The organism is Bacteroidota bacterium (genome assembly GCA_020402865.1).
Taxonomy (GTDB): Bacteria; Bacteroidota; Bacteroidia; order Palsa-965; family Palsa-965.
Genome location: JADBYT010000007.1, coordinates 1 through 57,671 on the forward strand (window position 1 = coordinate 1; position 57,671 = coordinate 57,671).

Consider the following 57,671-nt stretch of genomic DNA (forward strand, 5'->3'; position numbering starts at 1 on the left):
AGCAGATGTGCCTGCACTTCGTCCGGCACCTGCACGTTTATGTCGGGCACAAATGCGCGCACCCAGTCAATCGCATCGCGCTCCATAAACTCGAGACCCGAAGGCGTGATTCCGGCGCGAAACACGGCGCTAACGGCTTCACACGCATCGGCGGCATTGTTAAACGGCACCAGCATGACTAAGTTGTGCGGCGGATACGGAATAAGGCGGAACACAATTCTGGTAATGATGCCCAGCGTGCCCTCACTGCCAATCATAAGGTGCGTGAGGTTGTAGCCGGTTGAATATTTGAGCACGTTGGCGCCTGTCCACACAATTTCGCCGGTGGGCAGCACCACCTGCATGTTGAGCACATAATCGCGGGTGGTGCCGTATTTCACGGCTTTGGGGCCGCCGGAGCTGTGCGCGAGATTGCCGCCGAGGAAACAACTGCCTTTGCTGGCGGGATCTGGCGGATAAAACAGGCCTTTTTCGCGCACGGCGTTTTGGAATTCTTCGTTTATCACGCCCGGCTCCACGGTAGCCTGCAGGTTGGCTTCGTCGATGTGGAGAATTTTGTTGAAACGCTCCATCGAAAGCACAATGCCGCCGTGTACGGGCAGTGCACCGCCGCTAAGCCCTGTGCCCGCGCCGCGCGGCGTGAGCGGTATGAGGTAAATATTGCACAGCCGCACAATGGCCGAAATTTCTTCGGGCGTGTGCGGACGAACCACACAGGCGGGTTTGTAAAGCAGATCTTCGGTTTCGTCCTGCCCGTAACGCAAAAGGCGCTCTTCATCCGTATGCACATAGTCGGGGCCGAGCAGGCTTTGCAGTTCGGCAATAAGTTCGGGCGTAAGTATTCCGGCGTTCATCAGCTTGTGGTTCCGTAAATCAGTTTCGTGTGCCGCCGGGAAGTTCTTTAACCGTTTTCCGGCGAAATCGTGTATTTTGTGCGTCCAAATTTACAGGTAAATCATCATGCTGCGAATTTCACGTATGGCCCTTGTGGCCGGATTAATGCTTGTGTCGGCCACAGCCGGTGCTCAACTGCAAACCAAAAAAATTACGCTCGAAGACTGCTGGGCCAAACCTACCTTCCGCGCCGACGGCGTGTGGGGCCTGCGGCCCATGAAAGACGGACAGCACTACACGAGCTTCGAAACACTTGAAGACAAAACGGTGCAGGTGTCGAAATACAACTACGTAACCGGCAACCGTGTACAAGTGCTGTTTACCGAAAAACAACTCACTCCCGAAGGTAAAACCGACCATATCGACATTGGCGATTACACCTTCAGCGCCGACGAGAAAAAAGTGCTCATCAGCACCAATTCAGAAAACATTTACCGCTATTCCACCAAAGAAGAAAACTACGTGCTTGACCTTGCCACCGGCAAACTGCGCCAGCTTTCCGCAAAAGGCAAACAACGCCTGGCCACATTCTCGCCCGACGGAAGCAAAGTAGTTTTCATGCGCGATAACAACCTCTTTCTGGTGGACCTGAAAGACATGAGCGAATCGCAGATTACCAGCGACGGCGCCTGGAACAAAATCATTAATGGCGGCACCGACTGGGTGTATGAAGAAGAATTTGCGCTGGAAAGCGGCATCCGCTGGTCGCCCGACAGCCGCCGCATTGCCTTTCTGCGTTTTGATGAAAGTCAGGTAAAAGAGTTTGCCATGACCATGTACAACACCGGCCTTTATCCCGAGCCTTACAGCTTTAAATACCCCAAAGCCGGCGAAAAAAATTCGTATGTGAGCATTCTCATTTACGATGTAACCAATGGCGAAATTGTACCGGTTGATGTGGGACAGGAAACCGACCAGTACATTCCCCGCCTCGACTGGACGGCCAATGCCAATGTGCTTTCGTTTCAGCGCATGAACCGTTTGCAAAACAAACTTGAACTGCTTTTTGCCGATGCCGCCACCGGAAAATCAACCGTGGTGCTTGAAGAAACCAGTAAAACCTACATTGAAGTAAGCAACGACCTGCGCTTTTTGCCCGATAACAAACGCTTTATCTGGAGCAGCGATGCCGACGGCCGCAACCACCTGTACAGCTATACGTTTGAAGGCACAAAAATTACGGGCAAACTTCAGCTTACTTCCGGCGCATTTGATGTAATTGAGTTCTACGGTATCGACGAAAAAAACACCAGTTTGTTTTATCAGTCGAACGAAGAACATCCTGCACGCCGCGCGGTGTACAGCGTTACACTCGATGGTAAGAAGAAAATGAAGCTTTCGTCGCAACTTGGCACCAACCGCGCCGAGTTCAGCACGGGCATGAAGTATTACATCAATACATTTTCAACGGCCAATATACCGCCGGTAATTACGCTGCACGATGCGTCGGGAAAACAGATCAAGGAACTGGTAAACAACGAAAACCTGCGCCAGATTACGGCCATCTACGGTTTTGCAAAGAAGGAGTTCTTTGAAATCACCAACGCCGAAGGCATCAAACTTCAGGCATGGATGATTAAGCCGAACGATTTTGACCCGAAGAAAAAGTACCCTGTGCTGATGCACGTGTACGGCGGCCCCGGCCACAATACGGTAAACGACCAGTGGGAACGCGGCGATTTTTACTGGCACCAGTTCCTTGCGCAGCAGGGCTACATTGTGGTATCGGTTGATAACCGCGGCACCGAATATCAGGGGGCGGCTTTCAAAAAAGCCACCTACGGCAAAATGGGCGAACTCGAAAGTGCCGACCAGATAAGCGCCGCAAAATGGTTGCAGCAGCAGCCTTATGTGGATGCAAACCGCATCGGCATTCAGGGCTGGAGCTATGGCGGATACATGTCGAGCCTTTGCCTGGCGGTGGGCGCCGATATTTTTAAGCTGGCTATTTCGGTAGCGCCCGTAGCTAACTGGCGTTACTACGACTCAATTTACACCGAGCGTTACATGGGTCTGCCCAAAGACAACGGCAAAGGTTACGATGCGTTTTCGCCCACCAACAACTTGCAGAAGATAAAAGGCAAACTCCTGCTCGTTCATGGCACAGCCGATGATAACGTGCATTTTCAGAATTCGGTGGAGATGGTGAATGCGTTGGTGAAAAGCAATGTCCAGTTCGACTTCTTTATGTTCCCCGATAAAAATCATGGCATTTATGGAGGTAACACCCGTCTCTATCTGTTTACCAAAATGACCGATTACCTGAAAGCCAATCTGTAAGTAGTGAAAAGTATGCAGTGATGTGTGTATAGTGAAAAGCGAAGTGGTGCAATTTTCTGGGATAAACTGCTGATTTTCTGTCTTTGACGGAAAGAACAGCGGTTCCGGGGCAAAAAAACCAATCAAGCTATGCTTTACACTCACCACTATTTCTATCTTCGCAATTCATCATTGTTTAACATTACTGCTCAGATATGACTGACACAACCTCTAAAGGCCATCCCAAAGGGCTTTATCTGCTGTTTGCCACCGAAATGTGGGAGCGCTTCAATTTCTACGGAATGCGCGCCATTCTTTCGCTGTTTCTGATTAATGCGTTAGCGTATTCAGATGCCGAATCTTCTGTTATTTATGGTGGTTTTCTTGGTCTTTGCTACTTAACCCCGATGCTTGGCGGATTTATTTCCGACCGCTATCTGGGCAACCGTGCGTGCATTCAGCTGGGCGGTTTAACAATGGGTCTGGGACAGTTGCTGCTGTTTGTTTCGGCTTCGCTCTATGCTTCAAACCTCGAAACAGCCCGAATGGTTATGTGGGTTGCATTGGGTGTAATTATTATGGGTAACGGCTTTTTCAAACCCAACATTTCATCCATGGTGGGCAGCCTTTATCCCAAAGGCGATAACCGTCTTGACTCAGCCTTCACCATTTTCTACATGGGTATCAACCTCGGCGCACTTATTGGTAATGCAATTTGTTCGATTGTAGGTGATGTGAAAGTGGATGGCGTGCGCGATATTTCGGCCTTCAAATGGGGATTCCTTGCGGCAGGTTTGGCCATGTTCCTCGGGGTAATTATTTTCTATGTGTGGAAAAACAAATTCATCCGCACACCCGAAGGAAACCCGATTGGCGCCCGTCCTGATCACAAAAATACACCCGCTGCCGAACAGGCCAAGTTTGCTCCGACAAGCATTGCACTCTGGGCCGGTATTGCAATTGTTCTGATCAATGTATTTCACTTTTTGGTAGGTCAGAACTGGATTTACTCGTTCATTTACAGCAGCGGTCTTGCGCTTGCCGGATTGATCATTACCGATAAATCGCTCACCAAACAGGAACGCGACCGTATTTCGGTAATGTATATGGTAGGATTCTTTGTAATCTTCTTCTGGGCTTGTTTTGAGCAGGCCGGTTCTTCGCTCACCTTCATTGCCGATAAGCAAACAGACACTACGCTGCTTGGCTGGACCATGCCGCCCACACTGGTGCAGAACTTCAATGCTATTTTCGTAATTGCGCTGGCGCCAATTTTTAGTGTATTGTGGATTATGCTGAACAAGCGTAACCTCGAACCCATTTCTCCTGCCAAGCAGGCTATTGGTCTTGCCATTCTTTCGCTGGGCTATCTGGTTATAGCCTTCCAGGTGCGCGATCTTGGCGGTGCAAAACTTGGTGTGATCTGGCTTATTGTAATGTATCTGCTTCACACCATCGGCGAACTTTGCCTCTCGCCCATTGGTCTTTCGCTGGTAGCCAAATTGGCTCCGGCCCGTTTCTCATCGCTGCTCATGGGTGTATGGTTCCTTTCAAACGCATCAGGTTATGCGCTGGCTGGTACTTTGGGAGCACTCATCCCGCAAGGTCCCGGCGAAATTGCTGCGGCTTCAGAAAAAGGTATTGATCTGGTGGCTGTTCTCAACAAAACCATTACGCCTACTGCCGAACAGCTTGCCACGCTCAAGGAACTCAAAATTTCCAGTGTTTATCCGAGCTTTGCCGGCTTCGAACTTCATAACCTGTATGAGTTTTTCATGGTATTCGTTATTCTCTCGGGCGTTGCAGCCGTACTGCTGTTTGCGCTTGTGCCGCTTATGAAAAAACTCATGCACGGCGTTCGCTAATACATTACACACAAACACACGTAAACAGCCACGTCAGAAGTAATTCACGTGGCTGTTTTATTACCTGGTTAAACAATGAGCAATGTTTTCAAGCCTTATGTAAACGATGGCACGCTGATGGCCGAGTTTACGCCCCGTGCCATTATTCTTGGCTGCATCTTCGGCGTATTGTTTGGCGCGGCCAATGTGTATCTGGCACTGAAAGCCGGACTCACAGTGTCGGCATCCATTCCCATTGCCGTAATGGCTATTTCCATTGGCCGTAAAGCGTTGCGCACCACCATTCTGGAAAACAACATTATCCAGACCACCGGTTCGGCGGGCGAATCCATTGCTTCAGGCGTGGTGTTTACCTTGCCTGCATTCCTTTTCCTCAGTGCGGATGCCAGCGGGGAAGTGTTTTTCAATTACTGGACCATTTTTGCGCTGGCCGTAATTGGCGGTTTGCTTGGCACGCTGATGATGATTCCGCTGCGCCGCTCGCTCATTGTACAGGAGCACGAAACACTTCCCTACCCCGAAGGCACGGCCTGCGCGCAGGTGCTCATTGCCGGCGACAAAGGCGGGCAGTTTGCACGCACGGCTTACCTTGGTCTGGCCGCTGCCGGTGTGTATGCCCTGCTGCAAAAATTCTTTCACTTTATTGCCGATGTACCCGGCTATCTGGTGAGTCAGACCAACAAATTCATGCCCTCGGCCCGCATTGATGCAGAGATTACGCCCGAGTATCTTGGCGTGGGCTACATTATCGGGCCGCGTATTTCGGGGCAGCTGGTGGCGGGCGGTGTGCTGGCCTGGCTGGCGTTGATTCCGCTGCTGGCGTTCCTTGTGCCGGCCGATGTAATTGCCGCGCAGCTGGTAAAACTCGGCTACCTCGAAAGCCTTACCACAGCTGGCGGTGCTGGCGGCTGGGATCCGCTTACCCACCATTTTGCCGATACTGCCGAGGCGGTGTACAAAGCCTTTGTACGCCAGATTGGCGCGGGCGCGGTGGCAGCGGGTGGCTTCATTACGCTTTTCAAAACATTTCCTACCATTGTTCGCTCCTTCCGCCAAAGCCTCGCAGCCATCCGCGGCGGAAAGGCAAACACCGAAACCCGCCGCACCGAAAACGATCTTTCTATCAAGGTAACGCTCTACGGCTGCCTAGCACTGGTGGCACTCATTACCGTGCTGCCTGTAATTCCGGGCGATACACTGCTCGGTAAACTGCTTATTGGCATCCTCGTAATTGTATTCGGCTTTTTCTTCGTCACCGTATCAAGCCGCATTGTTGGCATTATCGGCAGCAGCAACAGTCCGGTGTCGGGCATGACCATAGCCACCATTATGGGTACGGCCCTGGTGTTTATTGCCTTTGGATTAACCGGCAAAGCCTATGAGCCCATGGTGCTGGTGGTGGGCGGACTGATTTGCATTGCGGCGGCCAACGCGGGCAATACGTCGCAGGATCTGAAAACAGGCTTTCTCATTGGCGCCACGCCGCGTGCCCAGCAGCTTGCATTGTTTATTGGCGCCATCGTATCCACATTTGTGGTCGGTTTTGTTGTGCATCTGCTCGATACGCCCACAGCTGCACAGCAGGCTGAAGGAATTAACCACGCCATAGGCAATACGTACGCTGCACCGCAGGCTACACTTATGGCTACGCTCATTAAAGGCTTGCTCGGCAACGGCCTCGACTGGCAGTATGTAATGGTGGGCGTGTTTCTGGCCGTTACGGTGGAGCTTTGCGGGGTAAACGCGCTTTCATTTGCCGTAGGTGCTTACCTGCCGCTTTCCACCACACTGCCCATATTTGCCGGTGGCTGCGTAAAAGGTGTGGTTGACTGGAACGCCAAACGTAAAAAGCAGGAACCCGAAGAAGGCGAACTTGGCCGCGGCAGCCTCTTTGCCACCGGACTTGTGGCCGGCGGAGCACTTATGGGCGTACTGGCCGCCGCACTGAGTGTATGGCCCGCCAGTGCTGATGTACTTGCGAAACTCGACCTGTCGGAAAGTATGAAAAATGCTTTGGGCAGCGGCGGTTATATGCTGCTGGGGGCTTTGTGCTTTGTGGCATTGGGTGTTATCCTGTTCCGCGTGGCCGTTAAAAAAGATGCGCACAAGGAGTAAAGCCGGCTACAGGCTTTTTTCGTACCTTGTAGTAATAAAACAGGCTCGGTTTTTGCAAACAAACTGTATGATGAAGATGAAACTGAACAAATTTCGCCTTGTATTGCTGGCCGGTGCGGCCTCTGCACTTACACTTACTGCTTTTACGCTCAATAATCATCCGCAGCAAACACCCGCCGCCAAACCACAAACTGCCACTGCCGCACACGTAGAATGGATTTCGATTGAAGAAGCCCAGAAACGCTGCGAAAAAGAACCTCGCCGCATTTTTATCGACTTCACCACAAGCTGGTGTGGCTGGTGTAAGGTGATGGATCAGAACACGTTCTCAAACCCGGTTATTGCGGCTTACATGAACAAAAACTTCTACTGCGTAAGTTTCAATGCCGAAACCAGCGATACCGTAACCTTCAACGGCCAGCAGTTTTTTAACCGCAATCCCGGCACACCACGCAGTCCGCACGATTTTGCCATAGCCGTACTGCGCGGACAGATGTCATACCCCAGCTACGGCATCTTCAACAAAGCACGCAACTCGGTGTCTATTCTGCAGGGCTACATGGCCCCCGAACAGTTTGAACCTTACCTGCACTACTACGCCGAGGAAAAAGAAAGCGTAATGGCCTATGCCGACTTTCTCAAAACCTTCAAAAGCGAATTACCACCGGCTCCGCAAAACAAAACCGCCGCACCCGGCCATTAATCACACGCCCCCACTCACATGACAGAGCAGGAAAACACCAGCGTACCTACCCTCCCTGATCTGAAAAAGCGCATTGAAGCCATCCTGAAAATGCGCGACTATACCTACACCGCCCTTGTCGATCACATTGGCACCACTGAACGCGAGCTCGATAACGCGCTTGCGCAAAGCACCATTGAAATACGCACCCTCGAAAAAATTTCAAAGGCACTGCGCATTCCGCTCTACAGTTTTTTCAGAAACAGCGAGCAATCAGGCGATGAAAATCCGCACAACTACTACAACGTAAACATCTGGGCGCCCGAAGAAATCCAGCTTCGTACCGAAAATGAAAACCTGCGCCAGGAAGTGGATCGCCTGCGTTTGGAGGTGGCTAAGAAGGAAATTCTGATTCAGGGATTGGAAGAACAGTTGAAAGCGAAGACGTGAGGTAATTCATTTACACTATATGAGTATTATGAGATATGTAGTGATAAAAACTATCTTTATAGCTTGGAAGCATTTCCAAAACTAACAGAATTATTTAATTGCTAAAAAATTCAAGGCTTGAAATTGACTTCCTTAGCGGTCAATCGTTATTGAGATAAATATAGTTATTGCAATGTTCAGAAAAAACAATAACCTAAATTTGGCCTACTTTGTGAAATAGGTCAAGTTTTGTATGTAGAAAATGAGCCGTTGCTAACTAAAATAAAACCAGATGAGAAATAGCGGTATTAAGAAACAGAAATACAAGATTACAACCGTTGAACAGGCAAAGACTGTTTCTCGTAATTTCTTGAAAACAATAGAACTCGATAAAGCTATTGACTTTGGACTTCCAGAAATAGATGACAGATATCACATTTGGAGAGTTCCGGTTAAATCGAAGAGTAACGAAAATATCGGCGAGATTGTTATTGATGCATTTACGACATTAATTATCGAGAAAAAGACAACCAATAAGAAAGTTCTCGAATCAAGACTCTTGGGAAGAAAAAATGGCACAGAAGTAAAAAACAAAGGAAATAATATCCCGAAAATTTCAAATCTAAGAAATACAATCGGTCTAGGAGACTGCGAAATTCTATTAAAAGAAACTCCAAGCGAATCGATTGATTTGGTTTTTACTTCACCTCCGTATTACAATGCCAGACCTGAATACGTTGAATATTTATCTTATGAAGAATATCTGCTAAAAATCAGAAAAATCATTCATCAAGCTCACAGGGTTTTGAATGAAGGGCGATTCTTCGTAATAAATATTTCACCCGTTCTAATAAGACGTGCTTCAAGAAATGAAGCATCAAAAAGGATTGCAGTTCCTTTTGACTTCCACAGAATATTCATAGAAGAAGGTTTTGAATTTGTCGATGATATTCATTGGGTTAAGCCGGAAGGTGCAGGATGGGCTACAGGACGTGGAAGAAGATTTGCCGCAGATAGGAACCCATTACAGTATAAACCAGTACCTGTAACTGAATACATTCTTGTTTATAGAAAACAAACAGATAAACTAATTGATTGGCACATTAGAAAGCATCCCGACCCAAACACTATTGAATCATCAAAAATTAAAGATGGTTATGAAACAACTAATCTTTGGAAAATACATCCATCATATAATAAGAAGCATCCTGCAGTTTTTCCCTTGGATCTTGCAGAAAAGGTAATCCAATATTACTCTTTTAAAAACGATGTAATTCTGGATCCATTCGCAGGAACAGGTACAACGGGAAAAGCAGCCGTAAAAAACGGTAGACGATTTGTACTTTTTGAACAAGAAGAAGAATATATGAATCTTATTAAAGAAGATGTGTTTAATTGGTTACAAAAGGATACAGAAAAAATAAATTGGATTAACACCGAAGCCCCAAAAAGCAGACAACGGTATTTAAATCTTTAAATATGAGTAATAAAAAATTGTTATCAAGTCAGATTCCTGAAATTGGACGTAACCTTACAAAATTCACTGGTAAGGAACTTATCGACAGAGTTGGAAATGATGTGATAAATGAAGTAGTAACATCAATATTATGTGGGGGGAATGTCAGAACTTTAACTGAAGGCTTAACTCAAAGACGAATATTAATTTCGAATGCTTCGCTTTTCCTTACATATCTTAAGGGCTCGAAGCTATTTGAAAATTTTGAGTCTAACTTCAATTCGATAATTATTAATGAACTCACTGAAAACAAACTAAAATCAGAAGAGAAAATTTTCCTTCAATGGTTCATTGGTTTGACTGGAAAAAGTATTCAAAATGTACTAAGGAGCAACCCTGATGAAATTGAAAAACATTTAAGAGAATTTGATGAACGATTGAAAGAATCGTCTGTTGAAATCATCAAAGAGATCGGTGATATTAGCACTACTATAACTATTGATAAAAGGAATTATCTTTTAAAGTGGCCATCTCTTCTAAAAATATTTTATGCTATTGGAACGCAAACTTTGGCAATTCGTGGAAGTGAAAAATCAATGTATGGAAAACTATTTGAGAAATTAATACTTGGATCTGTATTACAAATTCTTGGTTTTAAGCAAATTGACCCTAAAACTAGCAATCAATCAAAAATGGTATTTTGGCTTTCACAAAGAGAAAATAAGCGTGAAAGTGATGCAACTATTCTAATAAAACCAGGTATTGGAGCTAGATTTGACCTTGGTTTTATTGGACCAGGTAACAGTGAGATTTCTCTTGATAAAGTTTCTAGGTTTGAAAAAGAAATGAGCCATGGCAGGCAGCTCCACTATATGTCTACTATTATTTTAGTAGATAGAATTGGGGATGGGAGCAGAATTACAGAAATGGCTAAAGAAATAAATGGCACCATCATTCAAATGAGTATGACCTATTGGGTAAAAGAAGTGGCTCAAATTCTATCTGAAAAACTTGGCTTTAAACACCCTATTTTGAATATGAAAGCCGATCAAAGCATAGAGTTTATTGAGAGCGAAATGAAAGAGGTTGATCTTAAAAAATTCATGGATTAGAATATATCAGATATTAGATGTAAGTGTGCATCACCCCTTCAACACCTTCTCAAACACCCCAACCATTTTCCCCGCAATCACATCAAACGAATACTCCTTCACTACATCTTCATTCACCCGGTAAATTTCACCAAGCCGCTGCTTATTGTCGCAAAGTCCTTTAAGCGCAGCGGCAATGGCTGCTGCATCAAACGGATCTACGATAATACCCGTTCCTGCACTGCGTAAAATATCGGTACAGTCTGACGCGCCGGCCACGGCCAGCACGGGTTTACCGGTAGCCAGATATTCGTAAAGTTTGCCGGGAATGAATAGCGGACGCTGCCCGCTTTTTTCGGTTTCAAGCGGAAGAAAAAGCACATCGGCCTGTTGCAGTGTGTGCAGCGAATCGGCTTTGGCTTTGTAGCTTTCTATTTGCACACATGCCTCCACACCCATTTTTACAGCTTGTGCCGCTGTACGTTTATCAATCGCGCCCCAGAAATGCAGTGTTATTTTTTGCGCGTATTCAGGATGTTGCTGCAGCAAATGTTTCAGCCCCGCAAAAAGGTAATAGGCCGAACGGGTGCTGATATCAAGATTATCAACCTGATACGTGCCAAACATACGGCTGAGCAGGCTTTTTGAGGCATACTTCGCCGGATCGAAATACGCCAGACTGCCGGCATACGCAATAACCAGTTTATCAGTAGCCATTGGTAAGCACGGTTAAACGTTCGGGACTGATGAAACCTCGCTTGCGGTAAAGCGCAGCTGTTTCTGGTGTATTTACAATGAGCTGATCGGGCAACGAAAGCAGCTTCTCCTCTACCCTGCGCGAAATTTTCCAATGCAGTTTCGACGGCCATTGCCAGGCGTAGGCATCGGAATACGGATCGCGCAAATCAGCCACCCAGCGCAAGCCGTCTTTTTGCAAGGCACGCCCGGCAAAGAGCGCACTGTAAGGTCCGGAGCTGGTGTACACGAGTTTGATGCCATGTTCGCGCACCAGCTTTCGCGCCACAGGCAAAAGTCTGGCCGGCCAGCGGGCCGATGATTCATAAAGCCACGCATAACCGAAAAACCAGAAGAAACGATAAAGCCGCCACTTCATCATAAGGCGTTTAAATTTGCGTGGCTCACCGGTGGCTACACGAATTATCAATGCTTCGGGCGGAAGCTGTGCAAGCAGGCTTTCGTCAACTGCATACGGACCGCTGCGTACATCGTTTTCGGTAATCGTAATTACTATTGGACGGAAGCCGAGTGCGGGAAGTCTTTTTACCAGTTGCAGCGAACGGTGTGTGCCGGGCCCGCCCATGGGCGGAAAATGATGCGCAATGAACAACACCGGCTCCATGCTTCAGTTTTTTGAGTCGCCTGAAAACCGTTCGCGTATGCGGGCAAGGTAGCCGCTGGTGGAAAGTCCGTGGCTGCGGTCGGTATAATAAAAATCCATCGACAAATCAGCACCGGTAATGGGCTTTCCTTTGTAATCATCGCCCAGAAAGCGGATGCCGATATTTTTGGTCTTCAGTATTTCAAGCAGTTCGTCTTCGCTGCTGTAGGTCATTACTTCATCCACAAACTTCACGGCCTGCATAATTTTAACCCGTTCTTCGATTGTAAAAACGGGTTTGTTTTTGCCGGGATTGATTTGCGGATTGATGTTTTCGGCCGTGTTGAGCGCCACAATCAGGTAATCGCAATGTGCACGGCATTCTTCAAGCATGAGCACATGGCCTGCGTGAAAAAGGTCAAAAACGCCACATGTAAAACCAATTTTCATGCTTTGCCCAGTTCGTTTTTGAGATAATCGCTCAATTTATATCTTGGCTGCCAGCCTAATATTTCGCGGGCTTTTGCCGTGTCGGCATAGGTTACATCGGCTTCGCCTTCGCGTTTGGCAATGAATTCAATATTATCCGAAATCATTTTCGCCACGTCAAGCACGGCAAACGTATCGCCAAAGCCTACGTTAAATGCGGTGTTGAGTTTGTGCGGATGTGTGGCTGCCGCCAGATTAGCCAGCGCCAGATCATGCACATGGATGAAATCGCGGCGCTGTGTGCCGTTGCCGGTTACCAGCAAGGCCTGTCCGTTTTTATGGCGGTTCAGGAAAATGCCGATTACACTGCTGTATGCGTTAAATGCGTTGGCCGGATTGAAACTGCGCGGACCATACGGATTGAAATAGCGCAGCGTCACATAATTGAGCGGATAACGTTCGGCCAGAATTTCGAGATACTTCTCTACCTCGTATTTCTGAAACGCATACGGACTAAGGCATTTTACTGATTCGTTTTCGGTGGTGGGAATATGATCGGGTGTGCCGTAAATGGCACTGGAGCCGCTGTAAATAAGACGGGGATAATGATTTTCTTTAATCATTAATTCCACCAGATGCATAGCCCGCGTTACGTTTGCGGTAATGTGTTCGCCAATGTATTCGAAACTGGGCTGAATACGTGGCAATGCGGCCAGATGGAATACTTTGGTGTAAGGTTGAAGTGTGGTGAGTGTGGCAAGATCGGCTTCGGTAAATGTGAAGCGCGGATTGCCAAGTGCATGCGCAATATTGGCTTTTGTGCCTGTGCTCAGGTTATCAATTCCGTCGATCTGCCAGTTTGTTTCGGCCAGCAGCACATCGAGCAGATTGGAGCCGATAAAGCCGGCCACACCGGTAATAAGTACGCGCTCAGTCATGCAGCGAATCGAGGATGATGTGCAGAATGGTTTGGTGGAAACACTCCACAATGCCGTAGTTGCGCACAGGCGTTACAAAATTTATATCGCCGCTGCGGCTTAATGTGTTGTGAGGCTCAAAGCCCGAAAGCGTAAGTACACGTCCGCCAAGCTCACGCGCCTGCGCCACCGCATTGAGAATATTTTTCGATTCGCCCGAACTGCTGATGGCCACCAGCAAATCGCCCGATTCGAAGTGGAGTTTAAGCCACTCGGCCATGGCGCGCTCGTAGCCGTAATCGTTTGCATAGCAGGTAATGAGCGCGGCGTCGGAAAACGCATGTGTGCGGAAACGGCCAATTTTGGCATAGTCTTCCATCATGTGCGAACAGATGGAATTACTGCCACCATTGCCAATGAAATATATCCGCTTCACATTTCCTGTGCGCAGCATAGTTACAGCTTCCTGCATTTGCTGCTCAAGTTGCGGATCATTCATCCACTTTGTGTAATACTCTTTATACGACGCGAGCTGCATGTTCGAGCAGTTTTTTAGGGGTAACTGATTGTTCGTTGCAAAGCCAGGTAGTGGAAAGACTGGCCGCAAGCGCAGGAATGGTCAGGTCTGTTACATTGCCCTGCAACGCAGGAAGCAGTGTACAGAATGCCAGAAACGTATCGCCGGCACCAATTGTATCCACAATTACACTCTTATACGACTGCTGATGCAGTGAAGTTTTGCCGTTGTAATGCAGCGAACCTTTACCGCCAAGCGTGACAAACAAATGCTCGGTATTGAGTTCGTAGTTATACAACTCCGCAATGTCCGAGTCATTATCGCGGCTTATGTTGCGGTTCATCTGAAGGCTGGCTTCACGTAAATCAAGCGTAATGCTTTTTTTGCGGTACTGCTTCCATTTCGAGATGCGGTTAAACCCAAAGTTGTTTGAGTTTGTCTGGCACATGAGGTGGAAGCCGTCGGTAATGGTTAGTTTATCGCAGAAACCATGACCAAAATCGGCCACAATCACTACATCATAATCCGATGTATTGATATGGATGGGGCCAAAATTGGATGTGTCGAATTTATTGATCTCCACATGCTTCTTTTTGTCGAACGCATCCATGTAACGTGTTTTCACAATCTCGTCGCCGGGATTTGAAATGAGCGTTACCTCCTTCACAAAATCGGTGAGATGCCCGGCAATAGCAGCTGCGCCGCCTTTCTGCACAAGCGGCTCTTTGCCGGCTTCGAGTTTAAACACCGGACAAAACGATTTCATGGAGTGACCTTCGTAAGTCACTTCAATAAACTGATCAATGATGGTTTCGCCCACCACAGCCACGCGCAGGTTTGCGGCTTGCGCAATAAACTCGTTTACTTTATCGGTAAGTGACATCAGCGCGTTCCGGTGCAGATGAATACAAAATGATAGTGGTTCTCCGGATAAAAAGTGGAGATAATCTGGTCGATCTGACCGAAGGTATATACATTGCGGAACCTGTCGGCACAAAACTGATGCAGCTCGGCAAAGCTGAGTTCGCGGATGTGGTAATCGCGGCGGTTTTGTGTGGGCGGCGGATCCATTTTACGCACGGTAGAAATAAACAACGTGCCGTCGGGCTTCAGCAAACGCCGCATGGTGTTCATCAGTTCATGCTGTGCAGCCTCGTCCATGTGTTCAATCACCTCAAAACAGGTAATCACATCAAACGAACCCTCTTCTAGTTTGGAAATATCCTGAATTACATCAATTCCTTCCGGCGCATAACCATCAGGATACACATCATGCGAAATTACCTGTGCAAATTTTTCTTTCAGAATACGGGTACCGTATCCTGAACCACAGCCGTAATCAAGCACACGCAGATTTTTATCGTTCAGTGTACGATTTACAAAACTGTATCTCGCCATCGAAACAAGGGCATCCATTGATCCGAGTGAGTAATCGATTTCAAGTCGCTTCATGCAAACTGGTTTTTGACAAATGTAACTATTTCGTGTGTGGAAAAGGCGTACTGAAAAGGCTTTGCTACGGCTCTTTTCCCTCTGAAACGCAGCGTATTTACAAGGCTGCCTATTTGTGTGCCGCCTTTGTAGATGATGAGCACCTGTGCCGGCACATAATCGGCCAGATATACAGCGCCTGAGTGCTGAGTAATAATGAGCGAAGCATTGGCACAGGTTTCGAGCACGTTGCGGTTGTCGGCGCTGATGCGCAGCACAATGTTTCCGCGTTCGCGCACAGCCAGTGTTTGCGAGGGATGACCGGTAATGTAAATCTTATCGAAATACGGACTGAGTAATTCGGCCAGTTCGTCGTAGTCCCAGGCTTCGCCGTTGTTGAGCGAGGATGCGGCACCTTTACTTCGCGGAAAAAGCACACAGCTTTTCTCCGTGGCGCTGCGATACACTTTACTCAGATCAGGATAATGCAGGTGATTGCCTTTGAGCAGCCAGCTGCGATGAATAAACCAGTAGTAATATTCATCGTTGATATTCCAGAAAGGCAGACCCGATGACTGCGCTTTTGTGTGAAAGGCTTCTATTTCCCGCTGCACATCGGCTGGCGGAATGGCACGGTTAAGGCGTGGCGGTACTTCGGCAAAAAAATCGCGGAGTTCATGATAAGTGGCTACCAGCGAATTTCCGTGTTCATCAACCAGAAACGGACTGTGCAGTTTCATGCCGCAGTAATGGATTTTTACACCGCGGCTGTGCAGATAGGCAATAAACGGAAGATTATGTGCCAGGAAATGTCCGAACTCGCCTTTAAACGGGCCATAGCAGCATTCTTTTTTGCGCAGCGTTTTCCAAAGCTTCAGCCAGGCTTTGGCAAAGCCCAGATAAATTCCAATCCAATAACGTAACCTCGCAAAGCCTTTGTAGCTCTTTGCAAAATGGCGGTTGTCGGAAAGCACCGTTAAATCGCGCGGCTGTTCACTCATGCTTTTCCGTTCTCGAGCCGTTGCAAAAAAGCATCGGGATTATTGAAATTGCCTGCGTTGAGCAGTTCGGCATCCGGCTTAAGCCACCATTCGGAATGCAGTAAGCGGTTGCGCATCTCCTCGTCAAAGCGGTAGCGGATAATACGCGCCGGAACGCCTGCTACTACCGCATAAGGCGGCACATCGTCGTTTACAAAAGCACCGGCACCCACTATTGCCCCATGCCCCACCGTTACGCCGTTGCGGATAAGCGCGTTGGCCGAAATCAGTACATCGGCACCAATTACTGTTTGTTTGCCCTCGTCTTCGGCGTAAGTGTTTTCATTCACCAGCCCGCGCCGTTTGGCATAAAACGCCGGTGATGTACTTACCCAATCGTCGGGGTGACTCATCAAACCGATGCGCACACCGGCCGAAATACTTGTAAATGCACCAATGCGGGCGCAGGAACTGATGTAGGCGTTGCGGCCAATGTACACGTAGCGGCCAATTTCTTTCAGGCCCGCAGGCAGTAATACATTTTCTTCAATTACCGTTCCCGGCTTTATGAGTTTTTCCACTTCGGGCGGAAGCAGAGAAAGTATGCGCGATCCGGCAAACAGCGTTGGATAATACGCATGAATGCGGCGGGCAATTTTCAGTTGCAAAAAACCGTATCTGATTAATGTAAGTAATTTCATGATACTGTTTTTTGGGTGTCGGTACCAAGCCATTGTGCGGCCGTGTACTTTTCGAGTTGAAACGAAGCCAGAAAAGCGTCCGTGGTTTCACTCATCGCCTTATCAAGCAGGGCATCAAGTTGTGGCTGTGTAACCGCACATACATTGGCGAGCGCTGATCCGGGCAAGGGAAAGTTATTTATTCCGGCGGGGAAAAACAATGTTTTGTAACCGGCAAATAACCGCTCAAACAAAATTGTACTCATTGCGCCAATGCCTGTATCTGCTTTGGCAAATTGTTGCGTAGATGGTATGCCTGCCTCAGAGAAACGATAGTTTACACCTTCAAACATGCGGGCGTAAAATGCTTCGGTTTGCGCAATATATTCGGGTTTACGTTCGCGCGGGTGCAGGAAAATGATAAGCAGCACCTGTTTGTGTGTGCGACACCATTGCGCAAGAAGCGGTAACAATTGTTTCTCGGCCTGATGATCGCCGAAGCCGGTATCGATATTATTTTCTGTTTCACGCAGCCATACTGCATGCGAATAAAAGCCAAGTGTATTTTGAGGTGCTGCCGATTTTAATTTTAATTCATAGTAAGCCCCATAGCGCGGCCATATTTCAGGTGTCCAGTGCTGCAACTGCTTTACAAATTTTCGGGTTGCCGAAACATACAATTCATCAGCCTGATACGGACTTCCCAAACTGAGTTGGTCGGCAATCAATTCATTATGATGTGCTGCAAGTAAACTTGGCGATGGAATTTTATTTACTGCAATTCCCTGAGCACGCAGCAGCAGCGTCAGCGCGTTTGCGTCTTTCTCGTAAGGCGAATAAAAATGCAGTTGCTTAATTGATTTTGAGTGAAGAATATGCAGAAGAGCAGCAGCCTCGTGGGCTTCGCGTAGCAGCAATGCCTTCGGTAAGCGCTTACCACGATTAAACGCCAGCAGCAAAGCCTGAACTAAACCAAATGTTTTTGAGCGCCCCGGATAATCCGTACCAAGCAACTCCTGCCGCGAAATATATAATCCCGGCATTTCTCCAGTATTCTGACGCACATGCATTATACGAAGCGCAAACTCGCTGGCTTTGTTGTCAAAAACAGCTACACTGTTATTCGCATCATTCATCTTTTTTGCAGCCTCTGTATTTTGCGACAGAGAAGTTACAAGCTGTTTCCAAACTCTGAGCCCGGCCAGAGGGTCGTTTGCTCTGAATCCCTGCATGCGGAATGTGGGTTTGTTTACCAAACACCAGCCCGCGAGAGCTTCTTCCGAAGCAAACTTGCCTGCCGTCGAAGCAACAATCAACTTTTTGTAAAACCGATATACCTCACGAGGCTTCATAGCACAGCGCAAATCAGGGATTGATGCGGTTAAGCACTTCATTAAGCTTGCCGGCGCGCTGCAAAATCGTTTCCACAAACTCGCGGAAAGCGCCCTCGCCTCCCCGGCTTTGCGTAACCAGTTTCACTTCGTTGCGCACATACACCGGCGCATTGGCCGGTGCCGCCGGAAAACCCGCACGGCGCAGCAGCTGCACATCGCCGATATCATCGCCAATATAAGCCACATCAGCAAGCGTAATATTCATTTTGTTACAAAGCTCCTGCGCACATTCAAGCTTATTGCTGATACCTTGAAAGAGGATATCGATTTTAAGTTTTGCGGCACGTCTTGCCACAATCTCGGTATTCTCTCCGGTAATAATACCCACAGGAATTTTCAACTCACGCAAAAACAACACACCGGCACTGTCTGATGTATTAAACTTCTTCCACTCGTTGCCGGTTTGGTCGTAATACATACCGCCGTCGGTCCACACACCGTCTATATCAGTAAGTACAAGTTTGGGCAGGAAACTCATTCTACAATCATGTATGACTGAATACCGGTGTAGCTGAAACGCTGCAGGCGTATGTTTTGCAAGCCAAGCACATCTTTCAGTGCCTGTGTCTCGCCGGGGAAATGCGGGTCGCACAATTCATCGAAACCAATAACAGAACCTTTGGTAAGGTGCGGTGCAAGCAGTTCGAGACAACGGCGTGTGGGTTCATAGATATCGAAATCAAAGTATGCAAATGCTACTATTGTTTCGGGATGTGCGGTAAGGTATTTCTCCAGCTGAACCACCGCATCACCTTTCACAAGTGAATTTTTACGGATATGGTTAAGCGGACATTCCTTTTCATGATAGTTGAGCACTTCCTGAAGATATTCTTCGTAATTCTCAGTTACCGAAAAGGCTCCTTTCTTAATCACTTCGTGGTTTCCGTCCTGTTCATGTACCGACGGAAAGCCTTCGAACGTATCAAAACCAATGAGTTTTCGGCTGTAGTTGTACGGCTCATAAATACCACGAAGGTTGCTGAGCGTAACCAGGTTTTGTCCCCAGCGCACACCAAACTCCATCATTACGCCATGTACATGAAGAAACTTCTGGTAGAGTTCGTTCATGAAAAGCGTTTTGGTAAGTTCCTGACGCTTTACAAACAGACCCACATTAGCAAGTTGTTCGTTGGCAGGAATGGGCGAATTGCGGTAAAGTTCGCCAAATCGTGCGCGAAGATCCTGTTCGTTGCCCGATGCGATTGTTTTGGTTTCTATGCTCATGCGAGATGTGGTGCGTAAATGATTTCATCAGCCGGTACATCGGCCGTAAGTTTTTTGCCAATTACCTGTGCGCGGTCGGCCCACTTGAAGCCGTCGCCGGGCGAAAGCATGTGCAGGTCGTTTTCAGTAATTACTTCGCCTGCTTTCATGGCGCGTTTGGTAGCAATGGAGCGTTCGAGTTTTACACGTGCGGTTTCTACCGAAGGTTCGATGAATATTTCTTCTTTCCCGAACGATTCTTCAAGCGCACGCAAATCGCGCATCATACGCACCATACCATCCGGCCCGAGCGAACCGGCCTGATCTGTGCCTTTCATGCGGCGATCAAGTGTAATGTGTTTCTCAATAATTTTTGCACCCATTGCACAAGCCGCTACAGGCACTGAAATACCGATGGTGTGATCGGAATAGCCGATGGTGTATTGCGGATAATTCTTTTGCAGCCAGGTAATGGTAAGCAGGTTTACACTGCGCGGATCAGTCGGATACTGCGATACACAATGTAAAATAGAGATGTTGTTGTGATGGCGTGAAATCACGTTCAGCGCATCGTCAAGCTGCGCCTTGCCGGCCATACCGGTAGAAAGGATAATCGGAATTTTTGTTTCGGCCATTGCTTCCAGCAGCGGCAAATTGGTTAAATCGCGGCTGGCTACTTTCAGCGAATCAGGGGTAAACAGTTTAAGCATCGACAAACAGCCCACCGCACAAAGTGTTTCTACAAAATCAAGTCCGTAGCTTTTGGCGTACTGATACAACTCAAAATGCTGCTCGTCGTTGAGCTCAAGTTTGGCGCGGTGTTCGCCATAGGTACGACCGAAAGAATGCGGACTGTCGTACACACGATCCATCTGAGAGCGCGAGAGTTCTTCGTTCAGATCGCGCTTGGTGAGTTTTACCGCATTCATCGATTTGTATTCGCGATTAAAAAGTTCTTCACGAATCGGCCTCGCGGCGGCGTCGATAATCAGTTTGGCAATATCTACCGAACCGTTGTGGTTCTGGCCTATTTCGCCAATTACATAAATTCCGTCAGGTGTGTTCATTTCTGGAAGCGTTCAATCTGCCGTTGCATTTCTTCCCGCAAATCAGGCCGTTGTTGCAATTCGGTCAGGATTTTCTTAAAAGTAATGGGTTTTGAATTGCCTGCCAAATCAAAGTAAAATTGTTGCAGGGCGGCAAAATCTTCGGGGGTATCAATGGTTAAACGTACCGAAAGGTTTTCGTAAACACCTGCTGGTGCGTGAATCCACTGCACGTTAAACTTATCGGGATTTCCGTAGATGAAGTTGGTTACGTGTTCGTGGTAAAACGGATCGTCAGTAGCTGCAGCGGCGCGTTTTAATGCATCCAGCGTGACATATTCGGAAAAAATACCCCAGTGTGCGCGTATGGCGGGTAAATTGCCTGCAAGCGAATAACTGAGGTAATCGGCCGATGAAATGAAAGAAGCAGTAATCAGTTCATCGAGTAAACCGGCATCGAGAAAAGGATTATCTGCGCATACGCGAATGATTCGGCTGAAGCCAGCCTTTTCCGCGGCCTCTGTAAAACGCTGCAATACATCCGTTTCATGTCCGCGAAAGCAGTTAACACCTTCCTCTGCCGCCAGCGCAGCCACGGCATCATCCGCTTCAAGTGCCGATGTAGCGAGCCAAACAGGCACATTGGCCGAATTGGCTTTCAGGCGGTGCAACAGTAATTGCAAAATGCTGTGTCCATCGTAAAACGGCAAAAGCACTTTGCCTGGCAATCTTGTAGAACCCATCCGGGCCTGCACAATTATTCCGGTATCGGGGGCGGTTTGGGAAATAATTAAACTCATTGAAACACTTATACGCAAAAACAGCAAACAGGGTTGTTGACTTTGCTCATTGAGGAGTGAAAATACACATTACCATTCTGCTGATTCATTAAGCAGGGCCCCTTTGCCATAATTGATTTCATCGAGAAACCGCTTCCTGTGCATTGCCCCCGCCCCGACGCGCAGCGAAGCAGCGCCCTCGCTGTAAATCTTCTCCACGCAAGCGGCAACCTGTTCCGGCAAAGGGGTTTCGGGTAAAAGAAAACCGGTGGTTTCATCCACTATTTCGGGCACACCGAATATGTGTGTGCCAATGAGCGGAATGCCCGCCGCTGCCGCTTCCATCATGGAAACAGGCAAACCCTCGTAACGGCTCAGGTTAATGAAAGCATGCACCGGCGAAGTGCGATAAAACTCAAGCACCTGCGCATTGGGCACAAAGCCACGAAGTTCGGCTGTAATGTGCGGCGGAAGCGTGGCGCAATGCGTCTTCAGCTTTTCGAAATCAACACCGTGCCCGAAATGCACCCAGCGTACCGGAAATGGCAGCAGCGCCAACGAATCTGCAATCAGCTCAACACGCTTGCGGCTGTCAACCGCCGAGCAGGAAACCACCGTAAATGCGGCACCATCATACATCGGATTATCAGCCTTGTGCGGTACACCGAGGTATGCAGTTTCAACTTTTGCCGCAAAGCCGGGGTAGGTTTCGCGCAGATAGCGCGCGCCGTGCTCCGAACACGGATGCAGCTTAGCCATGCGGCTAAGCCTGAAAGCCTTGAGGTAATTAGGCCGCGTGGCAAACACCGGATACAGATCGCCGAGGTGTGCACGGCTCACGAAGGTGTTTATTTTGCCCTGCGCGTTCAACACCGCAAGCATGGTACTCCACTGAAAAAACCAGTAGGAATAAAAGTAATTGCGGCTTTGCGGCTGTTTTTGCAGAAAAGAGACAAAGGCCTGCGCATGGCACAAGGCATTGTAAAACTGCTGCACCGCCCCTTTCAGGTGTGTAAAGCGGCGCAGTTCGCGGCGGCCGTGCTTCCACTCGGTAAGCAACACGCTAAGCAGCAGCGGCAAATTTTTCAGCAACAGCCACTTGCTGTATTTTACATCAGGCGGCAAAAAATGAACTTCTGCATTGGGCGGAACCGGTCGCTGGTAGCTGGCGCGGGCCTGCGGCAATATCACAACGCGATCAAAGCGGGCAGCAAGAAACTGCATCTCGTTTTCGAGATACTGCTCGCCCTCATCGAAGGGAAATTTATCGGTAAACAGATACAGCGTCTTCATTGCAGCGGTTTACGCGAATTAACCAGTTTATCAAAAAACACCACCAGTCGTTTCATTTTGGCGGCGTAATCCATATATGCCTCCGCATACTTCCTGAATTTCGTTCTGTTTTCGGTTGTCGTTGCCGTTAGGGCAAATTCGCGGAGCTGGGCAAGATCAATTAAACCGCTTTTCAGGTCCACTTGCAACCAGCCATAACCTTCCGGCATACGTTCTTTGGGCAAATCAGGATCGGGGAAAGCTGTAATTACGGGTACGCCTCTGGCCGCATATTCACGCACTTTCAATGCAGATGCTTCTTTAAGGCCCTTGCGTTCAATGGCCAGACTGGCTATAGCCAGATGAATATTTTGAAAAACCCTGTCAAGCTCAGCACCGGTAAGCGGGCCGGTAAATACAATCTTATCGCCACGGGTTGAAGCCAGTTTTTTTATCTCCTCACTAAAACTGCCTACCAGCCAGAGTTTCACATTATCATGCTCGCTTACCGACCGGATAAGCTTATCCGTGCCCTGCCAGTCAACCGAAACCGACGAGAGCATGAGCAAATGAAGCGTTCCGCCGGTAAATACGGGTCCGGTCACAAAGGGAATACGAGACGTGTCGATGCCATTTCCGGAGGTAATAGCCGGCACTTGGCTGTTCATCCGGTTCAGCTCATATTGTGTTATTTCGTCGGTTACCCCGATAATTCCGGCAGTTTTGCTTAACAAACGTGGAGCCAGATACTTCTCTGTCCAGAGCAAAGCCCCTTTGTTCCAACCGCTTTTTAGTATTCCGTGGTAATAAACCTCCAGTTCTTCAATTTCCTTCGTATTGTGCTCAAATACAAAGTTGAATTTACGAAGTAAACCGCCCATTGCGGGATTCATTGTCTTATACCGCATCAACACCATGTCGGGGTTGAGGCGGGTAAGTTCGCGGTCGAGCAAACGACCCACATGTTTACTTCTTCTGAAAAACGAAATGAGCTGAAACGGCCCCTTGCCCATCCATGCCGGTTCAACATACGTAATCTGAAGCGGAACAGCGCCGGGCGGAAGATCCTGAGGGTTGGGAACCTGCGCGCAAATGACAAGCGGAATAACCTCTGTGCCTGAATTGTTGAGGTGATGAATAACGTCTTTAATTTTATTCATTACACCGATGAGCGATGCATTATATGAATACAGATAAACTATTTTCATAATGAGCGGCTCAGTAAATTATTCAAAAGCGATTGCGGAAACTTAATTTCTGTGCCGGGTTCCAGGAGCGGCATGGCATCTACCTTCTGGGCATTCATAAGCGCGGCTATCATTCCGGCTTTGCCGGTTTCCAGCCGCAGGCCGGAAGTACCTATTAATCGGCCATAACCGGCTTCGGCATTGGGATGCGAGAAAATGGTGGGCACGCCAAGCTGCAGGGCTTCCACAGCAATTGTTGACCAGCCGGTGATATGTACATCTGCAAGTTGCAGCAGATGATACAGGTTTACTTTGGTTGGGCGCAGTGTTTCCACATTGGGCAAACCGGCCACCATTTCGTTAATTAGTTTACGTTCATCATCCGTTTGAACCGGATGAAACCGTACCAGCCAGCGCCAGTCTTTGGGAAGTTCTTTCATGGCCGCCAGCACGTGATCGGCCAGGCCGCGCTGCAAGCTTACAACCACAGTACGTTTTACCTCTTGGGCCTCGTTTCGCAATGCCTGAATTTCGTCTGATACAGGTACACCTGTTAAACTTTTCTGCATCCACAAATTGCCTCCGGTAAACGGAATGCCTTGTGGTCCGGCATTGCTTTGGCTGGTAAAACGCGTAAAATAATCGCTCCACATCCAGAAATAATGCGCCAGATAAGGACTCTCGCCAGCTGCGCCGTGCCAGCCATAATACATCGGGTTGTCTTGTCCGCCATGCTGTATATCAATCACAGGCACCCCCGCACGATGACATACCGAAGTTAAAGCGAGTGTTTGCTGATCGCAAAAATAGCAGGGCATAAATACGGCGCGCGGGCGCATTTTCGCAATAAGCGGCTGCAGCAATTCTTCCCACGCAAACACCCGTTCGGCAAAGCCCGAAACCGAATGATGCGAAGGCAGAAAACCCGCGTTTAGTTTTTTCAGCCAGGCAATTACATCATCCTCGGCCTTTTGCACATGCCCCAGCGTGGGTTTTAACCGGTAGCGCCGCAACCGGCCCAGTTTGCGCATTTCGTCCATCACCAGATCGCCCGACGCAATGACATCAACCGGATACATCAAATCAGTAAGCGGTATTGAACTGTTTCCGGCTACCTGTATTCTTGCCGCATTATATTGCTTACAAAGCCATTCGTAATAGGGATCAAGATGCCGGAAATAACCTTTGCCCTGAATAAAATCGGATGGCTTTTGTGTGGCCGAAAAGAAAAACAGCACCTTGTCCTTATGCTGTTCGGCAATCTGTGCCACACACTTCAGATAATCGCGCTTATTAATCTGTGGCTTTTTATGAAAACCGGATGCCGGAGCAGCTGTCTGACTCCCCGTATTCACTTCCAGATCTTCCTGATGCTGCGCCCTGAAAAAATCGTACATCACCTTGCGGCGTACAACAGGCCAGATGTTACGGCCATTGTAAGTATAACCAGCCACATCAAGCTGCTTTTCCATGTCGAAAAAAGCGTTCGTAAATGCGGTTCGGGTAATTGTAATTTTGGGCTTGGCTGAGGATTCAGACATGGGATAAAAGTAACTATTTATCCCTTTTCACAATACCGCTCACGAACTGGGGAAATAGCGGCCATAAACCAACATGAAGGTAATTACTTAACCTTCTTTCGAAGAAAACTGCAGCCGCTGGAAGAACTTGCCGAAGCCACAGCCTCAGGAAACTCGAAAAATTAAGCAAACATATCAAGCCATCGCGGTCATTTCGCCCCCGCACTGTCATAAGAGCCTGCACTGTCATTTCGAGACTGCACTGTCATTTCGAGCGCAGCCGAGAAAAGACAGTGTACTACTTCCGGTTCTTATACAAAGCCCCATTCAGGTTGGCATAACGAACAGTAATCTCAAAACCACCCATACCCCGTGTTACGGCTGTATATTTCGAAAGGTTGAAATCATAGGAAAAGCCGAGGAAAAAATCGCCGAGATCGTAATAAAACTGCGGGATAAGCGCATCTCCCACACGATAATGCAGCCCTGCGCCAATGCCTGATTCGGTATAGAAATTGGTGATTTTTGTGCCGTTTTGAATGCGGTATCGAATCATGGAGCCGAAAATAATTTCGTGCGCACTGCCCTGCTGCATGTAACAGGCCGAAGGGCGTAATGACCAACGCGTATCCGGAAAATCATAACGAAGCTGGGCATGGCCTACAATGCGCATAGGCAGTTTGGCAGCACCGCCACTATGATAACGCATGTTGGGCTGGTTGGCATGAAATACTGAAGCGCCCACCTGCAGTTCGGTTACATCTTTTCCTACCAGACTGCCCGCCACACTGCGGTACTGATAAACCACTCCGGCAGAAATATCAGGGTACAAAAACGAGGTAAGCAAATTGGCTTCGTTGTTTGGGGCATTGGGATCAAAATTGCCATTGATATACTGGCTTTCCCACTGCAAACCGGTAATGGTGGCCGAACGCTGACCAAGTCCGAGCTGCAAACCGGCCGAAATTTTTTGCTTCGGGCTCATCGGCAGAATGGCACTGCCCGAAATACTTCCCTGAAACGTACCAAACTTCGAATCGCCGGCCTGATCGCGAAAAACAAACATGCCTAAACCGAGATATGCCCGGTTCAGGGCCGGACGCAGCGGCATATCAAATGCAGCAGCCATTGTACGGTAGGGACTACCCATTTGCGCCCACTGCGATTTGTAATTGGTAGTAAACCGATATACCCCGTCGAACATGCCTGTGGCTGCCGGGTTGAGGTGCATGGGCAATTCTGCCATTTGCGAAAAATGAATATCCTGCGCAGTACTGCTGACAGCAAAACCCAATAATCCTGTAAAAATCAATACTCTTTTCATACGCGCAGGTATTTATCGCATCAGTGTAATATTGCCCGATTTCACCGAGGTTTTTCCATCGGCAAAGGTTACTTTGAGCATATAGGCATAAACGCCCGACGGACATTGCTGACCGTTTTGCGTACCGTTCCAGCCCTGCGCGAGATCAGTTGTCTGAAACACCGGCTGGCCCCAGCGGTTAAATACCACCCACTCAGCTTCCAGTACACCGGCCAGACCATGCACATACACCATTTCGTTGTTGCCATCGCCGTTGGGCGAGAATGCATTGGCTACAAATACATTTTCTATAATTTCTACTGTTTTGTAGTGTGCAATAATGTGGTCGGCCTGCGTGAGATCGGTACTTATACTATCATTCTGGGCATTGGGAGATGGAATATTGACCATTTCCCAGTAATCGAAAATGTAAAGCGGCGATGTAGGCTCGGTTTGCAGAATTATGGGTATTCCGCCAAAGTAACTGCCTGTCCACGGAAATGCATCAAGCGAAAGCGAGTTAAGCTGAACCGTACCTGCCCCCGGCGGCTGCACTTCTACGATTATTTCATAGGGACCGGTGAGGTCGTAGCAATCCATCATACCCTGAACCAGTGCTGTACAGCGGGTTTGAATAAAATTACGAAGTGCAGTTACGTTGGCCTGCCAGCCAGCCATACTCCCCCCCCATTTCTGAATCTGCCGCGGCATTTCGGGGGCTATTTCGGCTACCATTGTATCAAGCAACGCAATAAGCGAATCGCAGCTGAACGTGGTATTCATTAAATCCACATAACGGTTTATGTAATACTGCTTAAACGTTTCGTTCTGCAAGAGCGCATTAAGTATGGGAATATGGCCTTGTCCGCCGGGATCAGACAGGCTTTCAGGATTACAGGGATCAGCGTTTGCCGATACATCGGGAATACCCGTGTAATTGATGTAATGACCAAATGTAGCATCGTTATCCCAAAGCGTGTAACGCCATTTTTTCTTATCACCGTTCGGATCCAGACCCCGCCACCAGGCTGTATTCCAGTTGAGCCAGTCGGCCGATACTACAACAGAATTAAGAATCATGTAGTCGATCAGGCTTTTCCAGTTGTACACGCTGTCCACATAATCGAAGTTAGCCTGCACAGTCATGTTGTTGGTGGTCACAAAAGTCACAAAGCTGTTCCAGTCTGTTTGTGCCTGCGGTCCGCCGTATTCCGACCATGTTCCGCCCCATGTTTTCAAAAACTGAAGTTTATCCTCAGGCTGATCGTAGTAGTAATCCGTAAAATCATGATCATCAACTTTTTCACGAATTTCATACACGCCCCAGTATTGCCCGTTCATATACAGCACACAAGGTTCCCAGGTGCGTTCGTCCATAGCAAGTCCGGCCTGCTGCGAAAGATTATGGCAGTAGGCATCACGTATATGCGCGCCGCCGTTTTCGAAGGGATAGTTGTCGTTTGCTGCCGCTTTGATAATGATTTTCTGAAACTCATCACGGTCTTTGCGGCGAAACAACTTCCAGTCGAGCGCATCATTATACCCGAACTGATCGCGCGATACAAAGTCAATACCGCGCTGGTCGTAGGCCCATGAGTCGTTTCCGTGTTTATTTGAGTTGCCGGTTACTTCAGTACGCATTACACCGGTTTTGTCAAAGTATTCGAGCGCGGTAACGGGTTCGTCGCTCCAGTTTCCCTGCACCATCAGATCAGGCAGGTATTCGCCGCAAATAGAAAGTACAGCCACTGTATGCGGACTATTGATGAAGTAAGTATTGGTTTCGATAAAGCTGGCGGGAATGCCTGTTGTGCTGCTGAATGCTCTTGCCCGCACTACTTGTGTGGTGGCAATATTTATTGCGGCACTGTACACCGGCGATGTGGTGGTGGGTTCGGCTCCGTTGGTGGTGTAATGAATGGTTACATTCGGATCGGGTGAGGTGATGGTGAGACTAATGCTGCCGTTGTAAAAACCCGGCTGCTGGCTGAATACCGGCGTGGTGGCATAAGGCTGAAAGGGCGTGGCGGTGTTGTTGCTGGTGCCAAAAGTAGGGCTGGTGAAAATGCTCCAGCTGGAAGCTCCGTTGGTGGTGCGCCCCCACGAATGACCATTCTGGTGGCGGCGAAGTTTTACAGAGTCAAGCATGGTGCCCGATGCGTCTGACAATACAATTTCTTCGGGCTTGCATTGGGTGAGTTTAAAGCCGGCATGTATCCAGCCGCTGAAGACAATTCCACGGCCCGAACAGATTATGCGCGTAACGCTGCCTGCCGGAACACTGCCCGAAGGAATCTGCCACTTGGTGAGGTTGTTATCGTTATCCGTAATGTAATAGCCGGTAAGGTTTACAGCAGCTGTACCTGCATTGTAAATTTCAAACCAGTCGTGAAACTCGCCGAAATTATCGGCCTGGCTGTTTGTGTTGGCACATGAATACTCGTTGATAGATAACTGAGCGTGCAGAAAACTGCTGGAAATTACCAGGATGAATAGTAAAATGAGCTTACGCATAGTGGCGTATTTTTAATTTACATAACCGAGGAGATATGTAAATATAACAATCTGAAAACAAAAAAATTACCCGGAACGGTAAAAAAAAATTCCGGGGATTTTGAAATTCTGATTTTAATGGATTATCGGGGAATAACAGCAGCTTGCCTGCGTGCATCGGCCAGAATTACTTCGTCGAGTTCGAGAAGCGCGGCTATGGCCAGCTGCGAATAATTCTGCGACGCATTTCCAAAACTTCCCGCCTTTGTTTTCCACATGGTCATAATCAGCTCCATATTTCCTTCGCAGGGATTGATTGCCGAGAGCACTTTGTCAACGTTTCCGGCACCGGCATGATATACATGCAACACCAGCAATTTATACCAGAGCTCTTCGCCACAATAGCTGATGCCTCGTTTTTCGAGCATGGCATTGGTGTATGGAATACACACTGTGCGGATAAGCTTAGCTGCGGCCCAGGCCGATTTATCGAAATCCTTACGCTCATCGACATACTTATTTACTTTCAGCCCCATTTTTACAGCCACACCCTTCATGAGCTGAAAAGCACCGAATGCGCCCACATTTGACTTTTGCAGTTTGCCTGGGCTTTCGATAAGCAGAATGGCTTTCGCGTAGAAAGGATCAACCTCCTGCGCCAGAAAAATGGGGATGGCCCTGTCAATTTGCGGCACTACGCCGGCAGCATCGTAAAAATCGCCTTTACCCCGTGTAAAGAGGAGTTGTGCTGAATCAGGCAAATTGTTGCTTTGGCGGATACTGTCGCGGAATTTCAGCTGGCCTTCATCGCCCAGTTTATTCCAGTATTCGGCTGAACAGGCAAAATAAATATCACGCGTTACGGCATAACTGAGCACACCGCTGTCTGGCGAAAGACGCATTACTTTCCGCCAGAAATGCACACGTGCAAGTGTATCCAGCCCCATGCTGCGTATATCGGCAGTTTGAATATATTGCCGCCATGTGGTATCACGCAACCCGGGAATTGCAGTTACAATATCTGCCGTGTTGGGGCGGCTTTGCTGTGCTGCTAACCCTGTGCTAATGGCTCCCAGCAAAAGCGCAAGTACACCTGTTTTCAGTATAAAATTCATTATTTGTCCTCCTCCGTGTTTCTCAAAGAAACGTATTCAGTTCCGTATTATCGTATAGCAGGTGCCGGTTTTTTCAACGTTAAAAAGTTTATAAGGTTATTGAAATTCGGCATTTGCCTGCAATATTGTATCGTATTGACAAATAAGGCACCAAAACCAGCCTCTGCGGTAAGTAGTTTGCAATTATTCACAAAAAAAGCACCGGAAATCCGGTGCTTCAGTCAGCTCAACCGCAGGGATAATTGGTTGACTAACCGGGGAATGCCTGATTTTTTTGGTTATTCGGCAGGCTGGTTTCCACGCTTGCGATACACCAGTGTGAGCAAGTCGTTTCCTATTTCTATATAGCCATAATCGTAGCAGAAATAATAGACACCTCCTTTACGGGTGGTATAGATATGTGTGAAATATTGAAAACTAAACCCCAGTTCATTGAGCCTTTCTTTTGATACAATGGCCTTTTCATCGGGAATAAGATCTTCCAGAATTCGTCGGTTACGGCGCAGTATATTGTTGATGTTGCGCATGAGATTGTTTACATCACTATTGCGCTTGTTGTTGTAATTATTCCGGCACTGATCTGAGCAGAATTTTTTATCTGCCCTACCAATCATTTGTTCTCCGCAATCGAGACAGGTTTTTTGCATATAGTACGGCAATTATTTTGCGATATTACTCATACTTTACTTGCAATGTTTCACTATTTATTTATTACACCGGTTATTTTTTTCAACAGACGTTCAGCTTACTGATTGATAATTTATTAAACATTCTGATGATACAGGCATCCGTTAGGCCCTATTTCACAGCTAAATAATTAAAAAGCCCGGCACCATTGCTGGTGCCGGGCGAAACTAAAAACCATGGCGTAGTTTTTAGTGAGCCGGTGTCATTCGAAGAAAAATGAACCGGTAAACGTGAGGGTCTTATTGACCTTTTTCGTTCTTTTCGAGTTCTGACTTCAGGTTGGCCAGAGCGGAAACGTCGCCGAGGGTGGTTTTTTCGAGGTTGTCTTTCACCTTTTTAACCGCCTTCTTGGTTTCGTCGCTGGCGTTAGAAGCATCGGCATTTTTCTTACCACCACGGGCCGGACGCGCTTCTTTTTCTTCGATAGCGAGACCTTCTACGGTGTTGCGGTGAGAAACAATGATTTTCTTGGCTTCTTTGTTGAATTCGAGAACTTTGAAGTCAACCACTTCTTCAGCAGCAGCGTTTTTGCCATCGGCCTTAAGCAGGTGCTTGTTGGGGCAGAAAGCTTCTACGCCGTAGGGCAGCTGTACAACAGCTCCTTTGTCGTTTGCGCTGATAATGGTGCCTTGGTGTACTGAACCGATTGTGAATACGGTTTCGAATACATCCCAGGGGTTTTCTTCGAGTTGTTTGTGGCCGAGGCTCAGGCGGCGGTTTTCCACATCCACGTCAAGCACAACCACTTCGATGCTTTCACCAATTTTGGTGAACTCTGAAGGATGCTTGATTTTTTTCGACCAGCTGAGGTCAGAGATGTGAATAAGGCCGTCGATACCTTCTTCGAGTTCCACAAAAATACCGAAGTTGGTAAAGTTGCGAACGCGGGCATTGTGACGTGAGCCTTTCGGGTATTTTGAAAGGATTTCCTGCCACGGATCAGGCGAGTTTTGCTTGATACCGAGTGACATTTTGCGCTCGTCGCGGTCAATTGAAAGCACGGTAGCTTCCACTTCTTCGCCGATTTTGAGGAAATCCTGGGCACTGCGCAGGTGCTGCGACCACGACATTTCTGACACGTGGATGAGGGCTTCTACGCCGGGCTGGATTTCTACAAATGCACCGTAGTCGGCAATCACCACTACTTTGCCTTTTACTTTGTCGCCTACTTTCAGCTCTGCGCTGAGGGCTTCCCACGGGTGTGAGGTGAGCTGCTTCAGGCCGAGTGCAATGCGTTTCTTCTGATCGTCGAAATCGAGAATAACCACATTGATTTTCTGATCGAGCTTAACAATTTCTTCGGGGTGTGAAATACGGCCCCAGCTAAGGTCGGTGATGTGGATAAGGCCATCAACGCCGCCCAGGTCAACAAACACACCGTAAGAGGTAATGTTTTTAACGGTACCTTCAAGTACCTGACCTTTTTCGAGTTTGCTGATGATTTCGCGTTTCTGGGCTTCAAGTTCCTCTTCAATAAGGGCTTTGTGTGAAACCACAACGTTTTTGAATTCGTTGTTGATTTTCACTACCTTGAACTCCATGGTTTTGCCTACGTAAATATCGTAGTCACGGATCGGCTTCACATCAATTTGTGAACCCGGGAGGAACGCCTCAATGCCGAATACATCAACAATAAGACCTCCTTTGGTACGGCATTTTACATAACCCTTAATTACCTCGTCGGTAGAAAGGGCGCTGTTAATGCGTTCCCACGACTTCATGGCGCGGGCTTTCTTGTGCGAAAGAACGAGCTGTCCGTCTTTATTCTCCTGATTCTCAATGTACACCTCTACTTTGTCGCCCGACTTCAGATCAGGGTTGTAGCGGAATTCAGACAGCGGAATAACACCGTCGGATTTGAAGCCGATGTTTACAACGACTTCTTTTGAGTTTTTGTTTACAACCACCCCTTCAACAACCTCGTGATCGTTGATTGATTTCAGGGTCTGACCATAAAGCGCATCGAGGTTAGCAAGCTCTTCTTTAGAATAAAGATCAGCTTTTTTACCCACTGCGTTCCAGTCAAACTCGGGCGGGGTAATTGTGTTGTTTGTTGTTTCGGCCATTTGCCGTTTTGGTTTTAGGTGCTTTACAGCACTGGCACAACAACCGGCATTGTTGTACGAGTGAGACAAAAGATACTGCCGGGTATCTGTTTTTAAAACGGGCATCAAAGGTAAGTAATTATAGCCGGATTTGTGCTACTTCCGCTCATATTTTGGCAGACAAACCCTGAGGTGATGAAGAGATAATAAACACGCGCGGGCAGATTCCAGAATATGGCGGAAATAACTGAAAACCAGAAAACTAAAAAGCGGTAAGATCGTTAGCCGCTACCCGAAACTGCAAAACTGTTGAAAACTAATTTTCAGAAAAACTGGTTCATTTGAAATGCTACCTATATACTTGCGCCACAAAGTACATGAAAAGCCATGTTTTATTCTGTTTGTAAAACATGTTTTATTTGTTAACTTTGGAATATCATTTGAACCTAACCAAAAAACAGTCACATGAAAAAAGGATTACTCATTGCCATTGGCGTTGGTACAGGCCTTTCGCTTTCGGCGCAGCGTCCTGCCAATGTCGGAGGAGTTAAAAAGTGGGATCTTACCGGAATTAACAGCGCAAAGATTGACGCTGAATCGGTAAATTTCTTTGCCCAGGCATCGGCCACTGCCCGTAACGGCAACCCGACCGTTCAGGCAAACGGAACCAAATTCACCAGTTCACGTAACGCCTTCACCCTGCTGGTGTCTCAGTCAAACTGTATGACTGCTAACCAAGCACTTGGTGCCGCTATGTTCACCGCCCGTATCAGTGCCGACTGGAGCCCCCCGTCAGTAAACAGCGGTTTCATTGAGCACACCTGGACCACCAACAACGGTTCAAGCTGGGATTCAACCTACTTTGCAAACAACGGTACCAACCTTTACCGCTACCCTTCAGGAGCTATTTTCAACCCGGCTTCTAACACCACATTATCTAACGCATTTGCCGTGGGTGTTGGTCCTTATACCGATGGTTCTGGCTGGATGGGCAACTACTACAGCAGCCAGAATATGGTAAACGCTCAAACCAACGTAAACACCGTGGATAACGGTACCAGCTACATTGGCTTTGCACGTATCGACGTTCAGTCAACCGATCAGCATGTATGGGTTACCGCCGGTCTTTATACCGACCCGAACGGTACCACCGCACTCGCTCAGGGCTTCCGTGGCGCTGCGATCATGAAAGGCACCCTTTCATCTAATGCTTTCGTATGGCAGACCGACTCGATCAAGCCGACCTTCCACCAGGACGGTACAGGTGCTAACGATTGCTACACCATCACCCACCTTGCTTTCTCACAAGACGGCAACACCGGTTATGCAGTATTCTTCGGTGTAGATGCTTCTGCAACCACTTCACAAACACGCACCTTCAGCCCGCTGGTTTGGAAAACAACCGACGCCGGTGCTACCTGGACCCGTTACCAGCAGAACTTTGACTTCACCACCATCTCTACAATCAGCAACAACCTGATTCAGGCTTCTGATGGTAACCTCAAGCCCTGGTTCTCTCAGAACAACGGTTCTGACGTAACTGTGGACAACAACGGCCAGCTGCACATTTTCTGCGAAGTAGGCAGCGGTGCTTCTAACGACAACGATTCACTCGGCTTTACCTGGACACTGACCGGCGCTAACAATACCGCCCGTCACTTCATGTACGACGTACACACCACCACCAACGGCTGGAATGCATGGCTGATTGACACCCTGTTGAGCTCACCCAACGATCAGACCTCACAGTGGTCAGACGGTACCAGCACTTTTGCTACCGATGCCCGTGCTCAGATTTCACGTTCTAGCGACGGTACCAAACTGTTCTACATCTATTCTGACACCGATCCGAACATTGGCGCTGGCGACAACAACTTCCCGAACCTCTTTGGCCGTGCAGTTGACCTGAGCATTGCTAACGTTAACGCTAACGCAACCGCTCGTCAGCAGTTCTCTACAGACGACAACCTGTTCTGGCAGTATGTGTCTAACATCACACTCGTTAACGGTACCACCTACACTGTTCCTGTATCCAACTCACTCGCACGCGACCTGAGCTTCAACATGCTCACTCCGTTCGATCACTACTACATGAACAACGTACAGTTCACTGCTGCTCAGTTCAACACCACCGCTGACCTTTCAGCTGTAGGTATTGAGGAGTTTGCTTCTGTAGGTACACTCAACTTCTTCCCGAACCCGGCCAACGACCAGATCAATGTAGTGCTCGACCTGATCAACAGCGAGAACGTAAGCATTGAAATCGTAAACAGCCTTGGTCAGACCGTTCTCGTTGAGAACCGCGACCTCGCTGCCGGTAACTCAGTTGTTCGCATGAACACTGAAAACCTCACCGAAGGTGTTTACTTCCTCACTGTAACCGCTGGCAACGCCCGCGCAGTAGAGAAAGTAGTTATTCAGTAATTGAATAATTGAAATTACGGAACGGCTGTTACACCTGTAACAGCCGTTCTTTTTTTATGTCCGATATCATTGATTTATTTAATCCGCTTCACTACTTTAGGAAAAACATATTATTTCAATAAATGAAAAAGTATATAACTCTCTTATTTGCGATTCTGACTGTATCATTAAGTGCTCAGTCTAATTCTGCGTTACGTTTTTCGCTTTACGCCGGAGCAGGTATTAATTCCTACGCAAAACCAGTTTACGAACGCTTTGGCACTACACCCACCGGAAGTATCTGGGATGCAGGCCTGGCAATTCACCGGGTGATGAAAAAGGAAAACATGCACGTGAATAAGTTATATGCAGGTGTACGCTATGAGAACATGAATGAATACAGAATAGATCACAGCAGCCCCGGCGGTACGCTCTACAATCAGGAAACCGATCAGCGGGCACTGTATCTACGTCTGGCCTTTATTCATGAACATTTTCTGGCAAAGCGATATTTCCTCCTGTTCAGATTCAACAGCAATTTTCTGGTTCAGCAAAGGCATACCGGTTACAGTTATTCAAATATTCCAAGCCGGCCGGAAGAATACACTTATTTCATGAATGCAAATGACGAAAACCGTAAAGCATCTTATTTCACAGGTGGATTTGGCTTAGGAATTAATTTACCTTATGGCTTTCAGCTTGAGTCGCTTATTGAACCCGGTTCTTCGCCGCATGCGGATTATAAATTGTTTCTCGGCGGGTCACTTAACCTGAGCTGGCGTATTGGTAAAGAGCAGCAAACAACCAAAGAATAAATAACGATCTGTGAGGAGAGATTTCGAATGTATGTGTGTAAGCAAATTTTTTATCGAACGCTCCTGTTCACAACGGTTATGGTTTTATATACCGCTGTGTCCTTAGCACAACCACTTGTGGTAAACGAGCGTCTAAAACGGATAAATGTACAGGCGGGAAATATCGCTTTATGGAATTCGTTCACCAACAGATTAGCCAATATGCCTTGGGGCTGGTTTTGCCATCTAAACACCAGTAAATACTGGCAGCAAGACAACAGACGCGCCACACGTGCGGGTGTAGGATTAAGGTATGAACGTATGTTTGCCTTTACGCAATACAACTCGTTCACGCACATTTCCACAGAAGGATACCGCGAAAAAAACCAGAAAGCCCTTTACGTACAGCTCGACCTGATGCGCGAAATCCCTTTCGGACAATCGCCGGTTTACAGTATTTGGGGTGCTTCGGTGAATATTAAAGCCTGGGGTGTGCATACCGGAACTTACTATTCTACCAATCCGTTTGGAACCATAGTTGAACGATACATCAATCAGAAAGATCAAACACGCAGGGCTGTTTATGCTGTTGCAAACATGGGCATTGGTGCCAAAATAGGCAGCAGGGCCGGTATTGAACTATTGTTTCACGGCGGCTTTTCGCCCAACGAAAACCACAAAGCTTCTATTGGCAGCAGTTTAGGCTTGTTTCTGAATCTGGGCAAGCCTGATACGAAGGAGAAAACACTCTTCTTTCAGGGAATATGATCTGCCGAAATGGCGTGTTTAACTGAGGTGTTGCGCAATAATGGCGCTGTTCAGCTTCTTTTTCTGCCCTATTTTCAGGTTTATGGCAATGGTATGTGCTTTGTGTACTTGTTTGCATAAATCAATTATCCGTTTTGCCATTTATTGATCATAAATTATGAACCTGAACAACTTTACCATTAAATCGCAGGAAGCACTGCAACAGGCTCAGCAAATTGCTGCCGGTTCAAGCCATCAGACACTTGAAACCGCTCATATGCTCAAGGGTATTCTTGAAGTGGATGAGTCGGTTACCCCTTTTTTATTGAAGAAACTAAATATCAACGCGCCGCTTTTTGAGAAGCTGACCGATAAAATCATTGAAAGCTATCCCAAAGTATCAGGCGGTTCGGGGCAATACCTCTCAGGCAAATCAAATGAGGTGGTGATGAAGGCTATGAACAGCCTGAAAGAAACGGGCGATGAGTATGTGAGCATTGAGCACCTGTTGCTGGGCTTACTGGCGGTTGACGATCAGGTGAGCCGCATGATGAAAGACAACGGCTTTACGGCGAAAGACCTGAAAACAGCTGTAAACGAACTCCGCAAAGGCGCCAAAGTAACCAGTTCTTCGCAAGAGGAAACATATAATGCACTGTCGAAATACGCTATAAACCTGAACGAGATGGCCCGCAGCGGCAAGCTTGATCCGGTTATCGGCCGCGATGAGGAAATACGCCGTGTGCTTCAGATTCTTTCGCGACGCACCAAAAACAACCCGATTCTGGTGGGCGAACCCGGCGTGGGCAAAACCGCCATTGCCGAAGGACTTGCGCACCGCATTGTAAACGGCGATGTGCCGGAGAACCTGAAAACAAAACAGATTTACTCGCTCGACATGGGTGCACTTATTGCCGGGGCCAAATACAAGGGCGAGTTTGAAGAGCGCCTGAAAGCCGTGGTAAAGGAAGTAACCGGCTCAGATGGCCAGATTATTCTCTTCATTGATGAGATACATACGCTGGTAGGTGCCGGCGGCGGCGAGGGGGCAATGGATGCGGCCAACATTCTGAAACCCGCTCTTGCCCGTGGCGAACTACGTGCAGTGGGCGCCACCACACTCAACGAGTTTCAGAAATACTTTGAAAAAGACAAAGCGCTCGAACGCCGTTTCCAGAAAGTACTGGTTGACGAGCCCAGCGCCGAAGATGCGATTTCCATTTTACGCGGCATTAAGGAGAAATACGAAACCCACCACAAGGTGCGCATAAAAGACGAAGCGATTATTGCCGCGGTGGAACTCTCGCAACGCTACATCAACGAACGCTTTTTGCCCGACAAGGCCATTGACCTTGTGGACGAAGCCGCTTCCAAACTGCGCATGGAAATAAACTCCATGCCGGTTGAGCTTGAAGATGTGGAGCGTAAAATACGCCAGCTTGAAATTGAACGCGAGGCTATTAAACGCGAAAACGACCCGCACAAACTCGAAGAGCTGAACCGCGATATTGCCGAACTTACCGATAAACGCTCGGATTTACGGGCGCGCTGGCAGCAGGAAAAAGATGTGGTTGACAGCATACAGCGCGAAAAGGAACTCATTGAACAACTCAAGTTTGAGGCCGACACAGCCGAGCGCGCCGGCGATTACGGTAAGGTAGCTGAAATACGCTACGGCCGAATTCGCGAGTCGGAGCAGCGGCTGGATGAGGCAAAAGCCCGGCTGGCCGAGTTGCAGCACAAAGGCTCAGCCATGATTAAGGAGGAAGTGGAAAGCACCGAAATTGCAGCCGTGGTGAGCAGCTGGACCGGCATTCCGGTGGCGCGCATGCTGCAGGGTGAACGCGAAAAACTGCTGCATCTCGAAAACGAGTTGCACAAACGCGTGGTGGGCCAGCACGAAGCCATTGAAGTAATTGCCGATGCCGTGCGCCGCAGCCGTGCCGGTATGCAGGATGCACGCCGACCAATAGGCTCGTTTATTTTCCTCGGCACTACAGGCGTGGGCAAAACCGAACTGGCCAAGGCGCTGGCCGATTTCCTCTTTAACAACGAGGCTGCACTTACGCGTATTGACATGAGCGAATACCAGGAGCGGCATAGTGTGTCGCGACTGCTGGGGGCGCCTCCGGGATACGTGGGCTATGAAGAGGGCGGCCAGCTTACCGAAGCCGTGCGCCGCAAGCCATACAGCGTAATATTGCTCGACGAGATTGAAAAGGCGCACCCCGATGTATTCAACATTCTGCTGCAGGTGCTCGACGACGGGCGTTTGACCGACAGCAAGGGTCGCGTGGTGAATTTCAAAAACACCATTGTGATTATGACCTCCAATCTCGGCGCGCACATTATTCAGGAAAACTTCGAGGGCATAAACGAAATAAACCGCGAAGAAGTGCTTGCCAAAACGCGCCGGGAAGTGTTTGACCTGCTGCGCAAGAGCCTGCGGCCGGAGTTTTTGAACCGTATCGACGAGTTGATCATGTTTGAACCACTTAGCCGCGAAAATGTGGAAGAAATTGTGCGTATTCAGTTTGAGCAGATTGTGGAACGCGCTGCAGACAACCACATCCGCCTCACGGCCACACCCGAAGCCATTGAATGGCTGGCCGAACTGGGCTACGATCCGCAATACGGCGCACGGCCTGTAAAACGCCTCATGCAGAAGAAAGTGCTCAACGAACTTTCCAGGCAGATTCTGGCCGCCAATGTACAGGCCGGGCAACATGTGGTGGTGGATGTGTTTGAACGCGAAATTGTGTTCCGCGCACCGGTGGAAAAGGAACTTGAGAAAGTGTAATGCAAAGGATAAACTTTCTTTTACTCTGTATGCTGGCAGGCATCGCTGCCTGCGGAGTGCCTGAAAACAGGACACGAAGCACATCTTTACCCGACAGCACGGTCACACACTGGCAGCCGCTCACCGATTCGGGGGCGGCTGTTTACGTGGAATTCGGGTACAATGCTGCCGGTAATGATTCGGTAAAGTGGGGAAATGCTGAATTTTCGCGCATTGAAAAGCTAAGCAGTCTTACCGGCGGGCGGGCGTATGAATATCCACCTCAACTACTTTGGCAAAACAACGATTTCGTGTGCCTGATGACCAATGCCGACGGCCCGTTTTCCGAACATCTCTTTTTGCCGGCCGAACGTGCAGCCTCTCCCCGCTTCTTTGCTTCGGATATTGAGTATATAGACACCACATTCAATTTCGTACTCACAATCGACTCAGTTTCCGAAAACGGGAATACGCATTGTTTGTATTGGAAAATTTCGTCACTGCCAGAAAGTGAAAGCCTCACATTCAGTACCCTGGTTCAGCCCAACTGCACTGTTTATCCCTGGCATGGCGAAATAAGGCGTAATGGCGAAAGAGTGATAATTGATGATTGTGTCGGGAAAACTGCCACTGAAGTGGCAATAAGGCAGTTTTTGGCAGACAAAGCCTGCGTGGATTGATCAGGAATTGATAAACATTGGTTTAATGAATGATTAATCACAAAAGGTGTTAACAGCATACCAAAAGGGCCTGATGTTTGTTGTATTAATGAACAGTCAGTTGATCCCGAACTAAATTTTATTATTCACATATTATCGTTTTACCGTTATGAAACGCACCAAATCAAACCAACCAGTTGCAGTAGCCGAAGGCCGCCGCATCAAACTCAAAATTGACTCACGCACCGTAATTGTGGTTCGTAGCCAGGCCGCTGTGGAAATGTGGCTTAAACGTTTTCCCGCCGCACAGGTAGTTGAATAATCACTTCATTCAAAATGCACTTACATCCCCCCGAAAACGGCAGTTACCTCAAGAATAAAGGTTACTGCCGTTTTCCATTCATAAAACCCGCAAAATCCGCCCGACCGGCAATAACGTACATTCATCGGTAAGGCTTCACAGCTTGAAGAAAAGCCCGAACCTAAGCTGCACAAATGGCGTTTATTTGAATAAAATTTCAAAACAATGATGCGGCCTTTAGTGTTACCAGTAAAACCCACTATCATGAAATCAAAAAGTCGTAAACCCGTAATGCACAAAGCCTACGAAGGGCAAACCATCAAACTGCGTGTGGATAACAAAACTACTATTGTGGTACGCACCCAGAAAGCACTTGAAATGTGGATGGAACGTTATCCCCAGGCTCAGGTAGTAGCATAAAAAAATCCGCCGCCCTACAGGCCGCGGATTTTTGATTTAAGGTTTAATGCCGTTATTCGATCAGTTCGTCTATCGCATCCATTTTCTCCTCAGTAAATGCACCTGAGGTAGCATATACAATTTTCCCTTCCTTATCGAGCAAAAAGATATACGGCTTCTTTTTGTCAGTCATTTTCAGTTTGTCCTTGTAGCTGTCCACCTCGCCTTTGTAAATCAGAATATGCGGCTGAATATCGGCCTGAACTTCTGTTTTCATGCGTTTTTTGGCACTTTCTGCGGCTGAGGCCTTAGCACCGGTAAACATGGGTACGAAATACAGGTTTACATCAAACGCATCATCCATTAAACCGGTTTTGGCAATAAACTTATCGTAAGCCGGTTCGTACCAGGTTTGGAGATCGGGTTCGGCATCTTCCGACCAGGAAAGGCAGATGAGTGTAAATTTACCTTTGACATCGGCCGGCAGCGATACGTTTTTGTCCTTCAGGCTTTCGGCTTTCATATCGGGGAAAATGCTTCCTACGGGGGCATCGGCCAGCGAAACACTGGTCAAAAACGCGGTTGCAAACAGGAGTGCTTTCATTCGTGAATAAGTTTCTGATTTACGAATGTAACGCAAAATCCATACCGCGTATTTTTGCAGGTAATGAAACCGCTGTTATTTGCATTAACCCTGCTGCTTTTTGCCATTTCCTGCAAAAGCAAAAAATCAGGCTCCGGCTATGTACCGCCAGCCACCACAACCACCGCCACTCCGCCCCCCAAGCCCCCGGTTAAGCCCGAGCCGAACGACATGCGCATTGTCATTCACGAAGAAATGCTCAACAAAATGCTGGCCGCGCTGGGCAACATCAGCGGCAAGGAGCCCTACTCGGCCCTGCTCATGAAAGACACCTGCTACTGGACGCTCATCGGCCCAAAAATCCGCCTCCATCCCGGCAAAGCCGATTTCGAAACCAATGTAAACGTAAAAGCCGGCCCGTTCAACTATACCACGCCCGTAAAAGGCAATGTGGCCGTAACTTACGACCGGATCAAAAACGTGATTAACGTAAAAATTGAATCGGCCGTAATGGAACTTTACACCAAAGTACTCGGCAAAAAAATCCACATCAAAGACATTGACCTTGCCGACCAGTTTACCGAGCCTTTTACGTTTGACGGCCCCACCGCCACCGAAAGCGAAATGGAATTTCCCATGCCCGACGGCACTACAAAAGTGGTAGTAATGCGCACCAGCGACTGCGACCTGAGCGTGGTGGAAGACATGATTCTTGTGCCTTGTGAAATGGAGTTTTTGCCCAAACCGGCTGCAAAGCCTGCTCCCAAGCCAGCGCCTAAAAAGTAAGGCTTTACTTCCCCAGTGCTTTCTTGTAATTCTCCAAACAGCGGTTGCGCGCAAACGTGTGCTCTACCATGGGTTTCGGGTAAGCGGCGGTGCCCCATTCCGGCACCCATTTTTTGATATAGGCAAACTGCTTGTCGAATTTTTCCTGCTGCGAGGTGGGATTGAAGATGCGGAAGTAAGGCGCAGCATCGGTTCCGGTGCCTGCGGCCCACTGCCAGCCGCCGTTGTTGGAGGCCAGCTCAAAATCAATAAGTTTTGCCGCGAAATAAGCCTCGCCCCAGCGCCAGTCCATAAACAAATGCTTGGTGAGGAAGCAGGCCGTAATCATGCGCACGCGGTTGTGCATAAAACCGGTGGCATTGAGTTCGCGCATGCCGGCATCCACAATAGGATAACCTGTGCGGCCTTCGCACCAGCGTTTAAAGTCGGCCTCATCGGTGCGCCATTCAATGCGGTCGTATTCCTTTTTGAAAGCGCCGCCTACCACGTGCGGAAAATGCCAGATGATTTGCTGGTAAAATTCGCGCCAGATGAGTTCGTTGGTCCAGTGCTCGCTCAGCGGCAGCGCCTGCGCCACAAGGCTGCGGATGCTTACCGTGCCAAAGCGGAGATGCACGCTCAGCCGCGAGGTAGCGGGCAACGATGGAATATCGCGGCGTTCGGAGTAATGTTTGAGCAGGTCGGCGGTAACGGTTTTGGCGGGAAATGCTTCGGGCATATCAGCAAAACCCATTTCCTGCAGCGGAATAAGCGGTTTGGCAGGATGCTTCAGGAAATTGCCGAAGTATTTTTGGTTGGGATAGGGTTTGAGGTAAAAATCGGTAAGCGTGGCGCGCCAGCGGTTTTTGTAGGGTGTAAACACGGTGTAAGGCTTGCCGTCGTCTTTGGTCACTTCGTTTTTCTCGAAAATTACCTGGTCTTTGGCAAGATGAAAACCAACGCCGTTTGCGGTAAGCATTTCGCCAATGGCTTTGTCGCGCTGGCGGGCATACGGTTCATAATCGCGGTTGGTATAAACAACTTTTATATTGAATTCGCGCAGGAGCTGCGGCCACACTTCGGCTGGTTTTCCGTAGCGGGTAATAAGCACACTGCCCAAAGCAGCCAGTTCATCAGCCAAATCCTGAAGGGCGCGGTGAATAAACACCAGCCTGCGGTCAGACTTATCCTCTAGTTTATCGAGAATTTCGCGGTCGAAAATAAATACCGCCAGCACAGGTTTTCCGCTTTTCAGGGCATGATACAAACCGGCATTGTCATTGAGCCGCAAATCGCGGCGAAACCAGAAAGCGGTTACTTCCGGTGTATGTGCAGACATAAATTCAGCGTTTCAACTGTTTTCGGGTTACAACAGCGTTGTTGCCATTGAACTTTAACTCCCAGTTTTCGTCGAAAATCTGCGGAAGATAGCGGCGGTAAAGCAGGCTGCGCTGCGAAGATTTATCTTCAGTTTCGCCCTCTTTGGGAATTCCGGTAAACTCGTAGCACACCATTTTGGGATGTTCCTGCATAAAAATGCGCACCACCTCCGAAATGGTATTCATTACCCGAAATACCTCACCACGATTGGTTTCCACATACTCTTCTCCGTCAAACTCGTCGTTTATTACCCCAAAAACAATTGTAGCATGCAAAATGTTGTCCTGCCTGCGGCCAAAACGCACTTCATACTCAATACCGCTGTCGGTAGTAAAAAAATACAAACCTGCCGAACTTATGGCCGGACGCAAAATGGGGTACAACGCTGCATTCATTTCCTTCTCGGTGAATTCTATACTTTTATTTGCAGGGGACACTGAGTAAAAGTACTATTTAGATTGCTATCCCCGTTTATTCACCGAAAAAACCCCGGATCGAAAATGAATTTAGGCACTCTTTTAGGCTTTCTGGCGATAATGTGTGCTTCTGCGCTCTCTGCTCAAAAACTTCAACGAGATACTATTGCCGTGCTTCCCGGAGTGGGTCCTACGGTAGCTTTTGAAAGAAGGTTTGACGGCAAAATTAAACAGGTTGGGCCTGATAAATTTATCTGTGAACTGGCGCCTGACACTGTGGCTCGTCCCTGGTATTTTGTAAAGGAATATGTGATTACACCGCCCGATCTTTTTGATGATTGTATATTTATTTCGCCGTTGAAGCAGGCGGAATCAAAAAGCGACCCTGAATTTTTCCTGCAACAACATTCAGATGAAATTTATTACGACCGAATAAAGTGGTTCAAATCTGAAAGATCGCCCGGATATCGTGTTCCTGCATCTGCAAGATATTATCTGGATACTACCAAACTTCACTTCTATTCAAATTCATTAATCTGTTCCGATACGCTTACTCAGAAAATTGCATTACAATATTCTCCCCCTTTTTATTTCCGGAAAACAGAAGTTACCAACGCCGAATACCGTGAATTTGTAAACTGGGTAAGGGATTCCATTGCCCACACACATTTAAAGCATTTCAACCCAAACGGAACAATTAATTGGTTGACTAAAATTGATTATGCAGATAGTATAACCAGAGAGAAAACTGGCTTTTTTCTTCCAATTCATTTACGCTTTTGGGCTCGAATTGAAGTGGATTCCCGTAAACTGATTTACAAATTCCGAAACAAACCCACTGAACTTTCATCCGATACGCTTGCGGTTTATCCCGATACATTGAGTTGGATACATGATTTCAGTTTCAGTTTTAATGAGCCAATGACTAATATGTATTTCTGGCATCCGGCATACAACACCTATCCTGTGTGTGGTGTAAGTTACTGGCAATGTCTTGCATATCTCGACTGGCTGAATGTGAAAATGAATAAACGTGTTTACGGCAAAGGACTGAAAATAACCTGTGCCTTGCCTTCTGCTGCAGAATGGGATTTGGCAAGCACGGCCGAGAATGAAAACGGACAAATCCGTCTGCTTGGCGAAAACTACAACCAGCTTTGCGACGATTCATGGCTTACTGATTTAGTTGTAAACAACCTTAGAGGCAAGCGTGCATTACAAGTTATCAGTCCCGAAGAATCGGCTGTCAACACAAATGTTGACACAGTAATCAGCAAGTCTCGTTACTTTACTTACCAATTGTTCGATTCCAGAAATCTTCGTTTATTACTTCACGAGAATAAACTGATGTTTGGCAATCTGACTATCGACGATGGTTTTCATACGCAGTCGGTAAATCATCAAACCCCCAATAAATATTTTGATGGACTAAAATTCCGTCGCATGGCACATAAAAGGCCAGCCAATACATACTTTAATGCACATTTAGACAACAATAGCATAAGTTACCTCGACGGGAATGTAAGCGAATGGCTGCGCAACGACATAAACGAATGCTGGCGGCCTGTAATGACGAAGCGTCTAAACCACTGGTCGCCACTAATGACTGCCGAAGATTCTATTGTACGCAGCATCGAAAGCCTTTATTTCCGCCAGCTTCCGGCGCAGGGCAAATTGGTGATGGGCGGAAACTGGTTCGACGAACGTTTCAGCTTGGCCAATGGCAAAAACCCCGCTGGCTACAACGCCAAAACTTTCCTCAACCCGGCCGAAAAGCACTGCACTGTGGGTTTCCGGTATGTGATTTATGTAACGGCAGCCGAAACCACTACCCCGCAACCAAAGAAGCCCTAACTTTATACCAATGAAACACCTGCTCTGGCTGCTGCCTGCCCTGCTAATGCTTTCGGCACATGAAAAAAGCAACACGCCGGCAAAAATTACGGCCGATGGTATTTTGCAACGCATTGCAGCCGGAAAAGACACCACCTACGTGGTTAACTTCTGGGCCACCTGGTGCGCTCCCTGCGTAAAGGAATTGCCCGATTTTGAAAAGCTCGACAGTGCTTACCGTGCAAAGCCGGTGAAAGTGCTGCTCGTATCGCTCGACTTCGAAAATCAGGTGCAAACCAAACTGGTGCCGTTTATACAAAAACGTAAGCTGCACAGCGAAGTACTGCTGCTTAACGAAGTACACGACAACGAATGGATTCCGAAGATTGATGCGAAATGGCAGGGCAACTTACCCGCCACGCTGGTGACGCATGCAGGCAAAGATTTCCGCACGTTTCTGCCCCGCTCCACCCACTTTACTGAGCTTGACAGCCTTGTGCAGCAGGCGTTTTAAGCCAGTTTGCCGGTTAGCTGTTCACCCGGCTTTGAAATAATAAACAAACCGGTGAATGTGAGCAGGCCATTGAGCAGCAGCAACTCATTGCCAAACTGATAACCGCCAAACCACGCTTTGCTGTAGGCATTGAGCACATAACAAATTACAGGCGCAGCAAGGCATACAACCGGAACCAGTTTTTCAACCGTACCCCGCTTGGTGAGTATGCCAAACATAAACAACCCAAGCAGCGGGCCGTAGGTGTAGTTTGCCACAGTAAACAGCTTGCTCACCACCGAATCATCATTGATGATTTTAAACAGCACGATTACCAGCAGCAGCAGCACAGCAAAGGAAATGTGTACCATGTAGCGCAGCCGCTTTTTCTCGGCTTCGGTGCGTGTGCTTTGCGGATTGTTAAAGCCGAGAAAGTCTATACAAAACGATGCGGTGAGCGCTGTCAAAGCCCCGTCGGCACTGGGATAAGCGGCCGAGATAAGACCGATGATAAAGAATATGGCCGAAACTGTGCCCAGATGATTCAGTGCAATGGTAGGAAACAGATCGTCTGACCGCTCAACCGTAATGCCGTGCGCATTGGCATACTGCCAGAGCAATACTCCCAGCCCAAGAAAAAGCAGATTAACCACCACCAGCACGGCACTGAATGTGAGCATATTTTTCTGCGCCTCTTTGAGCGAGCGGCAGCTGATGTTTTTCTGCATCATTTCCTGATCTAATCCGGTCATGGCAATGGCAATGAAAGCCCCGCCAAAAAAGGCTTTCGGGAAAAATTTGGCGTGCGCCCAGTCAGTTACAAAAATCGAAGAACGACTATCGTTTGCAACCGTACTGAACAAACTACCCAGATCATAGCCCGACAAATCGGCAATGAGCCACACACTCAGCACCAGCGAAAGCAGCATGAACGTAGTTTGCAGCGTGTCTGTCCACACAATGGTTTTTACGCCACCTTCAAACGTATAAAGCAAAATGAGAATGACAAAAATGGCTGTGGTTACTGCAAACGGCACGCCCCACTGATCAAACACAAACAGCTGAAGCACATTTACCACAATGTACATGCGGAAAGCCGCGCCAATGGTGCGCGAAAGAATAAAGAAAAACGCACCGGTACGGTACGATACATTGCCCAAACGCTGCTGGAGATAGGTATAAATTGACGTGAGGTTGCGCTTGTAGTAAAGCGGCAAAAGCACAAACGCAATTACCGAATAGCCCAGCAAATAGCCCAGCACCATCTGGAAATACGAAAACTGTTTCGCATCCACCTCACCCGGAACCGACATAAACGTTACTCCCGAAAGCGATGCCCCGATCATTCCGTACGCCACCAGATACCAGCGCGAAGAGCGGTTGCCAACAAAATAAGTTTCGTTGGTAGCACCGCGCGAAGTAATCCACGTAACTCCAAAAAGGATTACCGTGTACAACGCCACACAAATTAAAATCAGGCTGGCCGACATAAATTGATCGTTTTTACAAAGAACGGAATTGCCCTCACCGGATAAGGAATTCCATGAGACCCAATATGAACAGGTTTTTACACAATAGTGGAAAACACCTGTTTTTCGATTATTTCACTGTTTTTTGTCACAAGTCAGTCCATCTCACCTCAATCATAAGTAATTAATTTTCAGCACTATAATTGTATCATTAATTCATTTATCAACAAAACGGACATTGATTCACTAACCGGGTATTTGAAATTAGGGTTTGTTGCTCTACATTTAACCAAACCTAAATAATCAAAAACCCAAATTGCCCATGACAAAACACATGTTAACAGGCTCCCTCCTATTACTGGGACTCTGGGCAAGGGGACAATCGGTAGAACAGAATGTTCTTTCTTCATCCGGCGATTTCTTTTCGAATTCGCAGGGAATGATTGAATGGACATTGGGTGAACCGATGTCGGAAACGTATGGCAATGCGACCAACTTTCTGACACAGGGTTTCCATCAAACCATGCTCGACCCTAATTCGGTGCCCGAGCAGGTTATCGGAAATCTGAGTTTGTTTCCCAACCCATCCAGTGACCAGGTCACACTCCAGTTCGATGCAGAGAGCAGCGGTGTTTATACCGTTGAAATCTACAACGCGCTGGGTCAGCAACTCAGCAGCCGTCAGCTCAACATTATGCCCGGCGGTTACCGACATGAAATAACCGTTCGTGATTTCACCGACGGTATTTATTTTGTGACGGTTCGAAAAGTGGGAACTGATGCATCAGCATCATTCCGTGTAAACAAAGTATCTTAAATTCAAACCCAACCTATGAAAAAAGTATTACTGCTTCTGTTTTCTGTAATTGCAGTACAGTATGCGGTTGCTCAGGCACCTACCCAGATGAAATATCAGGGTGTGGCCCGCAATGCTGCCGGTGCTCCGATTGCAAACGGAACCATCACTGTGAAATTTGATATTCACTCCGGTTCTGCCACAGGCCCGGTTGTTTACACCGAAACACATGCCGGTGTAACCACCAACCAGTTTGGCCTGTTCAATATCAATATTGGTTCAGTAACTCCCCTCACCGCCTCTATTTTTGGTGCTGGTACTGAGTTTATGGAAGTTTCTGTTGACTTTGGCTCTGGTCTTACCAGCCTGGGTACATCACAACTTCTTTCTGTTCCCTACGCCATGTATGCCGAAACTTCGGGCACAGCCGGTCCTGCCGGCCCCACAGGTGCTACTGGTGCAGCTGGTCCTGCCGGCCCTTCTGGTCTCGACGGTGCCACTGGTCCGCAGGGCCCTGCCGGTCCTTCTGGTCTCGACGGTGCTACCGGTCCGCAAGGCCCTCAGGGTGTAGCTGGTCCTTCTGGCCTTGATGGCGCTACAGGTCCGCAAGGTCCTGCCGGTCCTTCTGGTCTCGACGGTGCTACCGGCGCACAAGGCCCCCAAGGTATTCAGGGTGTAGCTGGTGCTAACGGTGCTACAGGTGCTACCGGCCCGGCTGGTGCAAATGGTGCAAATGGTGCTACAGGTGCTACCGGCGCTGCTGGTACAAATGGTGCAAATGGTGCTACAGGTGCTACAGGTCCTGCTGGTCCGCAAGGCGCACAGGGCATTCAGGGTGTGGCTGGTCCGGCTGGTGCTACAGGTGCTGCAGGTCCTCAGGGCGCTCAGGGTATTCAGGGTGTGGCTGGTCCGGCCGGCGCTACTGGCGCTACCGGTGTGGCTGGTGCCACAGGCGCTACTGGTGCTACTGGCCCCGGCGGTATAACTGGTACTACCGGTTATCACCCCAAATTCTTGACCGCCAATACACTTGGCAACTCAATCATGCAGGAAAATACCAACGGCAACGTTTCAGTAAACATTGCTCCGTCAATCAGTTATCGCTTCTACGTATATCAGCAGCAGCTTACTGTTAACGGCGATGGTCAGTCATCAATGTTCGGCTACCGCACCCGCGACAGCCAGAACGATGGTACCGGCTATGCACAGAGCGTGGCTAACGATGCTACCCGCGGTTTCAACTTCTGGGGCGATTTGTACACCTTCGGCGTAGGTGGCTGGAACTACAACGACTATACCCGTTGCGGCGGTACCTTTGGTGCTGAAGTTTCTGGTACTTACTGGGGTTCACTCGGCTACCGTTCTTCTGCACTGTTGAACTACGGTGTGTATGGCTCTGCTGCTTATGCAAACGGTGGCGGCCGTCTCTCTAACGGTGCTGCAACCGGTATTGGTGGTGCTTTTGCCGGCGATCTCATGGGTGCATGGGTACGTGGCGATGTAATGGGTCTTACCACCTCTGGTTCTATGTACGCTGCTTTCAACGTAGGTAATACCTTCAACACCGGCTACCATGCTGATCTCGTAAACACCAACGGTAACGTAACTCCGGCTTACGCGGTTACTTCTACCAAAGTAAAAGTGTACGACGATGGCGCTGGTCAGCTTGCCAGCGGTACAACCCGTGTAAACTTCACACCCGAATTTGCGGCACTCGTAGCTGGTGGCAAACCCACCGTTACCATTACCCCGCAGGGTCAGTGCAATGGTCTTTACATTGTTTCTGTTGACGAAAAAGGCTTCAACGTAGCTGAACTCAACAACGGTACCAGCAGCGTATCATTCTCATGGATTGCTGTGGGCACCCGCGTGGATGCTGCCAAAGCTGAAGTTCCGGCTGAACTTACCAACCCGAATTTCGCAGGAAATATGCAGGGTGTAATGTTCAATGAAGGCAACACCGAACAGTCTGGACAGCCTGTATGGTGGAATGGCTCTTCTCTCCAGTGGTCAGCTCCCCCGAGCTTGTCGCGCGAAGAGAAAGGCAACCTGCTGAGCCGCGGATCTAAGCGCCAGTAATCATTCATTGATTAGTTTTATAAATCCCGTCCGGAAAATTCCGGGCGGGATTTTTGCTTTATCTCCTGGTGTAATGCGTAATTTCGGGAACGATGAATAGCCCAAAAAAACATCAGTCACCGCATCCCCATTTCGTTGCCGTTTTGGGGCAACGAATATGCGTGGCTGTGTTGTGTGTAATGCTTTATTCTACAACGCTTCACGGTCAGCATCAAAAACCGGGGCTTGATGAGACCTATTTCCGAATGATTATAGGTTATCTGGCTGGCGACTCAATGAAAGGCCGTTTGCCCGGCACGGTGGAAGAAAACAGAACTGCCGGATTTATTGCAGAGCAGCTGAAACTGGCCGGTTGTAAACCACTGAAGAAAAAATTCATTCATCCGTTTACCTATTCCAATCCCGATTCAGTGCTTACTACATCGGCTGGCAATGTGCTGGGGGTAATTGACACACGCTCGTCTTATTGCATTGTGGTGAGCGCGCATTACGATCACATTGGCATGGGAAAGCATCATTCAAAAGCACCTTTTTCGAAGCAAATACACAACGGAGCCGACGACAATGCCAGCGGTGTGGCGCTTCTGCTGGGGCTTGCCGGCTGGTGCAGCAAGAACAAACATCTGCTGAACTACGATGTAGTGTTTGCCGCATTCAGCGGCGAGGAAGACGGGCTGCACGGTTCTGATGTGTTTGTACGCAGCGGCATTACTGATACCTCAAAAATTCTCTGCAACCTCAACTTCGATATGCTGGGCCGACTTGATTTGCTGAGGCCGGTACTACGTATTGACGGCGCTACTGATTTTGCCGGCTGGAACAATGTGCTGCCTGCCGATTCGGCCAAAGGCTTTCTGGTTTTGCGCCGCAGCAACCTCATAAAAGGAGGCTCCGACCATTGCAACTTTTCCGACAGGCACATCCCGGCCCTGCTCATCACCACAGGCTTACACAACGATTATCATACGCCCGAAGATGATGAAACGCGCATCAATTACGCTGGCATGAATGCCATTGCCGAATACCTGCGCATGCTTATGCTCAATTTGCAAGGCAGAAAAAAACTTGTGCAGGAATTTCATGCCTGCTGAGCAAACTCACCGCCAATTACAACTGATCGTGTAGCCAGGCCCAGGCCCAGCGTTGCGGCATCTCTGCCTTATCGGCTTTGAGATAGTCGAGGTGTGTGCAGTTTACAACTCTTGAGCGGAATACAGAGGGTTCCCAGCCATTGGCATAAAAACCTGGCGGCATAATGAGCTGATTATCGCTGCCCACCACCCAGTCGTTTGCTGTACCGAGTATTTTGCCAATACGTGTATCGAGCCAGTTTATAAAAGGTGAAGAAAGCGCCGGATCAGGGGTGTAATCGCCAACTACGGGATAGTATCGTGTAAACGGATTAACCGGATTTTTGGGCGATGCGGGCGTCCCGATAATGGCTTTAAGTTCTTCGCTGCCGGGTGTCATTGCCAAACAACCGGGCATGGATACAAACACTTTGGCCGAAAGCTGTAATGCACCGAATATGAGCGACATAAGCATATTACCCGAAATCATGCCCATAATACGCATCATGTTCAGGTAGTCAATAACATTATCGGCCGCTTTGAAATAGTCCACACCGTTGGCACAGGCAATGGGCATGAATTTCTCCACAGCCATTACATTTTCGTAAAGTGGTTTATCAATGCAAATGGTTTTGCCTACCAGCCCGCCCCGGCTGGTGGAAATCATGTCAACCGGTTTTGTAAAACGGAATCCCGGCCCGAGTCGTTTCTTAAATTCGGCCACATTTTCGGCCGGCCCATGCACAATTGAAGGATGATCAAAGGCAATGATCTGCTCGTATTTGCCGCCGTGGCGCATCACTTTGGTAAGCCATGAAGTTTCAGGATCAGGGCCGATAATGCCTTTGTATGAATTTTCGGTGGTAGAAAAGGTGCCGTGCAGAAGCAGCAATGTTTTTTTGCCTGGATCAAGTTCAAAGCCTCCGCCAATTTCCTTAAACGCCCCGTTATCAAAGCGCAGGAGTCGATAGGCATTATCTTTCATCAGAAAATCCTTGGCCGGTTTACCAAAAATTTTGAATGTAAGCACGCGTACAATCATGCGGTGCTTCCAGTTTTTGAAAATGCCCTTGCTGAAGCGTTTTTTATCTTCTTCATCCGGCACATCAAAAAAGTAGTTCATCCTGTCGCCATCACGTTCACCGGCGGGCAAAATGTATTCGGGATAACCTTCAGAAGCCAGCTGATCATCCTGATGGGTGTGATGAAGAAATACGAGTGCGCCTTCATCTTCTCCCAGCATGAGTGTTAACCGCAAACGCCTGCTTGATTTATTCTTCCCGAAACGCAACCGGTCGAATGCAATAAACCGCTCACGGATACGATCGCCAATCATGTTTTGCCATTCTTTCACAAACCCAACCTCGCGCGAAGTCACGCCAAAAGAATCCGCATTGAATTCACCCGAACAATCAATCTCTCCCGACCAGTCAACCGGCTTATCATCAGCCCTGCCGAGTGTGCCCCAAAGCCCTTCGGTACCGGCCTTGCGGTTTTTGGCAATTTTATCGGCCAGTGCGTTTACGAGTTTATTATTTCTGAAGAGTTTCTCGCGCTTACCAAGTGGAAGAAACGTGGTTCCGGCTCCATTATCAATGAGGTCGTGAAGGATGGAAATGATTGCCATAGCGGGATAAGTGTAAGGATGCAGCAATATAATAACACATCATTCCCGTTTCTGAAACTGTTGAAAAGAAAAATATGAATCTTCTTGCAGCTAAAAAAGGCTAAAAAAAAACAGGCTGCCTTTTTCAAGACAGCCTGCAAAAAACCTGGCAATTATCAATTGGTATTGAAAAGGAAATGGTTGGGCGTAACAATGTGATTACGGATTGCAAAAAGCACAAGACCGGCCGTATTGTTTACACCAAGTTTATTCATGATGTTTTTGCGGTGCGTAGTTACGGTGTGTGCACTGAGACAAAGGCGGTCGGCAATTTCTTTATTGGTTAGTCCTTCGGCCACAAGGCGAATGATTTCGCCTTCACGGGCAGAAATGCGTACACCGTCGCAGCTGTATTCGGTATCCGGTGTGGCTTCATCGGGACTCGCCATCACCTCGTTTACGATTTTTCCGCAGAAAAAGGCTTCGCCGTTTGCCGTGGCGCGTATTGCATCGAGAATTTCTTCCCGGTCGCATTCAGTAAGCAGGTAACTGCATACACCGGCTTCGAGCGCGGCGTTGAGGTCTTTACGGCCCGGACGCTGCGTAATGGCAAGTACCTTGAGCGAAGGATTGGAAGTAACCGCGGCACGGATACTTTGAACACCCCAGCCCGGCTGAAGATGATCGATAATGAGTACATCAAACGGAGAAGCTGCCGAAAGCTGACGAAGCATTTCTGCCCCATCGGCCTCGCCGGAAAGCGCAAGATCAGCCTCTGAGCTTATCAGAGCACGAAGCCCTTCTCGCACCAGATACTGCTGACCTGCTATGGCAATGCGGATTTTCATACGCTTATTTAGACTAAATTCAAATAAGATTACAGGCAAAAGTAATACGCAATCAGCCGATCACCAAATTAAGCCTGTAAAGTTTTTTAAACAATCCACTGTTCGGCAATCTGAAAAGTTATACCCTCCTCAGCCAGAGTGGTTTGTGCGAATTCCTGACGAGCCTCATTCAGTAATTCATCTAATTCGCGATAACGGACCGAAAAATGGCCGATAAGCAGTTGTTTTACCCCGGCCAAACGCGCCACACGCCCTGCTTCAAGGGCTGTGGTATGATGAGTTACCTTGGCCCGCTCCAGCAAATTGTGCAAAAAAGTGGCTTCGTGGTAAAGAAGGTCCACCCCTTTTATTTGCGCAATCACCCGTTCATCATAACGTGTATCTGAGCAAAATGCATATGAACGTGATGCCGCGCGGCCACGTGTTACCTGCTTGTTTTCAACCAGCGTGCCATCGTCGAGCCGCACATCCTCGCCGTTTTTAAGTGCATTCATTTGCGAAACGGGAATATTGTAAAACACGGCTTTTTCTTTGTCAATGGAGAACGGCCGCGGCTTTTCACGAAATAAAAATCCGCAGCAGGGAATGCGGTGATTGAGCAAAACTGTCTCTACCGTAAGCCATTCATCTTCAAATATAACCTCCTGCTTATCAAAACGATGCTCACGCCAGTGAATCGGATAGTTTAAAACCGTTCCTGAGAACTCAAGTTGTATTTCGATAATCATTTTCAGGCCGGGGGGATGGAAAATATACAGCGGATTTTTTCGGCCCAGCAGGTGAAGTGATGACAGTAACCCCATCAGCCCCAGGTAATGATCGCCGTGCAGGTGACTGATGAAAATATGGTTAATACGCTGAAAGCGTATATGATTACGGCGAAGCTGAATTTGTGTACCCTCCCCGCAATCGATAAGAAAAAACCGCTCAGCCACATTGAGCAGCTGAGCGGTGGGAAATCTTTTTGAAGTGGGTGTAGCCGAACTGCTGCCCAGAATGGTGAGCTCGAATGGCGTGCCCATAAAATAATTAATGCGAAATGGTAAGACGACGGGTAACCGTGCTGTTGCCCATGCGGAAAGAGTACATGTACACACCGGCAGGCAATGCGGCTGTTTCGAGTGTGAAACGGTTGCTGCCTTTTTCAGCATCAATTGTCTGGCGGGCTACTTCGGCGCCAAGCATGTTGTAAAGGTGAAACTCCACCTGACCGTTTACAGGAGCGTTGAAACGGAATTCGGTGCGGGCATCAGAAGGGTTGGGCGCGGGTGCATTTACAGCAAAACGCAAAGATTCAATAACAGGAAGGCTGTTGGGGGCATCAATTTCAATGCGGTAACCGGTAAGTGTGGCCGGAAATGCGGTGGGTACAGAAAGTACATTTACCGTGGCAGTGAAAAATACAATGATCGGATAAACACCATTTGAAGCAGGCCCGCCAAGTTCCTGACCCGAAGTTGCGGTGCCGGTTACTCCCACACAGCCGAATGAACCGCCGGGCATTACACCGTTTACAGGATTGGACAGGTAGGTAAAACCGGCAGGCAGGCCCGAAACGCTGTCGATCACAATCTGCGTGATGGGGAATGTGCCAAGTGCTGTAACAGTATCAGGATCCACATGAACCTGAAGATCGGTTGTATAGGGCGAACCTACAAAAGCCACGGGCAGATTAGTAACAGTATCAGGGAGGATGCCGTAATCGTTAGGACCGCTAAACACGCTGGAATTTATGGTACACTGTGCACCAAGAAAAGAGGTAAATGCGGTAACAGCAAGTAGCGTAAAGAGTTTTTTCATGCAAAAGGGGTTTGGAATGATTATACCGCCTGAAGTTGTTGTACAGCCGAATTCACATCAGGCACAATTTGCAGAATACTGTCTAATTGTGAAATGTGAATAAGCTTACGTACTGATTCCTGAAGACCGGAAAGCACCAGCGTGCCATCGGCATTTTTGCAGAGGCGGTTGGCCACAAGAATGGCGCTCAAACCGGATGAGTCGCAGTAGCGGGCCGAACCCAGATCAATGATGAGATTGCGCACACCGTCGGCGTTAAGCATCACCAGCTCCGACTTTAACGCGGGAGCCACAAGTGTGTCGAGCTTATCGGCCGACATGCGGATGAGGGTATAACGCTCATTGCGCTCTACTGAAAACTGTTCGTTCATATCGGGCAAAGGTAAAGTTTCCTTTTCAAACAAGGAAAAGTTATGCATTTTTTCGATAAAGCAAAGAAAAACAGCGGGAAATAATATCCTGCTGCCAATGAAAGGATTAGGAAACTTAGTCTTGTGAGCGTCCGGCAAGGAGATACAATACAGCCATGCGCACTGCCACACCGTTTTCAACCTGATCCAGGATAATGGCCTGCTCAGAATCGGCTACCTCACTTGTAATCTCAACACCTCGGTTAATCGGGCCGGGGTGCATAACCAGTATTTCCTTCCCGAGCGAGCGGAGGGTGGGCATGTCGAGCCCGTATTGCATGGAATATTCGCGAAGCGAGGGGAAATATTTGATATCCTGGCGCTCAAGCTGAATGCGTAGCATGTTTGCTACATCGCACCATTCGAGTGCTTTGCGCAGGTCGAATTCAACTTTTACGCCCAGTGAGGCAATGTAGCGTGGCATGAGCGTGCGCGGGCCACACACCATTACCTCCGCTCCAAGTTTTTGCAGGCAGAAGATGTTGGAAAGCGCCACGCGGGAGTGAAGAATATCTCCGATAATCGCAATTTTCTTTCCTTTCAGATCGCCAAGCCGTTCACGGATCGAAAAGGCATCAAGTAATGCCTGGGTAGGATGCTCGTGGGCACCATCTCCGGCATTGATAATACTGGCATTGATGTGTTTCGATAAAAACACGCAGGCTCCGGGATTGGGATGACGCATCACCACCATATCCACTTTCATGGCCAGGATATTGTTAACGGTGTCGATAAGCGTTTCGCCTTTCTTAACGCTCGACTGTGCAGCCGAAAAGTTTACGGTATCGGCAGAGAGACGCCGCTCGGCTAACTCGAAAGAAACACGGGTGCGGGTGGAGTTTTCGAAGAAAAGATTGGCAATGGTAATGTCGCGGAGCGAAGGTACTTTTTTGATCGGCCGGTTAATGACTTC

At 48.2% G+C, this 57,671-nt stretch carries 53 protein-coding genes (1 of these 53 running past the window's edge); 20 read left to right on the forward strand and 33 right to left on the reverse strand.

Annotated features, from left to right (window positions below; genetic code table 11):
* On the reverse strand, nt 1–854 hold an 854-nt coding region (locus tag IM638_05240), incomplete at its 3' end, for an FAD-binding protein (GenBank protein MCA6362419.1).
* 106 nt (nt 855–960) lie between these two features.
* On the opposite strand from IM638_05240, the gene IM638_05245 reads away from it, so the two are divergent.
* From IM638_05245 to IM638_05275, 7 genes are all read left to right on the forward strand, one after another.
* Complete coding sequence (locus tag IM638_05245) at nt 961–3,174, forward strand: S9 family peptidase (GenBank protein MCA6362420.1); 2,214 nt, start codon at nt 961–963, stop codon at nt 3,172–3,174.
* Between the two features lie 194 nt (nt 3,175–3,368).
* Entirely contained in the window at nt 3,369–5,018 is a 1,650-nt protein-coding gene (locus IM638_05250) for a peptide MFS transporter (GenBank protein ID MCA6362421.1), read from the forward strand.
* A gap of 75 nt (nt 5,019–5,093) precedes the next feature.
* Nucleotides 5,094–7,133, forward strand: a complete 2,040-nt coding sequence (locus IM638_05255) for an oligopeptide transporter, OPT family (protein MCA6362422.1) — start codon at nt 5,094–5,096, stop codon at nt 7,131–7,133.
* 76 nt (nt 7,134–7,209) lie between these two features.
* Nucleotides 7,210–7,836, forward strand: a complete 627-nt coding sequence (locus tag IM638_05260) for a DUF255 domain-containing protein (GenBank protein MCA6362423.1) — start codon at nt 7,210–7,212, stop codon at nt 7,834–7,836.
* Between the two features lie 18 nt (nt 7,837–7,854).
* Nucleotides 7,855–8,265, forward strand: coding sequence for a hypothetical protein (locus IM638_05265; protein MCA6362424.1), 411 nt, complete (start codon nt 7,855–7,857; stop codon nt 8,263–8,265).
* 271 nt (nt 8,266–8,536) lie between these two features.
* Nucleotides 8,537–9,721, forward strand: a complete 1,185-nt coding sequence (locus tag IM638_05270) for a site-specific DNA-methyltransferase (protein MCA6362425.1) — start codon at nt 8,537–8,539, stop codon at nt 9,719–9,721.
* A 2-nt stretch (nt 9,722–9,723) separates the two neighbouring features.
* Nucleotides 9,724–10,812 carry a CfrBI family restriction endonuclease gene (locus IM638_05275; protein ID MCA6362426.1) on the forward strand — a complete coding sequence of 363 codons (1,089 nt, stop codon included), beginning with the start codon at nt 9,724–9,726 and terminating at the stop codon, nt 10,810–10,812.
* A 30-nt stretch (nt 10,813–10,842) separates the two neighbouring features.
* Here IM638_05275 and IM638_05280 read toward each other — a convergent pair whose 3' ends face one another.
* The 22 genes from IM638_05280 to rpsA all read right to left on the reverse strand — a co-directional run bounded on the left by IM638_05280 (nt 10,843) and on the right by rpsA (nt 33,149).
* Entirely contained in the window at nt 10,843–11,508 is a 666-nt protein-coding gene (locus tag IM638_05280; GenBank protein ID MCA6362427.1) for a glycosyltransferase, read from the reverse strand.
* Nucleotides 11,498–12,151, reverse strand: a complete 654-nt coding sequence (locus IM638_05285; protein MCA6362428.1) for a glycosyltransferase — start codon at nt 12,149–12,151, stop codon at nt 11,498–11,500. Before IM638_05285 ends, IM638_05280 begins: the two co-directional genes overlap by 11 nt.
* Before the next feature lie 3 nt (nt 12,152–12,154).
* Nucleotides 12,155–12,580 carry an adenylyltransferase/cytidyltransferase family protein gene (locus IM638_05290; protein ID MCA6362429.1) on the reverse strand — a complete coding sequence of 142 codons (426 nt, stop codon included), beginning with the start codon at nt 12,578–12,580 and terminating at the stop codon, nt 12,155–12,157.
* Complete coding sequence (locus tag IM638_05295; GenBank protein MCA6362430.1) at nt 12,577–13,497, reverse strand: NAD-dependent epimerase/dehydratase family protein; 921 nt, start codon at nt 13,495–13,497, stop codon at nt 12,577–12,579. Before IM638_05295 ends, IM638_05290 begins: the two co-directional genes overlap by 4 nt.
* The gene (locus IM638_05300) at nt 13,490–14,014 is read right to left on the reverse strand and encodes an SIS domain-containing protein (GenBank protein MCA6362431.1); all 525 of its coding nucleotides are present in this window, start codon (nt 14,012–14,014) and stop codon (nt 13,490–13,492) included. Before IM638_05300 ends, IM638_05295 begins: the two co-directional genes overlap by 8 nt.
* Nucleotides 13,995–14,876, reverse strand: coding sequence for a hypothetical protein (locus tag IM638_05305; protein MCA6362432.1), 882 nt, complete (start codon nt 14,874–14,876; stop codon nt 13,995–13,997). The genes IM638_05300 and IM638_05305 overlap by 20 nt, the downstream gene beginning before the upstream one ends.
* Nucleotides 14,876–15,445: a class I SAM-dependent methyltransferase gene (locus IM638_05310; protein ID MCA6362433.1), complete on the reverse strand. Its 570-nt coding sequence runs from the start codon at nt 15,443–15,445 to the stop codon at nt 14,876–14,878. The genes IM638_05305 and IM638_05310 overlap by 1 nt, the downstream gene beginning before the upstream one ends.
* The gene (locus IM638_05315; protein MCA6362434.1) at nt 15,442–16,425 is read right to left on the reverse strand and encodes a hypothetical protein; all 984 of its coding nucleotides are present in this window, start codon (nt 16,423–16,425) and stop codon (nt 15,442–15,444) included. Before IM638_05315 ends, IM638_05310 begins: the two co-directional genes overlap by 4 nt.
* A complete protein-coding gene (locus IM638_05320; GenBank protein ID MCA6362435.1) occupies nt 16,422–17,105 on the reverse strand; it encodes a CatB-related O-acetyltransferase in 684 nt (227 codons plus the stop codon). The genes IM638_05315 and IM638_05320 overlap by 4 nt, the downstream gene beginning before the upstream one ends.
* Entirely contained in the window at nt 17,102–18,436 is a 1,335-nt protein-coding gene (locus tag IM638_05325) for a hypothetical protein (GenBank protein MCA6362436.1), read from the reverse strand. Before IM638_05325 ends, IM638_05320 begins: the two co-directional genes overlap by 4 nt.
* A gap of 13 nt (nt 18,437–18,449) precedes the next feature.
* The gene (locus IM638_05330) at nt 18,450–18,956 is read right to left on the reverse strand and encodes an HAD-IIIA family hydrolase (GenBank protein ID MCA6362437.1); all 507 of its coding nucleotides are present in this window, start codon (nt 18,954–18,956) and stop codon (nt 18,450–18,452) included.
* Complete coding sequence (locus IM638_05335) at nt 18,953–19,702, reverse strand: crotonobetainyl-CoA--carnitine CoA-transferase (GenBank protein MCA6362438.1); 750 nt, start codon at nt 19,700–19,702, stop codon at nt 18,953–18,955. The genes IM638_05330 and IM638_05335 overlap by 4 nt, the downstream gene beginning before the upstream one ends.
* Nucleotides 19,699–20,748, reverse strand: coding sequence for an N-acetylneuraminate synthase family protein (locus IM638_05340; GenBank protein MCA6362439.1), 1,050 nt, complete (start codon nt 20,746–20,748; stop codon nt 19,699–19,701). The genes IM638_05335 and IM638_05340 overlap by 4 nt, the downstream gene beginning before the upstream one ends.
* Entirely contained in the window at nt 20,745–21,527 is a 783-nt protein-coding gene (locus IM638_05345) for a glycosyl transferase family 2 (protein ID MCA6362440.1), read from the reverse strand. The genes IM638_05340 and IM638_05345 overlap by 4 nt, the downstream gene beginning before the upstream one ends.
* A 69-nt stretch (nt 21,528–21,596) precedes the next feature.
* Entirely contained in the window at nt 21,597–22,799 is a 1,203-nt protein-coding gene (locus IM638_05350; protein MCA6362441.1) for a glycosyltransferase, read from the reverse strand.
* Nucleotides 22,796–23,986, reverse strand: coding sequence for a glycosyltransferase (locus IM638_05355; protein ID MCA6362442.1), 1,191 nt, complete (start codon nt 23,984–23,986; stop codon nt 22,796–22,798). Before IM638_05355 ends, IM638_05350 begins: the two co-directional genes overlap by 4 nt.
* Nucleotides 23,983–25,506 (reverse strand): hypothetical protein, encoded by a 1,524-nt coding sequence (locus tag IM638_05360; protein ID MCA6362443.1) that lies wholly within the window; start codon nt 25,504–25,506, stop codon nt 23,983–23,985. Before IM638_05360 ends, IM638_05355 begins: the two co-directional genes overlap by 4 nt.
* A gap of 277 nt (nt 25,507–25,783) precedes the next feature.
* Complete coding sequence (locus tag IM638_05365; GenBank protein ID MCA6362444.1) at nt 25,784–26,809, reverse strand: PorP/SprF family type IX secretion system membrane protein; 1,026 nt, start codon at nt 26,807–26,809, stop codon at nt 25,784–25,786.
* A gap of 12 nt (nt 26,810–26,821) precedes the next feature.
* Nucleotides 26,822–29,302 (reverse strand): CotH kinase family protein, encoded by a 2,481-nt coding sequence (locus tag IM638_05370; GenBank protein ID MCA6362445.1) that lies wholly within the window; start codon nt 29,300–29,302, stop codon nt 26,822–26,824.
* 122 nt (nt 29,303–29,424) lie between these two features.
* Nucleotides 29,425–30,396: a transglycosylase SLT domain-containing protein gene (locus IM638_05375; protein MCA6362446.1), complete on the reverse strand. Its 972-nt coding sequence runs from the start codon at nt 30,394–30,396 to the stop codon at nt 29,425–29,427.
* A 278-nt stretch (nt 30,397–30,674) separates the two neighbouring features.
* Nucleotides 30,675–31,043 (reverse strand): hypothetical protein, encoded by a 369-nt coding sequence (locus IM638_05380; GenBank protein ID MCA6362447.1) that lies wholly within the window; start codon nt 31,041–31,043, stop codon nt 30,675–30,677.
* A 279-nt stretch (nt 31,044–31,322) separates the two neighbouring features.
* Nucleotides 31,323–33,149, reverse strand: a complete 1,827-nt coding sequence (gene rpsA / locus IM638_05385; protein MCA6362448.1) for a 30S ribosomal protein S1 — start codon at nt 33,147–33,149, stop codon at nt 31,323–31,325.
* A gap of 444 nt (nt 33,150–33,593) precedes the next feature.
* Here rpsA and IM638_05390 point away from each other — a divergent pair, with 444 nt between their 5' ends.
* From IM638_05390 to IM638_05420, 7 genes are all read left to right on the forward strand, one after another.
* A complete protein-coding gene (locus IM638_05390) occupies nt 33,594–35,552 on the forward strand; it encodes a T9SS type A sorting domain-containing protein (GenBank protein MCA6362449.1) in 1,959 nt (652 codons plus the stop codon).
* Between the two features lie 122 nt (nt 35,553–35,674).
* Nucleotides 35,675–36,346, forward strand: a complete 672-nt coding sequence (locus tag IM638_05395; protein MCA6362450.1) for a hypothetical protein — start codon at nt 35,675–35,677, stop codon at nt 36,344–36,346.
* Between the two features lie 96 nt (nt 36,347–36,442).
* Nucleotides 36,443–37,093: a hypothetical protein gene (locus IM638_05400; protein ID MCA6362451.1), complete on the forward strand. Its 651-nt coding sequence runs from the start codon at nt 36,443–36,445 to the stop codon at nt 37,091–37,093.
* A gap of 157 nt (nt 37,094–37,250) precedes the next feature.
* On the forward strand, nt 37,251–39,872 hold the full coding sequence (gene clpB / locus IM638_05405) for an ATP-dependent chaperone ClpB (GenBank protein ID MCA6362452.1): 2,622 nt from the start codon (nt 37,251–37,253) through the stop codon (nt 39,870–39,872).
* 29 nt (nt 39,873–39,901) lie between these two features.
* Nucleotides 39,902–40,531, forward strand: a complete 630-nt coding sequence (locus tag IM638_05410) for a hypothetical protein (GenBank protein MCA6362453.1) — start codon at nt 39,902–39,904, stop codon at nt 40,529–40,531.
* A gap of 148 nt (nt 40,532–40,679) precedes the next feature.
* Nucleotides 40,680–40,832 (forward strand): hypothetical protein, encoded by a 153-nt coding sequence (locus IM638_05415; protein MCA6362454.1) that lies wholly within the window; start codon nt 40,680–40,682, stop codon nt 40,830–40,832.
* Between the two features lie 243 nt (nt 40,833–41,075).
* Nucleotides 41,076–41,231 (forward strand): hypothetical protein, encoded by a 156-nt coding sequence (locus IM638_05420; GenBank protein MCA6362455.1) that lies wholly within the window; start codon nt 41,076–41,078, stop codon nt 41,229–41,231.
* Nucleotides 41,232–41,283: 52 nt separating this feature from the next.
* Here IM638_05420 and IM638_05425 read toward each other — a convergent pair whose 3' ends face one another.
* Nucleotides 41,284–41,814: a hypothetical protein gene (locus IM638_05425; protein ID MCA6362456.1), complete on the reverse strand. Its 531-nt coding sequence runs from the start codon at nt 41,812–41,814 to the stop codon at nt 41,284–41,286.
* A gap of 63 nt (nt 41,815–41,877) precedes the next feature.
* Here IM638_05425 and IM638_05430 point away from each other — a divergent pair, with 63 nt between their 5' ends.
* The gene (locus IM638_05430; GenBank protein MCA6362457.1) at nt 41,878–42,579 is read left to right on the forward strand and encodes a hypothetical protein; all 702 of its coding nucleotides are present in this window, start codon (nt 41,878–41,880) and stop codon (nt 42,577–42,579) included.
* Nucleotides 42,580–42,583: 4 nt separating this feature from the next.
* Here IM638_05430 and IM638_05435 read toward each other — a convergent pair whose 3' ends face one another.
* Nucleotides 42,584–43,897, reverse strand: coding sequence for a deoxyribodipyrimidine photo-lyase (locus IM638_05435; protein ID MCA6362458.1), 1,314 nt, complete (start codon nt 43,895–43,897; stop codon nt 42,584–42,586).
* Between the two features lie 4 nt (nt 43,898–43,901).
* Nucleotides 43,902–44,333, reverse strand: a complete 432-nt coding sequence (locus IM638_05440; protein MCA6362459.1) for a hypothetical protein — start codon at nt 44,331–44,333, stop codon at nt 43,902–43,904.
* Between the two features lie 105 nt (nt 44,334–44,438).
* On the opposite strand from IM638_05440, the gene IM638_05445 reads away from it, so the two are divergent.
* Complete coding sequence (locus IM638_05445; GenBank protein ID MCA6362460.1) at nt 44,439–46,208, forward strand: SUMF1/EgtB/PvdO family nonheme iron enzyme; 1,770 nt, start codon at nt 44,439–44,441, stop codon at nt 46,206–46,208.
* A 10-nt stretch (nt 46,209–46,218) separates the two neighbouring features.
* A complete protein-coding gene (locus tag IM638_05450) occupies nt 46,219–46,701 on the forward strand; it encodes a TlpA family protein disulfide reductase (GenBank protein MCA6362461.1) in 483 nt (160 codons plus the stop codon).
* Here the strand turns inward: IM638_05450 and IM638_05455 are convergent.
* Complete coding sequence (locus tag IM638_05455) at nt 46,698–48,170, reverse strand: sodium:solute symporter (GenBank protein ID MCA6362462.1); 1,473 nt, start codon at nt 48,168–48,170, stop codon at nt 46,698–46,700. The genes IM638_05450 and IM638_05455 overlap by 4 nt on opposite strands.
* Before the next feature lie 301 nt (nt 48,171–48,471).
* On the opposite strand from IM638_05455, the gene IM638_05460 reads away from it, so the two are divergent.
* The 3 genes from IM638_05460 to IM638_05470 all read left to right on the forward strand — a co-directional run bounded on the left by IM638_05460 (nt 48,472) and on the right by IM638_05470 (nt 52,115).
* Entirely contained in the window at nt 48,472–48,966 is a 495-nt protein-coding gene (locus IM638_05460) for a T9SS type A sorting domain-containing protein (protein ID MCA6362463.1), read from the forward strand.
* 15 nt (nt 48,967–48,981) lie between these two features.
* Nucleotides 48,982–51,024 (forward strand): collagen-like protein, encoded by a 2,043-nt coding sequence (locus IM638_05465; GenBank protein MCA6362464.1) that lies wholly within the window; start codon nt 48,982–48,984, stop codon nt 51,022–51,024.
* 245 nt (nt 51,025–51,269) lie between these two features.
* Nucleotides 51,270–52,115, forward strand: a complete 846-nt coding sequence (locus tag IM638_05470) for a M28 family peptidase (GenBank protein ID MCA6362465.1) — start codon at nt 51,270–51,272, stop codon at nt 52,113–52,115.
* A 16-nt stretch (nt 52,116–52,131) separates the two neighbouring features.
* Here IM638_05470 and IM638_05475 read toward each other — a convergent pair whose 3' ends face one another.
* The 6 genes from IM638_05475 to IM638_05500 form a co-directional block, all read right to left on the reverse strand.
* Nucleotides 52,132–53,721, reverse strand: coding sequence for a hypothetical protein (locus IM638_05475; protein MCA6362466.1), 1,590 nt, complete (start codon nt 53,719–53,721; stop codon nt 52,132–52,134).
* 155 nt (nt 53,722–53,876) lie between these two features.
* A complete protein-coding gene (locus IM638_05480) occupies nt 53,877–54,548 on the reverse strand; it encodes a response regulator transcription factor (protein MCA6362467.1) in 672 nt (223 codons plus the stop codon).
* A gap of 86 nt (nt 54,549–54,634) precedes the next feature.
* On the reverse strand, nt 54,635–55,570 hold the full coding sequence (locus IM638_05485) for a ribonuclease Z (GenBank protein MCA6362468.1): 936 nt from the start codon (nt 55,568–55,570) through the stop codon (nt 54,635–54,637).
* 7 nt (nt 55,571–55,577) lie between these two features.
* Nucleotides 55,578–56,348, reverse strand: coding sequence for a T9SS type A sorting domain-containing protein (locus IM638_05490; GenBank protein ID MCA6362469.1), 771 nt, complete (start codon nt 56,346–56,348; stop codon nt 55,578–55,580).
* Nucleotides 56,349–56,368: 20 nt separating this feature from the next.
* Nucleotides 56,369–56,719, reverse strand: a complete 351-nt coding sequence (locus IM638_05495) for an STAS domain-containing protein (GenBank protein ID MCA6362470.1) — start codon at nt 56,717–56,719, stop codon at nt 56,369–56,371.
* A 115-nt stretch (nt 56,720–56,834) separates the two neighbouring features.
* Nucleotides 56,835–57,671 carry the 3' portion of an aspartate carbamoyltransferase catalytic subunit gene (locus IM638_05500; GenBank protein MCA6362471.1) on the reverse strand. The gene runs 99 nt beyond the window's last position, so 837 of the gene's 936 nt are visible here — the last part of the coding sequence; the start codon falls outside the window, past its right edge; the stop codon is at nt 56,835–56,837.

Excerpts from the sequence above, each read along its gene's own strand:
- IM638_05380 (MCA6362447.1), bottom strand. The coding sequence starts at position 31,043 with ATGCAAAAAACCTGTCTCGATTGCGGAGAACAAATGATTGGTAGGGCA.
- IM638_05360 (MCA6362443.1), bottom strand. The coding sequence starts at position 25,506 with ATGTCTGAATCCTCAGCCAAGCCCAAAATTACAATTACCCGAACCGCA.
- IM638_05265 (MCA6362424.1), top strand. The coding sequence starts at position 7,855 with ATGACAGAGCAGGAAAACACCAGCGTACCTACCCTCCCTGATCTGAAA.
- IM638_05410 (MCA6362453.1), top strand. The coding sequence starts at position 39,902 with ATGCTGGCAGGCATCGCTGCCTGCGGAGTGCCTGAAAACAGGACACGA.
- IM638_05480 (MCA6362467.1), bottom strand. The coding sequence starts at position 54,548 with ATGAAAATCCGCATTGCCATAGCAGGTCAGCAGTATCTGGTGCGAGAA.
- IM638_05485 (MCA6362468.1), bottom strand. The coding sequence starts at position 55,570 with ATGGGCACGCCATTCGAGCTCACCATTCTGGGCAGCAGTTCGGCTACA.
- IM638_05430 (MCA6362457.1), top strand. The coding sequence starts at position 41,878 with ATGAAACCGCTGTTATTTGCATTAACCCTGCTGCTTTTTGCCATTTCC.
- IM638_05275 (MCA6362426.1), top strand. The coding sequence starts at position 9,724 with ATGAGTAATAAAAAATTGTTATCAAGTCAGATTCCTGAAATTGGACGT.
- IM638_05435 (MCA6362458.1), bottom strand. The coding sequence starts at position 43,897 with ATGTCTGCACATACACCGGAAGTAACCGCTTTCTGGTTTCGCCGCGAT.
- IM638_05325 (MCA6362436.1), bottom strand. The coding sequence starts at position 18,436 with ATGAAGCCTCGTGAGGTATATCGGTTTTACAAAAAGTTGATTGTTGCT.
- IM638_05455 (MCA6362462.1), bottom strand. The coding sequence starts at position 48,170 with ATGTCGGCCAGCCTGATTTTAATTTGTGTGGCGTTGTACACGGTAATC.
- IM638_05370 (MCA6362445.1), bottom strand. The coding sequence starts at position 29,302 with ATGCGTAAGCTCATTTTACTATTCATCCTGGTAATTTCCAGCAGTTTT.
- IM638_05355 (MCA6362442.1), bottom strand. The coding sequence starts at position 23,986 with ATGAAAATAGTTTATCTGTATTCATATAATGCATCGCTCATCGGTGTA.
- IM638_05245 (MCA6362420.1), top strand. The coding sequence starts at position 961 with ATGCTGCGAATTTCACGTATGGCCCTTGTGGCCGGATTAATGCTTGTG.
- IM638_05390 (MCA6362449.1), top strand. The coding sequence starts at position 33,594 with ATGAAAAAAGGATTACTCATTGCCATTGGCGTTGGTACAGGCCTTTCG.
- IM638_05300 (MCA6362431.1), bottom strand. The coding sequence starts at position 14,014 with ATGCAGCTCGCGTCGTATAAAGAGTATTACACAAAGTGGATGAATGAT.
- IM638_05255 (MCA6362422.1), top strand. The coding sequence starts at position 5,094 with ATGAGCAATGTTTTCAAGCCTTATGTAAACGATGGCACGCTGATGGCC.
- IM638_05320 (MCA6362435.1), bottom strand. The coding sequence starts at position 17,105 with ATGAAATTACTTACATTAATCAGATACGGTTTTTTGCAACTGAAAATT.
- IM638_05475 (MCA6362466.1), bottom strand. The coding sequence starts at position 53,721 with ATGGCAATCATTTCCATCCTTCACGACCTCATTGATAATGGAGCCGGA.
- IM638_05415 (MCA6362454.1), top strand. The coding sequence starts at position 40,680 with ATGAAACGCACCAAATCAAACCAACCAGTTGCAGTAGCCGAAGGCCGC.
- IM638_05460 (MCA6362463.1), top strand. The coding sequence starts at position 48,472 with ATGACAAAACACATGTTAACAGGCTCCCTCCTATTACTGGGACTCTGG.
- IM638_05290 (MCA6362429.1), bottom strand. The coding sequence starts at position 12,580 with ATGAAAATTGGTTTTACATGTGGCGTTTTTGACCTTTTTCACGCAGGC.
- IM638_05335 (MCA6362438.1), bottom strand. The coding sequence starts at position 19,702 with ATGAGCATAGAAACCAAAACAATCGCATCGGGCAACGAACAGGATCTT.
- IM638_05270 (MCA6362425.1), top strand. The coding sequence starts at position 8,537 with ATGAGAAATAGCGGTATTAAGAAACAGAAATACAAGATTACAACCGTT.
- IM638_05465 (MCA6362464.1), top strand. The coding sequence starts at position 48,982 with ATGAAAAAAGTATTACTGCTTCTGTTTTCTGTAATTGCAGTACAGTAT.
- IM638_05470 (MCA6362465.1), top strand. The coding sequence starts at position 51,270 with ATGATTATAGGTTATCTGGCTGGCGACTCAATGAAAGGCCGTTTGCCC.
- IM638_05260 (MCA6362423.1), top strand. The coding sequence starts at position 7,210 with ATGAAACTGAACAAATTTCGCCTTGTATTGCTGGCCGGTGCGGCCTCT.
- IM638_05330 (MCA6362437.1), bottom strand. The coding sequence starts at position 18,956 with ATGAGTTTCCTGCCCAAACTTGTACTTACTGATATAGACGGTGTGTGG.
- rpsA (MCA6362448.1), bottom strand. The coding sequence starts at position 33,149 with ATGGCCGAAACAACAAACAACACAATTACCCCGCCCGAGTTTGACTGG.
- IM638_05375 (MCA6362446.1), bottom strand. The coding sequence starts at position 30,396 with ATGAATTTTATACTGAAAACAGGTGTACTTGCGCTTTTGCTGGGAGCC.
- IM638_05310 (MCA6362433.1), bottom strand. The coding sequence starts at position 15,445 with ATGAAGCGACTTGAAATCGATTACTCACTCGGATCAATGGATGCCCTT.
- IM638_05490 (MCA6362469.1), bottom strand. The coding sequence starts at position 56,348 with ATGAAAAAACTCTTTACGCTACTTGCTGTTACCGCATTTACCTCTTTT.
- clpB (MCA6362452.1), top strand. The coding sequence starts at position 37,251 with ATGAACCTGAACAACTTTACCATTAAATCGCAGGAAGCACTGCAACAG.
- IM638_05250 (MCA6362421.1), top strand. The coding sequence starts at position 3,369 with ATGACTGACACAACCTCTAAAGGCCATCCCAAAGGGCTTTATCTGCTG.
- IM638_05450 (MCA6362461.1), top strand. The coding sequence starts at position 46,219 with ATGAAACACCTGCTCTGGCTGCTGCCTGCCCTGCTAATGCTTTCGGCA.
- IM638_05495 (MCA6362470.1), bottom strand. The coding sequence starts at position 56,719 with ATGAACGAACAGTTTTCAGTAGAGCGCAATGAGCGTTATACCCTCATC.
- IM638_05340 (MCA6362439.1), bottom strand. The coding sequence starts at position 20,748 with ATGAACACACCTGACGGAATTTATGTAATTGGCGAAATAGGCCAGAAC.
- IM638_05445 (MCA6362460.1), top strand. The coding sequence starts at position 44,439 with ATGAATTTAGGCACTCTTTTAGGCTTTCTGGCGATAATGTGTGCTTCT.
- IM638_05440 (MCA6362459.1), bottom strand. The coding sequence starts at position 44,333 with ATGAATGCAGCGTTGTACCCCATTTTGCGTCCGGCCATAAGTTCGGCA.
- IM638_05315 (MCA6362434.1), bottom strand. The coding sequence starts at position 16,425 with ATGAGTGAACAGCCGCGCGATTTAACGGTGCTTTCCGACAACCGCCAT.
- IM638_05350 (MCA6362441.1), bottom strand. The coding sequence starts at position 22,799 with ATGAAGACGCTGTATCTGTTTACCGATAAATTTCCCTTCGATGAGGGC.
- IM638_05420 (MCA6362455.1), top strand. The coding sequence starts at position 41,076 with ATGAAATCAAAAAGTCGTAAACCCGTAATGCACAAAGCCTACGAAGGG.
- IM638_05285 (MCA6362428.1), bottom strand. The coding sequence starts at position 12,151 with ATGGAGCCGGTGTTGTTCATTGCGCATCATTTTCCGCCCATGGGCGGG.
- IM638_05395 (MCA6362450.1), top strand. The coding sequence starts at position 35,675 with ATGAAAAAGTATATAACTCTCTTATTTGCGATTCTGACTGTATCATTA.
- IM638_05295 (MCA6362430.1), bottom strand. The coding sequence starts at position 13,497 with ATGACTGAGCGCGTACTTATTACCGGTGTGGCCGGCTTTATCGGCTCC.
- IM638_05305 (MCA6362432.1), bottom strand. The coding sequence starts at position 14,876 with ATGTCACTTACCGATAAAGTAAACGAGTTTATTGCGCAAGCCGCAAAC.
- IM638_05365 (MCA6362444.1), bottom strand. The coding sequence starts at position 26,809 with ATGAAAAGAGTATTGATTTTTACAGGATTATTGGGTTTTGCTGTCAGC.
- IM638_05425 (MCA6362456.1), bottom strand. The coding sequence starts at position 41,814 with ATGAAAGCACTCCTGTTTGCAACCGCGTTTTTGACCAGTGTTTCGCTG.
- IM638_05280 (MCA6362427.1), bottom strand. The coding sequence starts at position 11,508 with ATGGCTACTGATAAACTGGTTATTGCGTATGCCGGCAGTCTGGCGTAT.
- IM638_05345 (MCA6362440.1), bottom strand. The coding sequence starts at position 21,527 with ATGAGTTTAATTATTTCCCAAACCGCCCCCGATACCGGAATAATTGTG.